The 57,671-nt window shown below is 45.6% G+C and carries 57 protein-coding genes and 1 riboswitch (2 of these 58 running past the window's edge); of the genes, 37 read left to right on the top strand and 20 right to left on the bottom strand.

Going from position 1 to position 57,671, the window contains the following annotated elements; translation table 11 throughout:
* On the top strand, positions 1-439 hold the 3' portion of the coding sequence (locus N2245_RS10535) for a Gfo/Idh/MocA family protein (RefSeq protein ID WP_494536689.1). It extends 806 nt beyond the left edge of the window; the window shows 439 of its 1,245 coding nt (coding positions 807-1,245); its start codon lies off the left edge, out of view; its stop codon occupies positions 437-439.
* 201 nt (positions 440-640) lie between these two features.
* On the top strand, positions 641-1,561 hold the full coding sequence (locus N2245_RS10530; protein ID WP_494536688.1) for a DNA glycosylase: 921 nt from the start codon (positions 641-643) through the stop codon (positions 1,559-1,561).
* A gap of 4 nt (positions 1,562-1,565) precedes the next feature.
* Here the strand turns inward: N2245_RS10530 and N2245_RS10525 are convergent, their stop codons facing one another.
* The gene (locus N2245_RS10525; protein WP_494536687.1) at positions 1,566-2,162 is read right to left on the bottom strand and encodes a 2'-5' RNA ligase family protein; all 597 of its coding nucleotides are present in this window, start codon (positions 2,160-2,162) and stop codon (positions 1,566-1,568) included.
* Positions 2,163-2,420: 258 nt separating this feature from the next.
* Between N2245_RS10525 and N2245_RS10520 the strand changes: the two genes are divergently transcribed.
* The 6 genes from N2245_RS10520 to scpB are packed head-to-tail and all read left to right on the top strand — an operon-like array spanning position 2,421 to position 6,976.
* The gene (locus tag N2245_RS10520; protein ID WP_494536686.1) at positions 2,421-3,401 is read left to right on the top strand and encodes an ABC transporter ATP-binding protein; all 981 of its coding nucleotides are present in this window, start codon (positions 2,421-2,423) and stop codon (positions 3,399-3,401) included.
* Between the two features lies 1 nt (position 3,402).
* Complete coding sequence (locus N2245_RS10515; protein WP_494536685.1) at positions 3,403-4,491, top strand: ABC transporter ATP-binding protein; 1,089 nt, start codon at positions 3,403-3,405, stop codon at positions 4,489-4,491.
* Between the two features lie 48 nt (positions 4,492-4,539).
* On the top strand, positions 4,540-5,181 hold the full coding sequence (locus N2245_RS10510; RefSeq protein WP_494536684.1) for a site-2 protease family protein: 642 nt from the start codon (positions 4,540-4,542) through the stop codon (positions 5,179-5,181).
* Between the two features lie 10 nt (positions 5,182-5,191).
* Complete coding sequence (locus N2245_RS10505) at positions 5,192-5,680, top strand: HD domain-containing protein (RefSeq protein ID WP_494536683.1); 489 nt, start codon at positions 5,192-5,194, stop codon at positions 5,678-5,680.
* On the top strand, positions 5,680-6,402 hold the full coding sequence (locus N2245_RS10500; RefSeq protein ID WP_494536682.1) for a segregation and condensation protein A: 723 nt from the start codon (positions 5,680-5,682) through the stop codon (positions 6,400-6,402). Before N2245_RS10505 ends, N2245_RS10500 begins: the two co-directional genes overlap by 1 nt.
* Complete coding sequence (scpB, locus tag N2245_RS10495) at positions 6,395-6,976, top strand: SMC-Scp complex subunit ScpB (protein WP_494536681.1); 582 nt, start codon at positions 6,395-6,397, stop codon at positions 6,974-6,976. The genes N2245_RS10500 and scpB overlap by 8 nt, the downstream gene beginning before the upstream one ends.
* Here the strand turns inward: scpB and menC are convergent.
* The 3 genes from menC to N2245_RS10480 are packed head-to-tail and all read right to left on the bottom strand — an operon-like array spanning position 6,951 to position 9,364.
* Complete coding sequence (menC, locus tag N2245_RS10490) at positions 6,951-8,069, bottom strand: o-succinylbenzoate synthase (protein WP_494536680.1); 1,119 nt, start codon at positions 8,067-8,069, stop codon at positions 6,951-6,953. The two genes, scpB and menC, sit on opposite strands and share 26 nt — an antisense overlap.
* Positions 8,070-8,075: 6 nt before the next feature.
* Positions 8,076-8,858, bottom strand: a complete 783-nt coding sequence (locus N2245_RS10485) for a hypothetical protein (protein WP_494536679.1) — start codon at positions 8,856-8,858, stop codon at positions 8,076-8,078.
* A 32-nt stretch (positions 8,859-8,890) separates the two neighbouring features.
* The gene (locus N2245_RS10480) at positions 8,891-9,364 is read right to left on the bottom strand and encodes a hypothetical protein (protein WP_494536678.1); all 474 of its coding nucleotides are present in this window, start codon (positions 9,362-9,364) and stop codon (positions 8,891-8,893) included.
* Between the two features lie 126 nt (positions 9,365-9,490).
* On the opposite strand from N2245_RS10480, the gene folB reads away from it, so the two are divergent.
* From folB to gnd, 8 genes are all read left to right on the top strand, one after another.
* The gene (gene folB / locus N2245_RS10475) at positions 9,491-9,868 is read left to right on the top strand and encodes a dihydroneopterin aldolase (RefSeq protein ID WP_494536677.1); all 378 of its coding nucleotides are present in this window, start codon (positions 9,491-9,493) and stop codon (positions 9,866-9,868) included.
* Positions 9,869-10,203: 335 nt separating this feature from the next.
* The gene (locus tag N2245_RS10470) at positions 10,204-11,949 is read left to right on the top strand and encodes an alpha-amylase family glycosyl hydrolase (protein ID WP_494536676.1); all 1,746 of its coding nucleotides are present in this window, start codon (positions 10,204-10,206) and stop codon (positions 11,947-11,949) included.
* Between the two features lie 93 nt (positions 11,950-12,042).
* Positions 12,043-13,041 carry a LacI family DNA-binding transcriptional regulator gene (locus N2245_RS10465; RefSeq protein WP_494536675.1) on the top strand — a complete coding sequence of 333 codons (999 nt, stop codon included), beginning with the start codon at positions 12,043-12,045 and terminating at the stop codon, positions 13,039-13,041.
* 98 nt (positions 13,042-13,139) lie between these two features.
* The gene (locus N2245_RS10460; protein WP_494536674.1) at positions 13,140-14,654 is read left to right on the top strand and encodes an extracellular solute-binding protein; all 1,515 of its coding nucleotides are present in this window, start codon (positions 13,140-13,142) and stop codon (positions 14,652-14,654) included.
* Between the two features lie 62 nt (positions 14,655-14,716).
* The gene (locus tag N2245_RS10455; RefSeq protein WP_494536673.1) at positions 14,717-15,646 is read left to right on the top strand and encodes a carbohydrate ABC transporter permease; all 930 of its coding nucleotides are present in this window, start codon (positions 14,717-14,719) and stop codon (positions 15,644-15,646) included.
* A 12-nt stretch (positions 15,647-15,658) separates the two neighbouring features.
* Complete coding sequence (locus N2245_RS10450) at positions 15,659-16,591, top strand: carbohydrate ABC transporter permease (protein ID WP_494536672.1); 933 nt, start codon at positions 15,659-15,661, stop codon at positions 16,589-16,591.
* A gap of 20 nt (positions 16,592-16,611) precedes the next feature.
* Positions 16,612-17,562 carry an MDR/zinc-dependent alcohol dehydrogenase-like family protein gene (locus tag N2245_RS10445; protein ID WP_494536671.1) on the top strand — a complete coding sequence of 317 codons (951 nt, stop codon included), beginning with the start codon at positions 16,612-16,614 and terminating at the stop codon, positions 17,560-17,562.
* Between the two features lie 151 nt (positions 17,563-17,713).
* Positions 17,714-19,186 (top strand): NADP-dependent phosphogluconate dehydrogenase, encoded by a 1,473-nt coding sequence (gene gnd / locus N2245_RS10440; RefSeq protein WP_494536670.1) that lies wholly within the window; start codon positions 17,714-17,716, stop codon positions 19,184-19,186.
* 37 nt (positions 19,187-19,223) lie between these two features.
* On the opposite strand, the gene lysA is transcribed toward gnd, so the two are convergent.
* Positions 19,224-20,477 (bottom strand): diaminopimelate decarboxylase, encoded by a 1,254-nt coding sequence (lysA, locus tag N2245_RS10435; protein ID WP_494536669.1) that lies wholly within the window; start codon positions 20,475-20,477, stop codon positions 19,224-19,226.
* Between the two features lie 72 nt (positions 20,478-20,549).
* Between lysA and pdxH the strand changes: the two genes are divergently transcribed.
* The 3 genes from pdxH to N2245_RS10420 all read left to right on the top strand — a co-directional run bounded on the left by pdxH (position 20,550) and on the right by N2245_RS10420 (position 24,606).
* The gene (gene pdxH, locus N2245_RS10430) at positions 20,550-21,152 is read left to right on the top strand and encodes a pyridoxamine 5'-phosphate oxidase (protein ID WP_494536668.1); all 603 of its coding nucleotides are present in this window, start codon (positions 20,550-20,552) and stop codon (positions 21,150-21,152) included.
* 140 nt (positions 21,153-21,292) lie between these two features.
* Positions 21,293-23,833, top strand: a complete 2,541-nt coding sequence (gene lon, locus N2245_RS10425; protein ID WP_494536667.1) for an endopeptidase La — start codon at positions 21,293-21,295, stop codon at positions 23,831-23,833.
* A gap of 59 nt (positions 23,834-23,892) precedes the next feature.
* Entirely contained in the window at positions 23,893-24,606 is a 714-nt protein-coding gene (locus tag N2245_RS10420; RefSeq protein WP_494536666.1) for a PIG-L deacetylase family protein, read from the top strand.
* Positions 24,607-24,624: 18 nt separating this feature from the next.
* Here N2245_RS10420 and N2245_RS10415 read toward each other — a convergent pair whose 3' ends face one another.
* On the bottom strand, positions 24,625-25,971 hold the full coding sequence (locus N2245_RS10415; RefSeq protein ID WP_494536665.1) for an AAA family ATPase: 1,347 nt from the start codon (positions 25,969-25,971) through the stop codon (positions 24,625-24,627).
* A 115-nt stretch (positions 25,972-26,086) separates the two neighbouring features.
* Here N2245_RS10415 and N2245_RS10410 point away from each other — a divergent pair, with 115 nt between their 5' ends.
* The 7 genes from N2245_RS10410 to asd all read left to right on the top strand — a co-directional run bounded on the left by N2245_RS10410 (position 26,087) and on the right by asd (position 34,382).
* On the top strand, positions 26,087-27,595 hold the full coding sequence (locus N2245_RS10410; protein WP_494536664.1) for an alpha,alpha-trehalose-phosphate synthase (UDP-forming): 1,509 nt from the start codon (positions 26,087-26,089) through the stop codon (positions 27,593-27,595).
* Positions 27,596-27,597: 2 nt separating this feature from the next.
* Positions 27,598-28,401: a trehalose-phosphatase gene (otsB, locus tag N2245_RS10405; protein ID WP_494536663.1), complete on the top strand. Its 804-nt coding sequence runs from the start codon at positions 27,598-27,600 to the stop codon at positions 28,399-28,401.
* A gap of 14 nt (positions 28,402-28,415) precedes the next feature.
* Complete coding sequence (locus N2245_RS10400; RefSeq protein WP_494536662.1) at positions 28,416-29,369, top strand: ornithine cyclodeaminase family protein; 954 nt, start codon at positions 28,416-28,418, stop codon at positions 29,367-29,369.
* 61 nt (positions 29,370-29,430) lie between these two features.
* A riboswitch (SAM riboswitch) is annotated at positions 29,431-29,533 on the top strand.
* Positions 29,534-29,658: 125 nt separating this feature from the next.
* The gene (metX, locus tag N2245_RS10395; protein WP_494536661.1) at positions 29,659-30,810 is read left to right on the top strand and encodes a homoserine O-acetyltransferase MetX; all 1,152 of its coding nucleotides are present in this window, start codon (positions 29,659-29,661) and stop codon (positions 30,808-30,810) included.
* A 34-nt stretch (positions 30,811-30,844) separates the two neighbouring features.
* Positions 30,845-32,251 carry an aspartate kinase gene (locus N2245_RS10390; protein WP_494536660.1) on the top strand — a complete coding sequence of 469 codons (1,407 nt, stop codon included), beginning with the start codon at positions 30,845-30,847 and terminating at the stop codon, positions 32,249-32,251.
* Between the two features lie 2 nt (positions 32,252-32,253).
* Positions 32,254-33,330, top strand: coding sequence for a homoserine dehydrogenase family protein (locus tag N2245_RS10385; protein ID WP_494536659.1), 1,077 nt, complete (start codon positions 32,254-32,256; stop codon positions 33,328-33,330).
* Positions 33,331-33,335: 5 nt separating this feature from the next.
* Entirely contained in the window at positions 33,336-34,382 is a 1,047-nt protein-coding gene (asd, locus tag N2245_RS10380; protein ID WP_494536658.1) for an aspartate-semialdehyde dehydrogenase, read from the top strand.
* Between the two features lies 1 nt (position 34,383).
* Here asd and N2245_RS10375 read toward each other — a convergent pair whose 3' ends face one another.
* Positions 34,384-35,343, bottom strand: a complete 960-nt coding sequence (locus N2245_RS10375; RefSeq protein ID WP_494536657.1) for an MBL fold metallo-hydrolase — start codon at positions 35,341-35,343, stop codon at positions 34,384-34,386.
* Positions 35,344-35,432: 89 nt separating this feature from the next.
* Between N2245_RS10375 and N2245_RS10370 the strand changes: the two genes are divergently transcribed.
* Positions 35,433-35,591, top strand: a complete 159-nt coding sequence (locus tag N2245_RS10370) for a hypothetical protein (RefSeq protein ID WP_494536656.1) — start codon at positions 35,433-35,435, stop codon at positions 35,589-35,591.
* Positions 35,592-35,658: 67 nt separating this feature from the next.
* Here N2245_RS10370 and N2245_RS10365 read toward each other — a convergent pair whose 3' ends face one another.
* A complete protein-coding gene (locus N2245_RS10365; RefSeq protein ID WP_494536655.1) occupies positions 35,659-36,543 on the bottom strand; it encodes an alpha/beta hydrolase in 885 nt (294 codons plus the stop codon).
* An 82-nt stretch (positions 36,544-36,625) separates the two neighbouring features.
* Between N2245_RS10365 and N2245_RS10360 the strand changes: the two genes are divergently transcribed.
* Positions 36,626-36,832, top strand: coding sequence for a hypothetical protein (locus N2245_RS10360; protein WP_494536654.1), 207 nt, complete (start codon positions 36,626-36,628; stop codon positions 36,830-36,832).
* Positions 36,833-36,865: 33 nt separating this feature from the next.
* Here N2245_RS10360 and N2245_RS10355 read toward each other — a convergent pair whose 3' ends face one another.
* The 7 genes from N2245_RS10355 to N2245_RS10325 form a co-directional block, all read right to left on the bottom strand.
* Positions 36,866-37,228 (bottom strand): hypothetical protein, encoded by a 363-nt coding sequence (locus tag N2245_RS10355; RefSeq protein ID WP_494536653.1) that lies wholly within the window; start codon positions 37,226-37,228, stop codon positions 36,866-36,868.
* A 58-nt stretch (positions 37,229-37,286) separates the two neighbouring features.
* Entirely contained in the window at positions 37,287-37,907 is a 621-nt protein-coding gene (locus N2245_RS10350; protein ID WP_494536652.1) for an SCO family protein, read from the bottom strand.
* Entirely contained in the window at positions 37,895-38,785 is an 891-nt protein-coding gene (locus N2245_RS10345) for a sialidase family protein (protein WP_494536651.1), read from the bottom strand. Before N2245_RS10345 ends, N2245_RS10350 begins: the two co-directional genes overlap by 13 nt.
* Positions 38,786-38,875: 90 nt before the next feature.
* Positions 38,876-39,526 (bottom strand): dienelactone hydrolase family protein, encoded by a 651-nt coding sequence (locus tag N2245_RS10340; protein ID WP_494536650.1) that lies wholly within the window; start codon positions 39,524-39,526, stop codon positions 38,876-38,878.
* 2 nt (positions 39,527-39,528) lie between these two features.
* On the bottom strand, positions 39,529-40,188 hold the full coding sequence (locus N2245_RS10335) for a phosphoribosyltransferase (RefSeq protein ID WP_494536649.1): 660 nt from the start codon (positions 40,186-40,188) through the stop codon (positions 39,529-39,531).
* A 52-nt stretch (positions 40,189-40,240) separates the two neighbouring features.
* Positions 40,241-40,873 carry a CPBP family intramembrane glutamic endopeptidase gene (locus N2245_RS10330; RefSeq protein ID WP_494536648.1) on the bottom strand — a complete coding sequence of 211 codons (633 nt, stop codon included), beginning with the start codon at positions 40,871-40,873 and terminating at the stop codon, positions 40,241-40,243.
* 19 nt (positions 40,874-40,892) lie between these two features.
* Positions 40,893-41,234 carry a (2Fe-2S) ferredoxin domain-containing protein gene (locus N2245_RS10325; RefSeq protein WP_494536647.1) on the bottom strand — a complete coding sequence of 114 codons (342 nt, stop codon included), beginning with the start codon at positions 41,232-41,234 and terminating at the stop codon, positions 40,893-40,895.
* 75 nt (positions 41,235-41,309) lie between these two features.
* Between N2245_RS10325 and N2245_RS10320 the strand changes: the two genes are divergently transcribed.
* Entirely contained in the window at positions 41,310-41,930 is a 621-nt protein-coding gene (locus tag N2245_RS10320; protein WP_494536646.1) for a YbhB/YbcL family Raf kinase inhibitor-like protein, read from the top strand.
* Between the two features lie 87 nt (positions 41,931-42,017).
* Entirely contained in the window at positions 42,018-43,229 is a 1,212-nt protein-coding gene (locus tag N2245_RS10315; RefSeq protein ID WP_494536645.1) for an NAD(P)/FAD-dependent oxidoreductase, read from the top strand.
* Between the two features lie 40 nt (positions 43,230-43,269).
* On the opposite strand, the gene N2245_RS10310 is transcribed toward N2245_RS10315, so the two are convergent.
* Complete coding sequence (locus N2245_RS10310; RefSeq protein ID WP_494536644.1) at positions 43,270-44,391, bottom strand: glycoside hydrolase family 130 protein; 1,122 nt, start codon at positions 44,389-44,391, stop codon at positions 43,270-43,272.
* A 346-nt stretch (positions 44,392-44,737) separates the two neighbouring features.
* Between N2245_RS10310 and fdh the strand changes: the two genes are divergently transcribed.
* The 4 genes from fdh to N2245_RS10290 are packed head-to-tail and all read left to right on the top strand — an operon-like array spanning position 44,738 to position 50,468.
* Complete coding sequence (gene fdh, locus N2245_RS10305; RefSeq protein ID WP_494536643.1) at positions 44,738-47,857, top strand: formate dehydrogenase; 3,120 nt, start codon at positions 44,738-44,740, stop codon at positions 47,855-47,857.
* A 4-nt stretch (positions 47,858-47,861) separates the two neighbouring features.
* Complete coding sequence (locus N2245_RS10300; protein WP_494536642.1) at positions 47,862-48,674, top strand: 4Fe-4S dicluster domain-containing protein; 813 nt, start codon at positions 47,862-47,864, stop codon at positions 48,672-48,674.
* Positions 48,675-48,687: 13 nt separating this feature from the next.
* Positions 48,688-49,671 (top strand): NrfD/PsrC family molybdoenzyme membrane anchor subunit, encoded by a 984-nt coding sequence (nrfD, locus tag N2245_RS10295; protein ID WP_494536641.1) that lies wholly within the window; start codon positions 48,688-48,690, stop codon positions 49,669-49,671.
* Positions 49,668-50,468, top strand: a complete 801-nt coding sequence (locus tag N2245_RS10290; RefSeq protein WP_494536640.1) for a TrmH family RNA methyltransferase — start codon at positions 49,668-49,670, stop codon at positions 50,466-50,468. The genes nrfD and N2245_RS10290 overlap by 4 nt, the downstream gene beginning before the upstream one ends.
* On the opposite strand, the gene N2245_RS10285 is transcribed toward N2245_RS10290, so the two are convergent.
* Positions 50,463-51,140 carry an HAD-IB family phosphatase gene (locus N2245_RS10285; RefSeq protein WP_494536639.1) on the bottom strand — a complete coding sequence of 226 codons (678 nt, stop codon included), beginning with the start codon at positions 51,138-51,140 and terminating at the stop codon, positions 50,463-50,465. The genes N2245_RS10290 and N2245_RS10285 overlap by 6 nt on opposite strands.
* Before the next feature lie 115 nt (positions 51,141-51,255).
* Here N2245_RS10285 and N2245_RS10280 point away from each other — a divergent pair, with 115 nt between their 5' ends.
* The gene (locus tag N2245_RS10280) at positions 51,256-53,061 is read left to right on the top strand and encodes a PQQ-like beta-propeller repeat protein (protein ID WP_494536638.1); all 1,806 of its coding nucleotides are present in this window, start codon (positions 51,256-51,258) and stop codon (positions 53,059-53,061) included.
* Positions 53,062-53,185: 124 nt separating this feature from the next.
* Positions 53,186-53,608, top strand: coding sequence for a helix-turn-helix domain-containing protein (locus tag N2245_RS10275; protein ID WP_012874818.1), 423 nt, complete (start codon positions 53,186-53,188; stop codon positions 53,606-53,608).
* Here the strand turns inward: N2245_RS10275 and N2245_RS10270 are convergent, their stop codons facing one another.
* The gene (locus N2245_RS10270; protein WP_494536637.1) at positions 53,609-54,202 is read right to left on the bottom strand and encodes a hypothetical protein; all 594 of its coding nucleotides are present in this window, start codon (positions 54,200-54,202) and stop codon (positions 53,609-53,611) included.
* A gap of 265 nt (positions 54,203-54,467) precedes the next feature.
* Here N2245_RS10270 and N2245_RS10265 point away from each other — a divergent pair, with 265 nt between their 5' ends.
* On the top strand, positions 54,468-55,670 hold the full coding sequence (locus tag N2245_RS10265; RefSeq protein ID WP_494536636.1) for a glycosyltransferase: 1,203 nt from the start codon (positions 54,468-54,470) through the stop codon (positions 55,668-55,670).
* Between the two features lie 27 nt (positions 55,671-55,697).
* Here the strand turns inward: N2245_RS10265 and N2245_RS10260 are convergent, their stop codons facing one another.
* Positions 55,698-56,102, bottom strand: a complete 405-nt coding sequence (locus N2245_RS10260) for an iron-sulfur cluster assembly scaffold protein (protein WP_494536635.1) — start codon at positions 56,100-56,102, stop codon at positions 55,698-55,700.
* 1 nt (position 56,103) lies between these two features.
* Positions 56,104-57,671 carry the 3' portion of an aldehyde dehydrogenase family protein gene (locus N2245_RS10255; protein WP_494536634.1) on the bottom strand. The gene runs 19 nt beyond the window's last position, so 1,568 of the gene's 1,587 nt are visible here — the last part of the coding sequence; its start codon lies beyond the right edge, outside the window; the stop codon is at positions 56,104-56,106.

Here is a 57,671-nt window from a genome sequence, read left to right as displayed (position 1 = left end):
AGATGAATCTGGTAATGACCTTATAGTTGAGGCCACTACTTCCTGGGCTTATGTCGGTCCAGGATTGCGACTAACTTTGGAATTGCTAGGACCAGAGTACTCTATGGAGATAAACAGCCTGAACACCTCATTGAAAGTATTCCTATCCAGGGAGGTACGAGGCGAGGCTGGGGAAGATCTAGTAGAGAAACAGAATGCTGAACAAGGACTCATGCCAGTAGTAGAAGACGAGGCTGCGGTCTATGGTTATACGTTGGAAGATCGGCATATGGTTGAATCTTTCAGGCGAGGTATAAGACCTCTGGAAACTTTTGAGGATGGTGTGGCTGTGCTTGAGATGCTTATGGGACTTTACTTGTCTGCTGAGACTAAGAGCACGGTGGAATTCCCGGACGCGCGTTTAGAGAATTTCGTTCCCGGCGTAGCCAGAGTAGGCTAGAGTTATCTGTAACGCCTGGGTATTCTAAGGTTGAACCTAAATGCAAATGGAATAAGGCTGGGATGCCTCTATGTCAGTATCCCGGCCTATTATTATCTCTTTTGTACATATGCCTCTAATATATAAGAAGGAACAGGAAAATAAGATTACATGGAATTTTTGCTGTTTTGGGATTAAATCCAAATTGCTAGAGGTGCTTTAGTGACTACTCTGAGCTGGAAAGATATACCACATAGCAGTTTCGAATTTGAACCTGAGTTGCTCAATCTTAGGTGGTGCTTTCTATCTGGTCAGGCATTCAGATGGAAGGAAGATCCTAATGGTTGGTGGATAGGTATAGTTAAAGATTCCGTTCTGCGAATTCGTATGGATGGTTCTACTGTTACCTGGGCAGCGTACCCTAAACTTCCCTGGAAAAATTTCTGGGAGACTTATCTCAGATTAGATTTCGACTTGGCTGCACTCTATCGAGACTATGAAGGATTCGACCAGTTCGTAGCCTACTCCTTTAGTAGATGGAGAGGGCTACGTGTTCTGTCACAAGACCCATTGGAAACTATTACTTGCTTCTTGTGCACGACAGCCAACTCCATACCTCGAATTACTAGGGCTATTAGTTGCATGAGTAATCTATATGGAAACTACATAGCTACTATAGATGGTATTGATTACCATGCACTACCCGCCCCCAAAGTATTGGTAGATGATGTCGTGCCAGTGCTTGATAAAAGATGTGGACTTGGGTTCAGAGCTAATAACCTGGTGAGAGCTATGCAGGACCTGAGATCTAAGCCTATGGATTGGCCCCAGTCCCTTATTGATATGTCATATCCTCAAGCAAGGGCTGAATTGATGACGATCAGGGGCATTGGTAGGAAGGTGGCTGATTGTGTAGCTTTGTTCGCTCTTCGAAAAGATGAGGCTGTACCGGTTGATACTCATGTCTGGCAGATAGCTCTGGAGCTTTACCTAAAGGAAATAAAGACCAAATCACTTACTACTAAGGTATATGAAACTATAGCTGAGCACTTTAGATCGCTCTTCGGGTATAGAGCTGGATGGGTGCAGCAATACCTTTTCTTCTCCCACCTAAATAGACATAGATATGACTCTACACTCTAGGAATCTATTCATCGAGGTGCTTGAATGAGCGCGTCGTGGTCCACAGTATGGAGCCGTCTTCTGCCTGCTGTGAGCGTACAAGTAATATCTCGTTAGATTCCCACTGCTCATTAGGATCGTAATCCTCAAACTCCTTCATCAGGCACTCAAGTTGCTCCTCAGACATCCCTTCAGCTATTGTGATATGTGGTATCCAATTGTCCATCTGGTGCTCGTCAGCGTATGGCAAAACCTCATTTACCCCATCAAGCGCCTCTACCACAGCCTTGTGTAGTTCAAGTAACTCTGGAGTTCTCTCTACGTGGACGTATAGCACGTTCTTCCCTGTTCCCTTGAACGTGCCAAGCCCTTTGGCGATCACCTTAACTGGTAGCTTTTCACGTGCTACCTGTTCCAGGGGATCAATCAGCGATCGCGCATCCTGGCAGGTGAAAGGTACCCTCAGGGTTATATGAGGAAATATCACCTTGTTAGCATTAGGGCAGTACCTCTGCCTTCTACCGGCTATCTCCTCTGCGAATTTCTCAGGAAGCCCAAGGACAACACCATACAATGGTGATGACTGGGGTGTCTCCTGTCGATACTCCTCAACAGATAGCATATATTCCTCGTTCGGGTCTCCAAAAGTGCCTTCAAGTATACTCATTCCTGATAATATAACATAACTTTTATCTGAAAGTTATTCCAATAAGAACTATACTTATGGGGTTGTTCTTCGTGTTTGTTGTACATTGCTTGTAAGTTGTACAATGGATCATGGTTACTAATAGTAAGCATTACTTGTAGTTGACTTATGGACTTTAGTGTGATATACACTTTTGCGTTATTGACTTGATCTTTACAGAAATGTGGAGGACTGATGCCCCTTTTAGAAGTAGAGGATCTACGTACATATTTTTATACACCTGATGGTGTAGTCAAAGCCGTTGACGGAGTTAGCCTGTATCTCAATGAAGGTGAAACTCTTGGGATAGTAGGTGAGAGCGGTAGCGGTAAAAGCGTTATGGCGCTTACAATTATGGGTCTTATTCCGCAACCTCCCGGAAAGATAGTTAGTGGCAAGGTTATTTTTGACGGCAGGGATCTTACTAAGCTTGATGAATCCGAACTGCGAAAGATCCGGGGTAAAGAGATAGGGATGATATTTCAAGATCCCATGACATCTCTAAACCCGGTACTTACTATAGGCAAACAGCTGACCGAGACTTTGGAAGAGCACCTTGATATGCCCACGGGCAAAGCTAGGGAGAGGGCTGTAGAGCTCCTAAGGCTTGTGGGCATTCCTAATCCTAAGGAAAGGCTTGGTCAGTACCCACACCAATTCTCTGGCGGCCAACGCCAAAGGATTATGATTGCTATGGCCTTGGCATGTAATCCTAAGCTTTTGATAGCGGATGAGCCTACTACTGCCTTGGATGTTACCATACAGGCTCAGATACTCGAGCTTATAAAGGACCTACAACAAGAATTTGGAATGGCAGTTATGATTATCACTCACGCGATGGGTGTTGTTGCCGGCATGGCAGATCGTGTCAATGTTATGTATGCTGGGCACGTCTATGAGAGCGCCTATACCGATGATCTTTTTGAGAATCCGCGTAATCCTTATACCTTAGGCTTGCTAAGATCAATTCCAAGGCTTGATGAGGAACGTAAGACCAGGCTAGATCCTATTAGAGGCACCCCTCCCGACTTGATCAATCTTGGCCCTGGCTGTCCGTTCCAGCCGAGATGTGATTTTGCAATAGATATCTGTTCTCAGAAGTTTCCTCCATATAGAGAGGTCGGGAGTGACCATTATACCTTGTGCTGGGTTGATGTAAAGCGTGAAGGAGCATAGCATGGCAAATGAGAGGGTAAATCAATCAAATAGGTCTACTGACCGCGATGCATCCAAGGATGTATTGCTTCAGGTGAGAAACCTTGTAATGCATTTCCCCATCACTAAAGGAGTTCTGTTCCAGAAAAAGATAGGAGCTGTACAGGCAGTTGATAATATCAGCTTTGATATTTACCGAGGTGAGACTTTAGGTTTAGTTGGAGAATCTGGCTGTGGTAAGAGCACCGCTGGCAGGGCCATATTGCAGCTCTATAAGCCAACTTCGGGCCAAGTCATATTCGAGGGGAAGGATCTTACTAAGCTCCCACCTGAGGAAATGCGGCGCATGCGGCGTCACCTACAGATTATATTCCAGGACCCGTATGCCTCTCTTAATCCTAGAATGACGGTCGAAAATATCATTGGAGAACCTCTCTTAGTGCATGGTGTTGTCAAAGATAAGAAGGAGCTGCGAGAGCAAGTACAAGAATTGCTGCAGCTAGTGGGACTCAATCCCTACTTCGCTAATCGTTATCCTCACGAGTTCTCTGGTGGCCAACGCCAGAGGATAGGTATTGCTAGGGCCCTTGCACTTCGGCCTAGTTTCATAGTTGCGGATGAGCCAGTATCCGCCCTGGATGTCTCTATTCAGGCACAGATCGTGAACCTTATGGAGGACTTGCAAGATAAGTTCAAATTAACATATCTTTTTATCGCTCACGACCTAAGCGTTGTACGCCATATATCTGACAGAGTTGCTGTCATGTATCTGGGTAAAATCGTCGAGATAGCGGACAGGGACAGCCTTTATAAAGACCCTCTTCATCCCTATACCAAGGCACTATTGTCAGCAGTGCCCATCCCAGATCCAAAAGTTGAGAAGAAAAGAGAACGCATAATTCTTACGGGAGACGTTCCGAGTCCTATCAATCCACCTTCAGGATGTAGATTCCATACGCGATGTCCATTTGTTATGGATATATGTCGTGAGAAAGAGCCACCTCTTACAGATCAAGGTGGGGGGCACTCTGTAGCTTGTTGGCTATACCCACTTAAGGAAGAACCTCAACAAAAACAGCCCAATGCTGTTACCTCCCAATCTAGCTCCTAAAATCCTATCGTGTACAATACTTATAGGTTTGTGTGATAAGAGTATAAAATGCCTTTCGAGATAGGCGATATCAGAATATTACTTATAAGGCTGGCGATAATGGTTGTCGCGATTTCTATCCATGAATTCGCGCACGCTATTACTGCCGACGCTTTGGGAGACTCTACTGCCCGCAGGTATGGCAGAGTTACCCTTAACCCTGTTTCGCACTTTGATCCTCTGGGCTTTCTAATGCTGATATTTCTAGTCGTCTTTGGTTTTGGATTTGCCTGGGGACGACCGGTTCCAGTGAACCCTTATGCCTTGAGGGGAGGCAGACGGGGAATGGCGTTGGTAGCTTTTGCTGGTCCACTCTCTAATCTAGTCCAGGCTGCGGTGGCAGTAGCCATATGGCGTGCTATGGGGACGCCGCATCCGGGAGATAGCATGCTACCTATGATCCTGTGGACTTTCGCCTATCTCAATGTTTTACTAGCAGCGTTCAATATGCTACCAGTACCCCCGCTGGATGGTTTCAATGTTCTCATGGGTCTAGTTAGCGATTTCTGGGTACAGCGACTCGAGCCATTGAGGCAGTACGGCCCAGTACTATTGCTGCTCCTGATCTTCTTAGGAGGGAGATTTATATTCGACTATACCGTTATCCCTATGTTCGAGCTATTTGCTTGGCTGGTTGGACTTAGGGCTTAGATCTACACTGATGTTGTACAGGGTAAGGCAGTTCATTCAAGCACTGTTAGCTGGTGCAAAGCAAATAGACTACTATTGGGTGTCAGAAGCACTGCCTCCAAATCTTTATAAGCTATATCTTGAGATGCCTCGCTATGAACAGGTACATAGCTACAGAGTTGCGCAGGATATAGCAAGATCATCCGATGATCCGTACCTTCTGCAGGCAGCGTTGCTACATGATGTAGGTAAAGTGTATGGCAAGCATCGTATGTCTATGTTAGGCAGATGCTTGGCTGTTATTTTGGATAAATTTTCTCCTCGTCTATTGAGGTACTTGGCAAGGGAGCAGTACCCTTTCTGGTCATTTTATCTTTATATTCACCACCCTGAGATAGGAGCTGATAAAATTTTGCGTGCGGGTGGAGATCAACAAGTAGCTTATATTATTAGGAATCATCATACACTAACTCATGATACGACAATAAGCCTTCTGCATAAGGTGGATTCATCTCGCTGATGCTGTCGCAAATAGATTATCACGTAAATTTGGTAACCTTCTCCGGGCCACTCGATCTGCTCTTACAGCTTGTCGAGCGAAATCGTTTGCCAGTGACTGAACTCTCCCTAGCTCAGGTTACAGATGATTATCTTGAGAGGGTATCACACCTAGAGGTGGCGCCGGAGGAAATGTCCAAGTTCTTGCTCATAGCATCCAGGTTGCTTCTAATAAAAAGTCGTGCATTGCTTGATATACCCACTAAGGCGGAAGAAGATGGGCAGGAAGATCTTTTGAGCCAGCTAGCGCTCTACCAGAGCATTAAACGAGCTTCTTTGGCACTAGAAGGTAATTTTGGCAGAATAACTTATCCGCAGATGGTCTCCCCAAGGATAGATTTGCCTTCGCCGCCCATATTACAACGTCTATCTTCCTCCTTGCTATTACATGCTGTTGACAGGCTTGTTCTAAGAATCACTTCGCGCCCCATATCAGGCCCAACCGTTGCCAGATTCAGGTGGCGTCTGAGAGATGCTCTTTCTAAGCTCGAGCAGCTCTTAAGGAGAAACCATACTATATCGTTCAGCCAAGTCGTTGCTACGGTTCCAAGAGATAGGCAGTTTGTAGTAGTTGCCTTCTTGGCCATACTTGATGCAGCAAGAAGAGGGCTTGTTATATTGTCTCAGGAGAAACCTTTTGGCACTATCCAGATCAGCAGGAATGGCGAGAACTCTGATGAATAGAGTACACCAACAGCAAGAAGAGGCTTATGGGCATGATGTTCAGCTCTTACTTGAGGCAATGCTATTTGCTGCCGGTCGTCCTGTTATGGTTTCTGAGCTTGCTAGCGTGCTAGATATATCACAAAGCGAAGTTACTTCCCATCTTCTCTCTCTAAGGAAGGTTCTGCGTAGTAGGGGTATAAGGCTGCAGAACAATGGAGAGGAGTGGAGGCTGGTTGCGGCTCCCGAAGCTTCTACTGTAATACAACGTCTGCTTGGTCTAGGTATGCCTCCTAAGCTTAGCTCTGCTGCAATGGAGACTTTGGCAATTATTGCCTATAAACAACCTATCACTAGGGGACAAATAGACCTTATTAGAGGTGTAGACTCTTCTGGGGTCATCAACAGCTTGCTTACTAGGGGGCTTATAGAGGAGGTTGGCCGGGCCGAAACGCCAGGTAGACCTATTTTGTATGGCACGACGGAGATGTTTCTTGAATTATTTGGATTGGAAAGCTTAGATCAGCTCCCCAAACTAGAGGATGCAAAGCATTCTATCGATAAGCTGGTCAATCGGGAAGACGTTGTACTTTGATCGTAGATTCTTTAATATAGTCTTTGTCTATTTCTACTCCTGTTCCAGGTCCCTCTGGAAGCAGTAATGTGCCGGTATCACTAATTTCGAAGTTAGGATATGCTACATCTCTTTCAAAGTAGTTAGTACTCGCTGACATATCTGAAGGTAGAGTTATACCAGGTAATGTGCAGAGTGCCAAGCTAGTAGCCCTGCCGATGTTTGTCTCAAACATCCCCCCCACCCAGAGCGGGAAACCCAAAGAGTAACATAATCTGTGTATTTCAAGGCTTTCCTTTAGCCCCCCTACTCTGCCGGGCTTGAGGTTAATTGCGTCGCAGATGTGGAGCTCTATCAAGGATCTTGCACTCTCAAAGTCAACTACGCTTTCATCCAAGCAGATAGGAGTTGCCAGAGATTCTGCGAGCTCTCTATGGTCCACAAGGTCTGTGGGGGCAAAGGGTTGCTCGATCATCTCTAGTCCGAATTCATCCAAATGCTTTAGGGTATCAATTTGATCTGCAGTGTAGGCACCATTAGCATCTACTGAGAGCGGTAATCTGGGAAATTCGTCTCTTACTCTGCGTACATAGTCTAAGTCTTTCCCAGGTTCTATCTTGATCTTGAACCACTTATATCCTTCCTGTAGCCTTTTATTTATTTCATCACAAAGCTCTCCAGCGGTCTTATATAAGCCTAGGCTTATTCCTGCTCGGACTTCCCTAGTATTTCCACCAATGTAGCTATAAAGAGGGATCGAGTTAGTTCTGCACCAAGCATCCCAGATCGCCGACTCTAGGGCATGTTTTGCCATCTGGTTGCCTCTTACTCTTGGAAAAAGCATTTCTTCTTTGGGATCTGAAATGACTTTTCCTATAAGGTCAGGAGCAAGTATATCGACTAATGTTGCCCAGGCGGAGCTGACAGTCTCGGGCCAGTAGTAAGGATGTTCCATGGCCACACACTCTCCCCAGCCTTCTATGTCTCCAGCACGTACCATTACTAGAATTCTGTTGCTGTTTGCACGTTGACCATAACTAGCCCGAAAGCTCCCCTTAACCTGGAGCCTTACTAATCTTATTTCTACGCTGTCGATTCTGATCTTCTCTGGCACTCTCTGCTAGCTACTGACGTTCTGAAGTTCTATCTCTCTACCTCTGACCTCTACCAACTTAAGCTGTGCATTTCTGCTGGAAGTAAGCTTAGAAACTATATCTTCTGGTGATGCCGGAGTACGTACCGTAAAATGAGCTACTCCACCAGCAACTTGCCGGTTCTGGACCTCTATTATATCTGGCAAATCTTCAACTGCCTTCCTAGCCTTCAGCATCGCAGATACAGTGCTTATGCCGTTGATTTTGATCTTCATCACATCTTCATCTTCGTCTTGCGGCTCTTGGGACGACTCTGCTGCCTGTCCCAAGTGCATAGTTACCTTGGAGACTCTTTCTTCTTGAGACTCCATATCAGGCTCAGTGCTAAGCCTGAGAACATGTTCATGCCCAGGTTCCCCTGCACTTACTACTGAAATATCCTCTAATGTGTTCATCAAATTTTGTACCCTGTCGAGCTGCCGACGCGCAGCGTAAGCTTCTTGAACTTGTGATTCAAGATCTTTTTTATAATCCTCAAGTAGAGATCCTATCTTTTCTCTTAGCTTTCTCAAGTTATCTTCTAGCAGTGCGTTCTTGGCACTAAGTTGTTGGAGCCTTTCTCTTAGTTCCTGTTTTTCTGCCTCGTGCCTTTTGTTGAGTTCTTCGATCTCTCTTAGGGCTGTGTTCTTGAGAGATTCGATATGTGATTTCAAGGAATTTACTGATCGAGAAAACTCTTCCTCAATGCCAGCTGAGGTATTATTCGCCATGGAGAAGTCCTCATTTTTACCATTCATGTAGTTGGACACCTTAAGCCTCCTAGTTATCAGATCAGCTCTAATCAAGTACCCTGAGGTTTGCCTAGAATTATCCTCTCCCATCTACGCAGATATTCTGCCAATTTGTTAATTCTTTGTGATGTTGATGGAATGTTACTCTTGTTCAGCATCGATCTCTGTACGAATTTAGAGATCTCTTCTGCTAGAGTCACCATATCTGTTTCTGTTTGTGGTTTGCCACAGGTATAGAATTGCGATATACCGTTCTCTTGTCGAATAGCTATCGGTTCGTTTGGTATGAGCACTATTGTTATGACTCTTGGTAGTTTCACGGCTGTTGAGAATACGTCAGCGCTTCCCCCCAGAATTTCATCATCTATAACGACTGCACTATATTGGTTCTTGGAGAGGAGCTCTGATGCTTCCGAGGAATCCATAGCTAGGTCACAGGATATATCCTTAGCGTGTAACCTGAAGGAAAGTATGATCGCTAGCTGTTCCGTGCTGCTAGCTATCATTATTCTAGGTTTCGTCATATAATAGCCTCCACTACTTTCCGTAAGCACCAATATACAGATGTTGGTGTTGGGTTACATATTATTTGGCCCGGCTTGTTTACTAAATCTTGATCTGATGACCTTAGCTGATTTACACTCAGACACATGTCGCAAGATAAGATCATACTTTCAGGACTGCGCTTCTATGGCTATCATGGTGTGCATCCGGAAGAACGCACACTGGGACAGATCTTTGTTTTAGATCTGGAGATGGGACTCGATCTCTCTCCTGCTGCTAGGACGGACGATCCTTCGCAAACCGTCAACTACAGTGAAGTCTATAAGGAATTAAGAGATGTAGTTCAGGGCAATAGCTACAAGCTGATCGAAACGCTGGCTCAAAAAGTAGCAGAGGTTGTGCTACGCAGAGATAAAGTTTTATGGGTTAGGGTAACCGTCAAGAAGCCGGCAGCTCCCATACACGGCGCTAACTTCGATTTCGTTGCAGTCCAAGTGTACAGGGAAAAGTCCCCGGCTAGCTGATCACTAGGAGAATGCCAATGCCATCAAGACGCCTTTTTATAAAAACGTTTGCGCTAGCAGGTTTAGGTTCTTTTGGGTCCTTGATACTAGGATGTTCGATAGGCAGTCATAGGCAAACACATCAATCTACACCTGTCTCTTCAACTCCCACCAAAGCGCCACGAGTTCCTAATCGATCACCAATCGCTAGTCCAACAACAGCATCGAAGCCTGTTATCGATGTATTGACGCCAGATTTTGAGGCATGGAGCTTCCAGGCAGATATATGGGTACAGTGTAAAGATTGTCCTAGTGGGTCAAATGTATTTATCTCTACGCCATTGGGAAAACGCATCTTGCAGTTGAAGGCGGATAAACCAACTCATTTGTCCATCCGACTGCAACCAGGTACTAACATCATCACTGCTGGATACGTCTCTGCTGATGGTAAGGCTGTCAGTACTGATAGATTAAGGATCGATTTGAAGATACCAGCCTTACCTTTGCCGCACATCTTGGCCAAAGTCAATGGTAAAGATCTAATACTTAGTGTTGATTCTTATCAGTCATCCGGGTCAGATCTGATTTATAGCTGGGATCTTACTCAAATCTCGAAGCATTTTATTATTACCAGCTCTGATGATAAATCTCAGATCAGGCTATCGCCCCAAGGAATTATAAGTGGGCAATTCGAGGCTGACCTACAAGTTAAGGCTGGTCAATACATTTCTGAGAGAGCAAGCTTCCAATTCACGTATGAAAAAGGAGAGCCTCAGGTGCAGGACATTATGCATGATCATCCTGATTGGGTAGATTCGGCTGTAGTATATGGGGTTGTGCCTTTTCTGTTTGGGGATCCTCCTTTCAAATCCGTAACTCAGCGTCTTCCTTATCTGCGCGATCTCGGAGTTAACGCTATTTGGCTTTCCCCCATAAACGCTACTTTGCCTGGGGATTTTGGTTACGCCGTCGTGGATTATTTCAAGCTACGAGAAGACTACGGGACTGAGGAGGATTTCCGAGAGCTCGTAAGGACTGCACATTCCTTGGGTATAAAAGTACTTATGGATTTTGTTCCTAACCATACATCATCTCAGCATCCGTATTTTCTAGATACTCAAAAGCATGGTAAGTTCTCTCACTATTACGATTTCTACATGTACGACGCTAGTGGAAACTATCAGTACTACTTCGACTGGGCCCATCTACCTAACTTGAACTATGATAACCCCGAGGTTCGAGCCTGGATGATGCGTGCTTTCACCTACTGGGTAAGGGAATACGATGTCGATGGCTTTAGGGTAGATGTGGCATGGGGCATTAGGGAACGCAGGCCTGATTTCTGGCCTCAGTTGAGGGAAGAACTCAAGAGCGTCAAGCCTGATCTCTTTCTTCTGGCAGAAGCTAGTGCCCGTGACCCTTACTACTTCACTCATGGCTTCGATGCAGCCTATGACTGGACTGAGGAGCTAGGACATTGGGCTTGGGAGCGAGTCTTTAATCTCGAGAGTATGGTAGTCTGGAGGCTTCGTGATGCACTCACTAACTTCGGCCAAGGTTACCATGAGGATGCCCTGATATTTCGCTTTATCAACAATAATGACACTGGAGAAAGATTTATCTCCAAGTATGGACTGCCTTATACCAAACTTGCGGCAACGTTGCTGCTAACTCTGCCTGGAGTACCTTGTATCTATACCGGTGATGAAGTTGGCGCAGAGTATGAACCTTATTCTGCGGAAAGCCCAATAAATTGGGAGGATAGACATGGCCTGAAAAGCTTCTATCAAAAGCTTATAGCCTTGAGGAGAAATGAGCCTGCCATTCACAGTAGAAAGTGGATGCTTCTAGATACAAACCCTCAATCCAAAGTATTGGCCTATAGCCGCTTTAGCGATTCTCAAGATAGATGGTTTCTTGTAGCTCTCAACTTCTCATCTGATGATCTTGATTGCAAGATAGGTCTGCCGAAGGACAATATGAATCTGAGGACAGGTTCGACCCCAAGGCTAATAGTTGGGCATCCTGGTAAGATAGAGGTAGAGAGTTCATATATCAACTTGTCTCTAGCTGCCTACGAGGCCAAGATCTTGGTCTTTTAGTTCTAGCTTGTAACCCCCAAAGATGGTATTGCATTTAGCGATGAAAAGGTTTATATTCAATACAAACGATTGCGCAAACGATTGCGAGGGCTTATGGCTACCATCAAAGACGTTGCTAACATGGCAGGTGTATCGGTGTCCACGGTTTCTCACGTCATTAATGGCACTCGCCCTGTTGATCCTGCTACTGAAGAGAAAGTAAGGGAAGCTATAAAGATCCTTAATTACCGTCCTAATCTGATTGCTAGAGGGCTGAGAAGACGTGTTACGCATACTATAGGGCTGCTTGTCCCAGATAACTCCAACCCATTCTTTGCTGAGATGGCCCGTGCAATAGAAGATGCTGGCTTTCGGTCCGGTTATAGCGTCATACTATGCAACTCTGACCTCTCAGATGCTAAGCAGTCTAATTATATAGATGTGCTGCTTGCCAAGCAGGTAGATGGTATACTCTTCATCTCCTCAGGTAATCGCCCTGAACCGGTGAGACGAGTACTATCGGCCGGGGTTCCATTGGTGGTCGTTGACAGGGATCTCGGAACTCTGCCTGTAGACCAGGTGATGGTGGACAATGAACAGGGAGGATACATCGCTGGGAAGTACTTAGTCGATCTGGGTCACAGGCATATAGCATGTATCGCAGGGCCATCAGATGTTACTCCAAGTGCTATGAGGATTGCTGGTTTTCGACGGGCATTGACGGAAGCGGGTATAGAGCTACCTGATGATAGAGTTGTGCGTGGCGATGGCCGTTTTGAGGGTGGGGAGAGGGCTATGAATGAACTCCTTGAAAAAGATATCGACATGACAGCGGTGTTTGCCTACAACGACCTTATGGCCATAGGAGCTATAGGGGCTATTCGCAGAAGGGGACTCAAGGTACCTGATGATATCTCCATCATAGGATTTGATGATATCCCTATAGCTCAAGCCATGGTGCCAGCTATTACAACTATAGCCCAGCCCATTGAAGATCTTGCTAGTACAGCTGTAGGACTACTCTTAGAGAGGATTAAAGACAAAGGCAAGCAGATAACTCGTGTGGTCTTGCCGACCTCTCTAGTAGTAAGGGAAAGCTGCAGGTCGGTCTAATTTGCGTGGGAGGAGGTGAAAGCTATCAGTTCTAAGTGTGGTTAGCTTGAGAAGTGATTAATTCTTGCACCAAGTGCAGGAGGTGGAGGACAGTGGCAATGAATGAGAGACTATCAAGAAGGAATTTTCTTAGGCTGAGTGCTGTAGCTGCTGGAGGTGTAGTATTAGCTGCTTGCGGAGGAGCTGCGACATCAAACACACCAACAACAGCGCCTACTTCTCCTAGCCCATCACCAACGTCATCTCCCACTCCAGCTGCTTCGGCAACTGGAAGCCCATCTCCTAGTCCAGCAGCGAGCCCAACGCCCTTGGCAAGCCCGACGACTAGTGCGATGGCTTCGCCCACTCCTCAGGGACCAGAACCTACGCCTATAGGGCAGAAGCTTGATCTTGCAAACCTCAGCCCTTCGATACCTGATCCCAGCCAGCCTGTAACCATAACTTTTGCCTCTTGGGTGAGTGCTGGTCTCAAACCTTACGCGGATGAGTTCCAGAAATTGCATCCCAATATCAAGATAAAGTTCCAGGATGTAGATGCTGAGAACATCGTCACTAAGATAACCACTCAGATAGCAGGCGGTAACGCCCCTGATGCTGCTTACCTGGATCTGAGTGCGGTTACCGATTTTGGTACGAGGAATGCTCTAGTGGAGCTTGATCCTTATATCCAGAGAAGCAGAGCGGTTGATCCGAAGGACTACGTAGGGGAATTTGCCAAGGCAGCACAGATAAAGGGACACTTCTATGGCCTGCCGTTTGACGGCGAATCCACTGGTATCTTTTACCGTACAGATCTCTTTGAACAGGCTGGTTTAGAACCGCCAAGGCCTGACTGGACTTGGGAGGATTTTGAGGAAGCTGCAAAGAAACTCACTATTCCATCGAAGAGACAATACGGGTTTGCGATCTTTGCTTCCGAGGCTAACTACTATTGGTTGCCGTGGCTCTGGTCGACTGGTGGGCGGTTGATGTCCCCTGATGGCAAGATCATGTTCAATGATGCCAACGGTAAGAAGGCAGCGGAATTTTATCTCGGCTTGAAGAAGTATTCACCACCAGACCTTTATGGTTCCAACTCTTGGGATGGCAGAGTAGCTTTTGCTCAGGGTAAAGTAGCTATGTACGAAGCTGGTGCTTGGTTTGCAGGCACCCTACTAAGTGAGTTTCCAAAGACAAAGGGCAAGTGGGGTGCTGCTGCCATGCCTCGTGACAAGTATTGTGCTACTGTTATAGCTGGCGATGCTCTAGTTATTTTTGCCCAGAGCAAGAACAAAGATGCCGCCTGGAAATGGATAGAGTTTCTTTCTGCTCCACAGAATGTTGCTAAGTGGAACACAGGCACACCCAAGAATCCTAGCACGCTTTTGCCAGTAAGGAAGTCGCTGCTAAATAATCCTAATCTGTATAAGAATGTCCCACTACTTAAGGATTTTGCTCAGATGATGAAGTGTGGAGTATCTGATCCGGCTTACGACTTCCCTTACTGGGGGCAGATCGACCAGGTATTGAATGAGAACTTCCAAAAAGTTATATATGGCGAGATGGATGCTGCTACGGCCTTGGATGATGCAGCCGCCAGAGCTGAGGAGATCATACAGAAGCATAAGAGCTAGCGTTTATGGCTGCAAGGTATTATCTCCCTTGCAGCCATAACTATTAACTTATGGAGTGAGCAATGCAAGCCACAACGAGACCGCTTATCAGGCGATCCGGACTTAGCAGGGTACTGTGTGAAGCAAGGCGCGAGTGGACAGCCTACCTCTTTCTATCACCAGGACTGATACTCTTTGCTGTGTTTACAGTCTTCAGCGTAGGGTTCTCATTCTATCTTAGCTTTCACCAGTGGAATATACTGGAGCCACAAAAGCCTTTTGTAGGCTTGCAAAACTATAAAGAACTGCTGCACGATCATTATTTCCTTGGAGCGATAGTAAATACTCTCTATTTTGCTGCCGTCTCCGTACCTGTCACTATGGCTATTGGATTACTAGTTGCTTTGATGCTAAACACCCAAATCAGATTCAGAGGATTATTTAGGACGCTGTATTACCTTCCAGGCGTTACATCACTAGTGGTTGCTGCGATTATCTGGAAGTGGGTTTTTTCGGGTGACTACGGCCTACTCAATTACTATCTCCTCAAGCTGAATATCATAGACAAACCCATACTTTGGTTATCGGATAGGAACCTGGCAATGCCGGCAGTTATTACTGTCAGTGTATGGCAAGGGGTAGGTTTTCACATGGTAGTGTACTTAGCAGCTCTGCAGTCCATTCCACAGGAGATCTATGATGCTGCCAAAGTGGATGGAGCAGGTGCCTTCCGAAGATTGGTATACATAACTGTACCACTTCTTCGCCCCACTATGTTTTTCCAGTTTGTAGTTGCCATGATTGGCTCGCTACAGGTGTTTGGACAAATACTGTTAATGACAGGCGGAGGCCCGATAAGAAGGACTACTACCGTGGCTTTCTACCTATACCAGAAAGCATTTCGAGATTTCGAAATGGGGTATGCTGCAGCGATAGCTTACTGTCTGTTTGCCATGATGATAGTGTTCACAATTATTTACTGGCGTCTAGCCTACCGTGAGATAGAGTACTGAGGGAGAGTTGACATGGCAGTAGTGAGTGGGCGTGAGATTGCAATAGAAGCAGCCATAAGGAGACGCCGGTCTGCTAGAAGGATTTTTCTTGAGTCCCTAGGTAAACTAGCACTATATGCGATACTATCTGCAGGAGCGGTCATATTCGCTGCTCCTTTTGCCTGGATGGTTGTGGCGTCTACACAAAGTCTAGATAATATGTTTCGGTATCCACCAAGCTGGATACCTATAAATCCTAGCCTAGACAACTACATCAGATTCCTCCAGGCTGAGAATCTAGGTAGATGGGTTTTCAACAGTGCTTATGTTTCCATAAGCGTTACAGCTCTGCAACTGTTCTTCAACTCTCTGTCTGCGTATACGTATGCTAAGAGGCGTTTCCCAGGAAGAGACGTACTATTTGCCATCGGGTTGGCTACGATGATGATCCCTGGTTGGGTCACACTTATCCCTTCCTATCTTATTCTCAAGCACATTCCTCTGTTCGGAGGAAACAACCTTCTTGGACAGGGGGGGCATGGCTGGCTAGATTCCTATTGGGGGCTGATTGCTCCGGGAGTAGTCAGCACATTTGGTATATTCCTGTTACGGCAGTATATGAAAACCATTCCAGATGAATTGTTAGAAGCGGCAAAGATCGATGGTGCTTCCCACTGGAGGATTTATTGGCAGATAATTCTACCTCTGTGTCGTCCGGCTCTCGCTGCCCATGCCATATTCACTTTCTCCTATACTTGGGATGATTTCTTCTGGCCTCTGATCATAATCAGTTCCGATCAGCTGCAAACTCTCCCTCTGGGACTGGCATTATTTGTGATCAAGAACCGGACGGTCTGGGACCTTGTTATGGCTGGTTCAGTATTGGCTACGCTTCCAGTCCTGATAATGTTCCTGTTATTCCAGAGGCAGTTCATACAAGGCATCACACTTACCGGCCTGAAATAAACGGAATGGAGAGCAAATTGATGAGATCTGCAGTTCTACTTGCCCCGAGAAAGTTTGATTTAATCGATTGCCCAATACCAGAACCTGGTCCCAGAGAAGTATTAGTTAGAGTAGCTATATGCGGCGTGTGTACCTCGGAGTTGGATGTCTGGGATGGTAAAGCTGGCGATGTTCAATTTCCACGATTTCCTGGTCACGAAGTGGCGGGGATAGTAGAGAAACTGGGGTCCGATGTGAAGGAATTTCAACCAGGCGACCGGGTGGCTGTCTGGGTTACAGAACGAGGTTTCTCGGATTATGTCCTAGCCGATGTAAATCATTGCTTTCGACTGCAGAATGTGCCTGTTGACCAAGCGCTTATCGAGCCCTTGGCCTGTGCTGTAAACGCTGTTGAGCTGACCAATGTCTCATTAGGAGACGATGTCCTAGTGGTTGGTGCGGGCTATATGGGCAGCTTAGTGCTGAAGTTACTTAAACTTCAAGGTGTTGCCAGGCTAATAGTAGCTGATATACGCCCCGAGGTGTTGAAGTTAGCATCTAATATAGGAGCTACACACCTTATAGATCTAGCTAAAGAGGATATAAAGGGCGCTGTTGCAGAATTGACGGATGGTAAGGGTGTGGATACAGTCTTTGAGGTAACAGGTCATCAAGCTCCACTGAATTTTATAGGTGATATAGTCAGAATGCATGGCAAGATCGCTATAGTTGGATATCATCAGGGGGAACCTCGGTGTATTCCCCTTGGTCAGTGGAACTACAAGGCTCTACAGATAGTGAATTGCCACTTTAGGGACCCCCAAATAATACTTAGAGGTATGTCTATAGGCATAAAGTTGATGGAAAATGGCCTTCTTACTATGGAAGATCTTATAACTCATAGATTTCCATTAGCGTCTATCAACGATGCTTTTGCAACCGCCGAGCGAAAGCCTAATGGATTCATTAAGTCAGTGGTGTCGATGTTGTGACAGCTGGGTAAGTTAGTTCGATCAGGTGCAACCCTCCTAGCTGATGTTTATTTCACCTGCATATATGTTTGCGCTATGATTTGATCGGTACCTATCTTGCTGTTTGTTGATAGCCGATGGGCTATAGCAAAATTTGTTAGGAGGGTCAAAAGTGACTACCAATTACGGGCTTATTGGACTGGCGGTGATGGGAGCCAACCTAGCACTTAACATCGCTGATCATGGCTTCCCTATAGCGGTCTATAACAGGACCTACGAGAGAACCAAGGAATTCCTCGAGGGTCCTGCTAAAGATAGACCTATCAGTGGAGCCTCCACCATTCAGGAGTTTGTGCAGCTGATAGAAAGGCCCAGGAGAATAATCATACTTGTAAAGGCAGGACCTCCTGTTGATGCTATGCTCTCTCAGCTCAAGCCTTACCTAGAAGAGGGAGATGTGGTGGTTGATGGTGGCAACTCCTTCTTCCAGGATACTATCAGGCGTGATGCGGAATTCCAAGGCACGGGTATATATTTTGTAGGTATGGGTATAAGTGGCGGTGAGGAAGGTGCTCGGCATGGTCCAAGCCTGATGCCTGGAGGGCCGAGGCAAGCCTACACCCTGCTTGAGCCAGCGCTTACGAAGATAGCAGCACAGGTAGAGGATGGTCCTTGTGTCACATACGTTGGGCCTCATGGGGCTGGTCACTACGTGAAGATGGTGCACAACGGCATCGAATATGGCGATATGCAGCTCATCGCAGAAGCCTATGATATTCTCAGACATGCACTGGGTCTTTCGGCTCAGGAGATAGCTGAGATATTTGCTAAGTGGAACGAAGGCAAGCTTAACTCCTTCTTGATAGAGATAACCTCCAAGGTGCTATCGTATAACGATCCTGATACCGGCAAACCCCTTGTGGATCTCATTTTGGATGAGGCAGAGCAAAAAGGTACTGGTCGTTGGACGACACAGAATGCCAGCGAGCTTGGCATACCTGTGCCAACTATAGATGCTGCTGTATGGTCAAGAAATATCTCTGCGATGCGGGAGGAGAGACTAAAGGCCTCCAAGGTCCTCAGAGGACCGGCTGTCAATTCGAAATCTTATGATAAGCAGAGGTTGATAGATGCTCTTGAGGGGGCTTTATATGCTTCCAAGGTCAGCTCCTATGCACAAGGATTTGCGCTGATGAGGAAGGCTTCCGAGGTATACGGCTTCGAGCTGAACCTTGCAGAGCTCGCACGTATATGGAAGGGTGGGTGCATTATACGCGCCCAACTCCTGAATACTATACAGCAAGCCTTCAAGAATGATCCAAACTTGAGCAACTTGCTCTTGGATCCTGACTTTGCCGAGGCTGTTAGCTCTATGAACGATGACTGGAGGTATGTCATATCTGTGGCCAGAGAACTCGGCATACCTTGCCCAGCTATGAGCTCTTCTCTTGACTACTACGATGCTTATAGATCTGAGCGCCTCCCGGCTAACCTTATACAGGGCCTGAGGGATTTCTTTGGTGCTCATACTTACAAGCGCATAGATAAGCCAGGAGTGTTCCATACTGAATGGGCAGAGGTGACAGCTTCAGCTAAGCAACCTGGCGACGAAGGTGGCGAAGACGAACCTGTAAACGGTAAGTAGAGGGCTTAGATAATATTTTACTTGAGGCTGAGGGCTTTTAGCCCTCAGCCTCCAACTCCAACCTGACTAGGTCTTCGTACGTTTGTCTTTTTCTTATCAGTCGGACCTTATTCCCATCTACCAGTAGCTCTGCAGGTCTGGGGTGGCCGTTATATTCGCTTGCCATAGCAAATCCATAAGCACCTGCCTGTAATATGGCAATAGCTTCTGTGGGAAAAACCTGTGGAAGGGATCTATCCTTGGCTAGATAGTCTGAGGACTCACATATAGGCCCGACCACGTCCACTATTTCGGTTTTATCCCTCCTTACTAGAGGCTCTATGTGGTGATAGGCATCATATAAAGCGGGTCTAATCAGAGCATTCATGCCTGCGTCTACTATTACAAACTTCTTACCTCCGGAGATCTTTGTATAAAGGACTGACGTTAGTAGTGCTCCACTAGGCCCTGATATGAATCTACCGGGCTCAATGATCAACTTGAGCTTGAGATCTCTCACTCTATGTTCTAGTGCTTTTGCTACTATCGCTGGGTCTTCCGGAGACTCATCTTTGTATTTGATCCCGAAGCCTCCGCCTATGTCAATGTACTCCAGTCTGATTCCAGTATTAATAAGTGCCTCAGCCATATCTAATATAGTGTTCGCAGCTTGAATCACCGGTTCCAGGTCTACCAACTGAGAGCCTATGTGCATCCCGATTCCAGCAATTTGAATGGCTGGTAGCGTGCACGCAAGCTGATAAATATGGAGAGCCTCTTCAATTGGCACTCCGAATTTGTTACTCTTCAGACCAGTAGTTATCTTCTCATGAGTGTGGGGGTCTATATTAGGGTTGACTCTGATGGAGATACTTGCCGTTCTATCCAGGGTTTGGGCTAATTCTGAAATCTTCCTAAGCTCTTGCTCACTTTCTACGCTGAATAAACCTACTCCCGATCTTATTGCCTCTACTATCTCACGCGGGGATTTGCCAACTCCAGCAAACACTATATCTTCTGGATGAAAACCAGCCTTGAGTGCTCTAAATAACTCTCCACCTGAGGTAACATCTGCCCCTGCTCCAAGCTCTGCTAATAACTTCCCTACCCATATATTGGGGTTCGATTTGAGGGAGTAGCATATCTTGGTTGGAAGGCCTGCAAAAGATTCTTTGAGCTTCTGGTAAGCGTTTCTTATATAATTTGCCGAGTATACATACAGTGGAGTTTGATATTTCTTGACTAAGTCTAATAGGGGTACATCCTCACAGTAGAGAATATCGCCTCTATAATGGAAAGCAGTATCAGGCACTATGCCGCTCCTCGATTTTTATCTTTGCAGTCAATTTTACTTTCGTTTTCAGAGGAGTCGCTAGAATAGAGTATGACCGATGCATATCGATACATGAACCCGGATCCCTACGAGCAGTTCCGAATTTGGTTCGACGCTGCTCGCAATAGTAGTAATCCTCAGCCGGATGCCATGGCCTTGTCTACAGTTTCTAAGGCAAATTTACCTTCAGTGAGAATGGTACTTTTGAAAGCTTTTGACAAGAGAGGGTTTGTCTTCTTCACGAATTATAATAGCCGTAAGGCCTGTGAGTTAGATGAGACGGGATATGCTGCTGCGGCCTTTTTTTGGGCGAATCCTTGTCAAAGGCAGGTAAGGATAGAGGGCCGGGTAGAGAAAATATCTGAAGAAGAATCTGATATGTATTTTCATAGCAGACCTCGAGGCAGCCAAATAGCTGCTTGGGCATCACCACAAAGTGCTGTAATACCGGATAGAGGTTATCTTGAATCTCTAGTTGAGCAAGTTGAGAGAAGATTTCAGGGTAAGCAGGTATTACGTCCTGAATTTTGGGGTGGATATAGGATAATTCCTCATGCTTTTGAATTTTGGGAAGGAAAGCCCAGTAGGCTCCATGATAGGTTTAGGTATCTTCTCAAAGATGGTACTTGGAGTCTAGATAGGCTTGCACCCTAATTGCACAACCCTAGGTTAGCTTGCTATAACCTATATGCCTAGAGGTACTTAAAGTCTATCTTCCAATAATCATTCGGATTATAATCTTGAGGTCTCGTGAGCTAATATTGCTGACTGACTTGACTTTGCAGGTGAGAGATATGAACGAGGAAGAACGAGATATTACTGAGACTGTAGAGCAGGAAGCTGAAAGACCAAGCGATGAACGATTGGATAGGCGATCGATAGAAACCACAGATCAGGAAGCACAGAGGGATCACGCTCCTAATATACCTTCTAGACTGCCTTTGCTCCCTCTAAAAGACGTAATAGTGTTTCCCTTTGCCGTTCAACCTCTGCTTATAGGGCAGCCAAGGTCCATTCGCCTCATTGATGACATCATGAAGTCCGACAGACTAGTGGCTCTATCAGCTCAGAAGAGCTCTGACATAGAGCAGGCTGGTCCTGAAGATATATACATGGAGGGTACTGTGGGACGCGTTGCGCAGATGTTAAGGCGTCCTGATGGTACTCTTATGGTCGCCATGCAGGGGTTGGAGAGGATGAGAATCCTGCAAGTCGTTCAGGAAGAGCCTTACCTGGTAGCCGATATAGAGGTTATAAAAGAGGACTATGTGCAAGATATAGAGATAGAGGCTCTGAGAAGAAATGCTATTCAGAACTTCCAGAAACTCTTAGGACTTAATCCTCAGCTGCCTGAAGAGCTTGGAACCTATGTTTCGAATATATCTGATGCCAGACAAGTAGTCTATCTGATAGCTAGCTCACTGCGTATAGACCTACAGTCTCGTCAGGAGATCCTGGAGCTGAATTCGGTTAGAGATAAGCTCCTGCGTATAAACGAGATCCTTAACCACGAGATACAGGTACTTGAAATTGGCCGACAGATCCAAAATCAGGCCGAGGAGCATATGGGCAAAGCCCAAAGGGAGTACCTGTTGCGAGAGCAGCTTAAGGCTATCCAGCGTGAGCTGGGCGAAGAAGACGAGCAGATAGCGGAAGTAAACCAGCTCAGAGAGAAGGCTAGTCAGGTAAAGCTCTCTGAAGAAGCTCGTAGCCAAGTTGAGAAGGAATTATCTAGGCTGGAGAGGGTGCCGATAGCCTCTCCCGAACACTCAATAATACGCACTTACGTTGAAATGATATTGAGCTTGCCTTGGGGGATAACTACCGAGGTGGAGATAGATGTTCCCAAGGCAAGGAGAATACTTGATGAAGATCACTATGATCTAGATAAGGTAAAGGAGCGTATTCTTGAGTATTTAGCTGTTAAGAGGCTTCGCCAGCAGCGTATGCAGGAGGTTCTTGAATCTCAGGCGGAGAACGAAACAGGTGAAGAGTTGAAAGGTGAGACTCAGGAAGATCTTTTCAGGGAACCTATACTGTGCTTTGTTGGTCCTCCAGGCGTCGGTAAAACCAGCCTTGGGCAGAGTATAGCTAAAGCTCTGGGCAGGAAGTTTGTTCGTATGAGCCTAGGGGGTATCAGGGACGAAGCTGAGATACGAGGTCACCGTAGGACCTATATAGGTGCTATGCCAGGTAGGATCATACAGAGTATTATGCGCGCCGAATCCTCAGATCCTGTATTCATGTTAGATGAGGTTGACAAGATATCAGTTGGTTTCCAGGGTGATCCAGCGGCTGCTTTGCTGGAGGTATTAGACCCTGCTCAGAATCACACCTTCAGGGACAACTATCTCGATGTACCGTTCGACCTTTCGAAGGTGATGTTTATAGCCACTGCCAACACTTTGGATACTATACCTGCTCCTTTGCGTGACAGGATGGAGATTATAGAGCTCTCTGGTTATACAGAAGACGAGAAAATCCACATCGCCCGGCAATATCTCATCCCCAGGCAACTTAAGGCTAATGGTCTTAAGCCTGAGGAGGTGGATTTCACCGATGAGGCTATAAAATCCATAATCCGAGGATACACGAGAGAGGCAGGTGTACGTAACCTTGAGAGGCATATAGCTTCCGTACTCAGAAAACTGGCAAGGAGGATAGCCGAGGGAGAGACTGGTCCCTTCCAGGTCACTCAGGATAACCTGGCTGAATTCCTAAGGAGGCCATATTTTGAATATGAGACAGCTGAGCGTATAGATAGACCTGGGATAGCCACAGGGCTTGTATGGACCCCAGTTGGTGGGGATATAGTCTATGTAGAAGCTTCTATAACGCCTTCGGAAGAGGATCGCCTGATACTTACAGGCCAGTTAGGTGATGTAATGCGGGAGTCGGCCCAGGCTGCGTTAACTTACATACGTGCTTCTATGCCTATGCTTGGCTTGGAATCCTCTGCACTGGATCATAAAACTGTCCACATACATGTGCCCGCAGGTGCCCAGCCTAAGGATGGTCCATCTGCTGGTGTGACTATGGCCACCGCATTAGCATCGGCAGCTATTGGAAAACCAGTAAGATCAGATGTGGCCATGACTGGTGAGATTACGCTTAGGGGTAAAGTCCTGCCTGTTGGTGGAATAAAGGAGAAGGTTCTGGCTGCACACAGAGCTGGAATTAGAACTGTTATCCTTCCTCAGAGGAACGAGAGGGATCTTGAGGATCTACCTGAGGAGCTCCGTAAGGAAATGGAATTTGTGTTCGTTGATAGTGTTGATCAAGTTCTACAGACGGCCTTGAACTTGTCATCGCCATCCTTAGCTGTAACTAGCTAGATAACGGTTTCTGTGCAAGAATAGATTCTTAGGTGAATACTTTTTGAGGGAGATCTGATATGACTCAGGAAGGTAATGGTAAGGTTGAACGTGGTTTAGTGGTAGTTGCACATCCAGATGATGCTGAATTCATGGCTGCTGGGACCATAGCCAAGTGGGTAGCCGAAGGCATAAAGATGTATTTGGTTGTGGTTACCGACGGAAGCAAAGGGTCTAATGATCCTAACATGAGTGCTGAAGAGCTTATAAAGATCCGTCGCCAAGAACAGCTTGAGGCTGCAGAAGTTTTGGGGATCTCAGAGGTTGAGTTTCTTGGATACCCTGATGCTTACGTGCAGCATACTATAGAGTTGAGAAGAGATATCACGCGTGCTATCAGGAAGTATAGACCAGATAGACTAATAACCATGACTCCCTACAGGTCATTTGGCATAAATAGCTATCTAAATCATCCGGATCACCTCGCAGTGGGCGATGCAACTCTGGCTGCTGTGTATCCTAGCGCCAGAGATAGACTTACCTTTCCTGAACTTGCTGCGGAAGGCCTAGAGCCTTATAAAGTGAGAGAGGTGTACATAACTGGCACAGAGACGCCTGATTGCTGGATCGATATCACTGATACTATAGATAAGAAGATAGAGAGCCTCAAGAAGCATCGTAGCCAGGTAAGCGATAGAGATCTAGAGAAGCACGTAAAGGAGAGAGCAGCTCAAACTGCAGAAGGACACGATATGCAGTACGCAGAGTCCTTCAAGGTCTTCTACCTATCGTAATGCTGCAGTCCTAGTTTGTTAGGATTTATCCTCATCGTCACCGGAAGAAGAAACTATAGGTACTTCTCCGGTGACGATGCTTTTTATACCTCCGGGCCTCTCCGCATAGACCTGTCTGGCTTTTACCTGAACAAACTCAAGTTCCGGATATCTTAGGGCTGTAAGGTGTCCTCCGAAAACGCAGCCTTGATCTATGTTTACCGTATTGTTTCTTATAACCGGCTCCTGTACAGGCGTGTGCCCATATACTACCAGAGCTCTCCCATGATAGTACCTAGCCCAATCTCTCCTCTCAGGTAAGCCTTCAGGAGTTAGCCTCCCCGTGACATCTCCATACAAAACAAAGTCCTGTACAGCACGAGACATCTTGCCTATCATTCGTTCCTTTATTCCGGCGTGGGCTACTACCAGATTGTATCTATCCAGCACCATATAGGGATTTGCGTCCTTTATGAAATTGTGGATTCTTCTCCTTAGATCTAGGGCTCTGCTTTCGTCTAGGGACTCCAGCTGACTGACTGTGGCCTCCAACCCATGCTTTATCTGCACTCTTCTGCCTTCTAGATATCTCATTAGCTTATTGTCATGGTTCCCGGGGGTAAACAGGGCCTTGCCTTGTTTGCATATTTCCATCCAAAGCTCGAAACACTCAACTACTTTTGGCCCTCTGTCTGCCAGGTCCCCGATAGAGATCAGAGTCCTCCCTTCGGGGTGCTTCCATTCGCCATCTATCTTTTGCCATCCAAGCTTGTCTAAGAGCTCTAGTAACTCATCGTAGCAGCCATGTACATCACCAACGATGTCGTATGGAGGGTCTACTCTTGGATATATGGGAGGAGTTATCAGATTTATTTTTACTATATCTGCCTCCTCCTCATTCAGGATGTATATCTTATCCCATCCCTCAGAGTGGACTTCCCGGAGAGCTACCTCAAGCATAGCTTGCTGCCTTAGCATAACATCCTGTGGCACTACCCTATTTCGGCTTGAGTTACGCGCTAGTCTGGTCTCCAAAGATGTGTTCAGTATGATTGCAGTGGCTGGATAGTAGTGTTTGCGTGCTAGCCTAAGTAATTCTTGTCTAACCGATTTGTTGAGCGCTGTTGAGTCAGCTACTACTAGTTTGTTAAGTTCCATTCGCTTCTGTATGATGAAGTAGAAAAGATCAAAAGCTTGCTTACTGTAGTACTGAACCTCTTCGTTATCACCTACTAGGGCTCTGCAGTAATCGCTTGATACGATCTCCGTGATGCGAAAATGCTTTCTCGCAAATGTGCTTTTACCGGAACCTGCAGCTCCTATCAGTACTATCAGATGAGGCTTATATAAATTGATCTCTAAATCCTGATTCGCGTTTATCGCCAAAATATTCCTCTATGGAGATATATCCTATAGTTAGCTGTTAAAATTGTACTTATAGAAAATCCTGCTCTTCAAATGATAAGGTTGATCCCCCATAGTAAGCTAGGAGATATGCCTAATGTATTCTTCGTTAGATAAGCCCGATAAGCAAAGGATAGATAGACTGCTTGAGAACACCCACTTAATACTAGCCTCTAATAGGGGACCATTTGAATTTGAGGTGGTAAATGGAGGTTACAGTAAGAAGCGTGGGGCTGGCGGAGTAGTCACAGCTGTAAGTGCAATAAGCAAGTACGCGCATCCTACTTGGGTTGCCTGTGCTATGACCAATGGTGATAGGCAGGTAGCAAAGGAACATGGCGATACTACGATAGTAATCGAGGAGGGTGACGTCAGCTACAGGCTACGCTTCGTTTTGCTTGATGGGCAGGTATACCATTGGTACTACAACGTTATAGCCAATCCTCTTCTCTGGTTTATCCATCACTACATGTGGGATACGCCAAGAGAGCCCATGATAGGGTCTGAGGAATGGCAAGCTTGGTACGAAGGTTATGTGGTTGCAAACAAAGCTTTTGCAGACGTTCTATCGCAGGAGATAGAGAGGTCCGATAAACCTCCTATAGTTCTGATTCAGGACTATCAGCTGTACCTTGTCCCAGGCATGCTAAGAGAGAAACATCCAGATATAGTTATTCAATTCTTCCTTCATATACCTTTCCCAGGATCAGATTATCTCAGAGTACTTCCAGTTGAGATGAGGCAAGCGATAGTTTCATCCCTGCTTGCCTGTGACATAGTTGGCTTTCAAACTAATCGTTCGGCTGTTAACTTTTTGAGGGCCTCTGGCACTTTTGTCCCCGGAGTCAGGGTTGATTATGATCTAGCCAGTATCAGGTACAGAAACAGGACTACGCTTGTTCGTAGATATCCTATTAGTATTGATACTGAGCACGTATCACGCCTTGCGCATAGCGAGCAAGCTGACAAGGAACTTGAGTTCCTTAAACCGTACTTTGGTGAAAAGAACATACTTAGAGTCGACAGGATAGAACCTAGCAAGAACCTACTAAGGGGCTTTGAAGCTTATAGCCTTATGCTAGACAAACACCCAGAGCTAAAGGAAAAGGTGAAATTCTTAGCAATGCTAGTGCCCTCCAGAAGCAGTATCCCCGAGTATAGTAGATACCAAGATGAGGTTATGGCGGCGATTGGCAGGATCAACATAAAACACGGCACAGACTATTGGAGACCTGTTGAAGCCTTTATCGGGGATAACTATGTACGTGCCTTAGCTGCCATGCGTTACTATGATGTCCTTTTAGTTAATCCTCTAATAGATGGAATGAACTTAGTTGCTAAAGAGGGCGTCCTGGTGAACGAGAGAGATGGTGCCTTGGTGCTTTCGGATGGCGCAGGTGCTTTTGAGCAGTTTGCGCCACTACCACTTTCTGTCACTGCTGCAGACATACTAGGCACGGCAGAAGCTCTCTATAAAGCCCTCACCATGCCGATTGAGGAAAGAAGAGAGCTCTTGACACGCCTTAGGGAATGTGTGATCAACGAAGACGTAATTGCCTGGCTTAATAGCCAGCTCATAGATATCAGTTGGTTGATTGGAGCATAGCTTTGATCAAGAGTGTTCGTGATCAGTGGAATAGAGCGTTGGATATCTTGGGAACTAAACCCTCAGGCTTGATAACAGATATAGATGGCACAATTAGCGAGCTTGTAGCACATCCTGATGAAGCTGTAGTAACCGAGGAAATTAAACAGGCGCTAAACTCACTTGCTAAGAAACTGAGTGTAGTAGCGGTAGTTACAGGCCGTTCTGCCCCTAAAGCTATATCTATGCTTGGCACATCTGAATTGTTAGTAGTTGGTAACCATGGTATGGAGTGGGCTGAAAACGGCAGGATAGAAATCGCACCAGAGGTCAAACCCTATATAGATAAGTTGAACGAGGCTTTGGATAAGCTCTCTTCTGAGATAAAGATCCCTGGAATGCTAATAGAGAATAAGGGTGTTACTGCTGCCATCCACTATAGACAAACTGAAAATCCAGATGATTCTAAGAGCGCTATACTTCCAAAGCTCTCAGATCTTGCAAAGCATTACGGACTAATTCTGACCGAAGGCAAGATGAACTTTGAACTTAGACCGCCAGTAAACCTTAACAAGGGTACTGCAGCGGTCAGGATAGCCGAGAGTCATAAACTCAGATCTTGTCTGTTCATGGGTGATGATGTAACGGATGTTGACGCTATTAGATCTCTTAGAGATCTGGCTAACACCGGTAGAATTGCTTTTATGAGTATAGCGGTGCTATCGGGTCAGACACCGCAGGTTGTGATTGATGAATCTGATATGTCACTTGATGGGGTGGAGGCAGTTGCAGAATTTTTAAGGTGGCTTGACTCATCTATCAGATAGGAGTTTCATGAACTATGACCATCCTGCTGCGTGAAGATGATGTGAACAGACTACTGGATATGAGAGATTCCATCCAGATTATGGAGGAGCTGTTTGGCTATCAAAACTTGGACACACCAAGTGTACAACCACGTAGGCGGGTCGCTACAGGTCATGGAACGCTCAACCTTATGTTTGCATCTGTGCCAGCTAGAAACGTGTCAGGGCTCAAGTCCTACATTGTTACTCCACACGGCGTGAGATTCACCGTATTGATCTATGACAACTCCTCAGCAGAGTTACTAGCAATGATTGAAGCAAATCGTCTAGGCCAGTTGAGAACGGGGGCAGCCACCGGCGTAGCTACAAAGTATATGGCCCGAGAAGATGCTGGTACTCTTGGTCTAATAGGGGCTGGATACCAAGCCGAGACCCAGTTAGAAGCTATTGCTGAAGTAAGAGATCTAAGACGTGTGTTGGTTTTCTCTAGGAACTATGAAAGGGCTAAGGACTTTTCGCAGCGTATGAGTAATCGGACTGGCTTAGATATACAACCTACAAATGATTTATCTGAAGTCTCTATGTGTGACATTGTAGTGACTGCTACTAGCTCGCAACAGCCCGTCCTATTCGGAAGTAATCTATCTGATGGTGCGCATGTTAATCTTGTGGGCTCAAATTGGATAAGTAAAGCTGAGGCTGATCTCGAAGTACTACTTAGAAGCACCTCTATAGTTGTAGATTCTCTTGAATCTGCAAGGATAGAAGGTGGAGATCTTGCTCATGCTATAGATAGGGGGGTGCTTTGGTGGGAGCGAGTCTTTGAGCTATCGGATGTGGTTACTCGTAGATTTGTTCCTAGGACTTCTGCTTCCGATATCACACTATTCAAGTCACACGGTATAGCAAGTGAGGACGTCATCATGGCTCACGAATGTTACCTCAGGGCTATTAGGAAGGGTATAGGAGAGGATATAGAGCTGAGCTGATATTCTTGACGAAGTTTATAGGCTGTGATAATATCTTTCCAACAACTGAATAATTTCGCCGGCCTTATCAAGAGAGGTGGAGGGAGACGGCCCTGTGAAGCCCGGCAACCAGCGCCTAGGAGCGCCAGGTGCCAATTCCGGCGAGGTCACTCGCAAGATAAGGGGTAGCGGCGAACCATTAAATGAAAAGTTACCCCTTGCGAAAGCGAGGGGATTATTTTTGCCCTCGTCTTTATCCTCGCCAAGTACCACACCTCACAAAGACAACTGAGTGGTAGGTGTTGCTGTATTGATTAGCAGGAAACAATTCTACACTTTAGCGGAACCTCTGAAACTTTGGAGAGGGGGGAGCCTATACCCTGTTACCATCGCATACGAGACTTGGGGAGAGCTCTCCCCGGCGCGTGATAATGTCATACTAGTGCTGCATGCACTTACCGGTGATTCTCATGCAGCAGGTAAATACAGTGAAGATGAAGATAAATGTGGATGGTGGGATCCTCTTATAGGACCAGGTAGGGCCTTCGATACTAATAGATATTTTGTTATATGCTCCAATGTAATAGGTGGGTGTCAGGGGTCTACTGGTCCATCTTCTATTAATCCCCAGACAGGTTGTCCCTATGCAATGGACTTCCCGATAATAACCATTCAAGATATGGTAGCTGCGCAGGTAGAGCTGCTCAAAGCCCTAGGTATTAACAAGCTGTTAGCGGTTACAGGTGGGTCCATTGGAGGTATGCAAGCAATAGAATGGGTGGTTAGATATCCTGACTGGGTGGAAAATGCGCTCATATTCGGTGCATTACCCAAGACAAGTCCTCAGTCGATAGGCTTCAACGCCGTTGGACGCCAGGCAATAATGATAGATCCGGAATGGAAGGGAGGTAGATATTATCCTTCCCCAGGGCCGGTAGCCGGGTTAAGTGTTGCCCGTATGGTAGGGATGATCACCTACCAAAGCTACGAAGGTATGTGGATCAGGTTTGGTAGGAGGCTTGCAACCCGACCTACAACCCATTCTCCACTAGGAGAGAAGTTTGATGTCGAGGGTTACTTAGAGTATCAGGGTTACAAGCTAACTCAGAGATTCGATGCTAATTCCTACCTCTACCTCACGCGGGCTATGGACTTGTATGATGCCTCCGAAGGTTTTGATTCTGAACTGGAAGCCTACGACAGGATACAGGCAAATATCTTATTAGTAGGTATAAGCACTGACTGGCTATATCCACCCCAAGAGGTGAAGGCGTTTGCTAACCAGCTAAGAGATATCGGTAAAAATGCTGTGTATGAGGAACTGGATTCTATACATGGTCACGATGCTTTCCTTAAGGAATGGGAACAAATGACCCGCATAATTACGCGTTATATGGAGAGTCTGGGTGACGATGCGCATTATGTAACTTCGCCACTGAGCGATGGTGAGCTGATAAAATGATCTGTTCGTAATTCTTGCTTCTGGGAGCTAGTACATGCTCATACTTAAATTTGGTGGGACGAGTGTAGGGTCTGCTCAACGTATATTAGCTGTTGCGGACATAATAAGAGCCAACCTGGATAGGAAGCCAGTAGTCGTGCTGTCTGCCATGAGTGGTGTGACTGATTCTCTGGTAGTTGCGACGAATGCTGCGGCTAAAAGAGATGATGCTACTGTGACGACAATAGTAAGAGATCTCAGAGAGAAGCATCATGCGGCAGCTCAACTTTGTGTGGACGGCTCACTTAGACCAGAGGTTGTTCACAAGATAGATGAGTATATAGATACCCTCGCACGGATACTCTCCGCCTTGTCTTTGTTACAAGAGGCAAGTCCAAGATCCAGAGATCTAGTTGCATCTTATGGAGAGAAACTATCGACAACCTTACTTCATGCTACCCTCACCTCCCAAGGTATACCAAGTGAGATTTTGTCTGCAGAAGCCGTAATCAAGACAGATGATAATTTTGGTGAGGCTATGCCCTTGATGGAGCAGACAGCCACAGCCTCGAGACAGTTAATTCCTCCCTTAATAAAGAAGGGAATAGTCCCAATAGTGCCTGGGTTTACGGGATCGACCGTTGAAGGCGTTACTACCACCTTAGGTAGAGGAGGCTCAGATTATACTGCAACTATCCTGGGAGCAGTTCTTGATGCAGACGAAGTCTGGATTTACACAGATACAGATGGAGTGCTTACAGCTGACCCCAAGGTCGTGCCAAATGCCAGACCTATAAGCCATCTCTCGTACGCGGAAGCTCGTGAGCTCTCCTTTTTTGGCGCTAAGGTTATACACCCAAGGACAGTTTTACCTGCTATCGATCATGGTTTCCCCATAAGAGTTCTCAATAGTTTTAACCCCTGCTTTGCTGGGACTATCATAACAGCTGAGGGAGAGAGGACCGGACAACCAGTAAAATCTATAGCTTACACTAGGAATGTCTGTATAGTCACAGTGGAAGGATCTGGAAGGCCTGGTGGCCCCAAGGTCGCCGGGAGGACTTTGAATGTACTCGAGCGTCTGTCTACAGATGCGTTCCTGACAAATGCTTCCTCCCCGGAGCAAAACTTGAGCTTTGTACTGCCCACCGAAAGAGCTAATGCGGTAGTACGTGAGCTGACCATAGAGTTTGCAGACGAGATCCGGCGGGGGGAGATCAGAAGGATAGACATGCAGGACCGTCTTGGAGTCTTCTCTTGTGTTGGGGAGGGGTTGGGTGAGACTTCTGGTATAGGTGCACGGGTCTTCACGGTTCTAGGCAAGCTAGGTGTCAGCGTACACGGATTTGCTCAAGCTCCATCTGGAACTAGCTTTTCGTTCGTTGTGGACTCCGAACAGCTTGATGAGGCTGTGAGGGGCATGCATGAAGAATTCATAGGGAACATGGAGCCTGTAGGTTAGCTATGAAAAGCGTTGGAATATTCCAGCTAGGACTAGGCAAAGTAGGTAAATCTCTTATTGATTTGATAATTGGGAATCAGCACAGATGGGAGAGACTTGGATGGGAGGTCCGATATGTTGCTCTAGCTGATTCTAGTGGAGCTCTCATCCCTTATTCTCCCTATTTTTCCTCCGAAGATTTAATGGAGATAACTTCGTATAAACTTAGCGGTAGTAAGCTGGCCTATTTTGGTAAATACCAGTTTTATGATTCGCTGGACGCAATTGAATCTATCCCCAACTATGGCCTCAATGTGATGATAGACTGCGCCTCTAGTGAGCATACCTTACCCATAGTTCTCAAAGCACTAGAGGCTGGGTGGCATGTCTTACTTTCGAACAAGCAGCCCCTAGCGGTTGGCCTCGGCGAATATTCTAGGCTTGCACGCTACTCGGACCACTTATTATATGAGGCAACTGTGGGAGCTGGTCTACCGATTATAAGTACCTTGCGTTCTCTCCTTGATTGTGGTGATAGTGTAGATTACATCCAGGGAGTTTTCAGTGGCACACTTGGGTTTATATCTTCGAAGATCTCATCGGGAAGCACTTTTTCAGAAGCCTTAAGAGAAGCGGTCACTCTCGGATACACCGAACCAGACCCTAGGGATGATCTGTCTGGCATGGATGTGGCCAGGAAAGCATTAATCCTAGCCAGGTCACTTGGTAGACAGATCGAGATGTCGGATATCAAGTTGAGTTCTTTTATTCCGGATCTGAGCTATGAGGAATCGGTGGAAGAATTCATGAATCGTATAGAAGATTATGATCAATACTTCCAGCAGCTGTCTGTACAGGCTGCGCAGAGCAAGCAAGTAGTCAAGTATGTAGCTCGTGTTCCTGTTGACGGAGATGTAACTGTTGGTTTGGAAAGCTTGCCGGCTTCTACCGTATTCGGGAGTGTCTCGGGTCCTGATAACGTATTCGTCTTCTCCACACGGAATTATAGGGACAATCCTATCGTGGTCATAGGTCCAGGTGCTGGACCTGTACGTACGGCAATGGGTATAGCCAGTGATCTCCTTAATCTAATGAGGTGAGGTAGATGTCTAAGATCGGGGTTGGTGTTCTAGGTGCAGCCGGCATGGTAGGGCAGCGATTCCTGCAATTGCTGCAGGATCATCCGATGTTTGAAGTTGTTCAGCTGTTTGGTTCTGATAGAACAGCGGGAAAGAAGTACGGTGAGGTTGTCAGATGGCAGATGGATACGGATTTGCCATCTAAGATATCTGAAATGGTAGTAGAACCCATAGACCTTAAAAATGTGAATTGTGATGTGCTGTTTTCGGCACTCCCCACGGAAGAGGCAAGAAAGGTTGAACCTCAGCTGGCACAGAAGGGTTACAAGGTGTTCACCAATGCTAGTGCCCTTAGAATGGACCCTTATGTTCCCCTTATAATACCCTTTGTTAACCACGACCATATTCACGCCATAGAGGAGCAACGTAAGCAGTATGGTTGGAAGGGGTTCGTAGTAGCTAATCCAAATTGCAGCTCTACCCCAGTAGTCATATCCCTGAAGATATTGCATGAGATGTTCGGGGTGAAGAAAATAATTGTGACTACATTACAGGCTGTTAGTGGTGCGGGATACCCCGGAGTACCTTCCTTGGATATATTAGGCAATGTTATTCCCTATATCTCTAGTGAGGAGGAGAAGGTAGAAACCGAACCTCTAAAGATGCTGGGGGCATGGGAAAAGCCTGATTTCAAGTACGCAGATATATCGATAAGTGCTCATACTAATAGGGTTCCTGTGAAGGATGGCCACCTCGTTACCATCTCTGTCGCATTTGATAGACCCGTGAATCAACAGGAGATATTAGATGCTTGGGAAAACTGGCGACCACCTGTCATGAGCTTGAATCTTCCGTCACTGCCCCTTAGGCCTCTTATTTACAGACATGAGGATGACAGACCTCAGCCTATAAAGGATGTGATGACCTTGTCAGGGATGGGAACTGTGGTGGGCCGGCTAAGATCATGTAAAGTGCTCGATTGGAAGTACATAGCTTTAGCGCATAACACAATCATAGGTGCGGCTGGGTGCTCGATTCTGAACGCCGAGCTTTACTATGCGACATATTGCTAGCTTAGTATGTGGCTTTGACTTCCTGAATGTATCCTTGCTTATAAAAGTATCGAAGGAAGCCCTGTACGTCCATTTCATAACCAGAGATAAGCCTTAGAGTATCGGCTATAAGTGGGTCCTTGTATGGTGACATGTTAATCTTGCTTAGTGCGTATGCCTCCAAGTCTCTAGCCAATTCTGGCACGTTTACTTCCTTCTTGTTGTCCAATTTGTCCAGCAGATAATCTCTCCAATCGAACAAAGATCGTTCGAGGTTGTCCAAATGTTTATCCACATCTTGAAACTCCCCAAAATGCGTTAGATATAGCTTAGAAGGTTTATAGCTCTTAAGGATATCGATGCTTTCTTGCCACTTCTCAAGGTCAAGATCCGGTGGGGGAGTAGGAGGTAGTGGTGCGCTCATCTCGCTCAATCTGACGCCAGCTACATCACCGGTGAAGAAGGCATCAGACTGCCTATCTATATATGTTACGTGATGAGAAGCATGTCCAGGTGTGTAGAGGACTTCGATTGTTCGATCTGCCATTACCAGTTGATCTTTGTCTTTTAGGCTAACGATCTTACTCTCCTCGACAGGTATTACCTCTCCCCATAGGTCTTCCATAGCATTTCCGTATACTCTCTTGGCACTCGCAAGCAATCTCTCAGGATTTGCCATATGAGGTGCGCCAATCTCGTGAACGTAAAGCTTGGCATTCGGGAGCTGCTTGAGAAGCAATCCGGCACTACCTGCATGATCCAGGTGTATGTGCGTGACTAAGACTCCGCTTATAAAGTCTCTTGCTATCCCTAACTCTCTGACGCCTTCAAGCAGGTTGTGAAGCGTTGTTGAAGGTCCGCACTCTATCAATATTGCCTCGTAGCTGCCAATTAGTAGATACGATGCTATAGCTCTGGGCGTATTTTGGAACATCAAATCTATTATCCATAGGTTCTCGTCCAACCTCTTGCAAAGACTCAATGTTTTTCCTCCATCATTCGTTGTCGCGTGTTATTATTGATTGGTAAAGTCTGTAGAATATATGCGGTATCTTTGTAAGGAGGACACCGTTGTCTTACTACGATCGTACATCTAGATATATCGTATTGGCAGTCGTGATCCTACTTTTCTTGGTAACTATATACATCACCTTTCTGATGCCTCACAATACTGGCCCTGCACCAAGTAGTGTACCCTCTCCTGGGCAAGTAGCTCCTTTCATAAGGTAGAGATATTTTTCTACTATTTCGGGGACGGTAGCAGTTAGATTAGGACCAGTAGGAAACCTGGTCCTTTCTATTCTTGAGAAGCATGAGTTTCAAGGAAGTCAACCACTCTGTTAACATACAACTCTCTGTCCTGGAAATATGCACCACAGTGTCCCACATTTGGTAATACCCATAACTCTTTTGGATCTCCAGCCGCTTCATAAAGTGCAATAGAATCTTCTGAACTGCAGAGATCGTCACATTCTCCATGTATGAGCATGATAGCTCTTGGAGATATCTTCCTCACCTCTCGAATAGGTTCGACTTCATCTATGTTATAGGGCAGAAATTTTTCTGCTAGGTTCACGATTGGAAATGCGGGTAAGCCTGTCTTGCTTCTGAAGTATCTTCTAATAACCTTTTTCTGTGAGGCGAAGGACGAATCAGCAATTACTGCCGATACTCTTTGATCTCTTGCTGCTGCCATTATTGCTATTGAGGCCCCCATCGAGTAACCAATAAGAGCTACAGGTAACTGGTGAGCTTTCCTGGATGCAAAATTAATAGCAGCCAAGGTATCTTGGGTCTCATAGTAGCCCAGGGTGTTTATATAAGGGTCAGAATCACCTCTACCTCGATAATCAAACATCAATATATTCATCCTATGACGCCAAAGGGCACCAGCTATTCCCAAACAGTCTGACTTGCGTCTTCTATGTCCAGCAAGCGTTATGACCGTCCTCTTAGCCTCAGGGTGTGTGATCCACCATCCTTTGAGCCGTATCCCATCCGATGATTGAATAACAACGTCTTCAAATGGAATCCCCAGCTCCCAGGGAGTCATTGTGCGAGGATCATAGTAGGATGGCGCTACCATTCTTCTTGCTAGCTGGCGGGCACCCAAAGTCATAAGGACTGTTGCTCCTATTGGCACACTTATGAGCATGTTTATCTTAGCTACTTTGCCGGCCATTCCTAGTAAGGATTATATCACTGACTCTGTGGCACTGCTCTTGCTTTCTAAGCTAGAGAGTAAGTTTATTAGGAGGACAAGCATGTCGCTCACAGATCCAAATATCGTTGATACCGAACCCAATCCTGTTGATGAGAGCCTTCCAGATACAGGACAACCTGACAATGCTGATGCAGGACTAACCGGATCTGGAGATGTGGATATTGATGCTACTCCAGAGCGCGAAGAGCCTCCTGAGGAAGAAATGTCGGATGATGACGTAAAGGTAGACAGAAATCTTGGGAGCTAGTTGCAGCTTCAAAAATAATATTTTGAGAGCTATTTATACAGTAGAAAGCCAAGACGGAGGCGTTGCCCAGTCGCTGGCTTCTACTGCATTTATATCCACATATAGGGTTATGGTCTGTTCATCTACTTGATACACAGCCTGATGGGGAATGTACAGCGTTGGCTTGTCCGCGCTTCCTTCCACCTCAACTACGGCATCAGGTATTCCCTCCCTCTCATCTATACTTAGCTCCGTAGTATCCTCAATTTCTCTCATCCCTACCTGGGCTATGCTATGCCGCTCTCCAGTAGTGTCTTGACCGAAATGCACAGCCCTGACCTTGCCAAGAGTAGTCCCATCAGAAGTCTTGACCTGCATGCCTTCCTTGACCATATGGAAAGTAGTAGGATCTGCCATTTCCTTCTCCTAGGTATTTTTATAGTTTATAAGTCAAAACTCAGAAGGGGTCAATCCTCTAACTTGCTAAACCTCTGATGTGCTGTAGCATAAGGTCACTCATATTTGGCCCTTGCCAACCAAGCGGAGTATATACATACCATCTCTTATTGCCTTGCTGGTCTATGATAAATATCCCGGGTGTATGTATGATTTGTCCACCGTATTTCTGGCTTTTCTCAGACAATACATTGTAGTTCTTCCAAACTGACCTTAGAGTAGATGGGCTACCATTCAAGAAGTGGAAGTTGGATATCTCCTCTAATCCCCACTGCCTTATAGCTTTGTTTATGTCCTTTTCACTGGATACCTCAGGATTAACGTTTATTGCCAGAAATACTACATGGTCTCTCAAGCTTCCTAAGTTTTGGTAGGCCCTTTTAATGTCCTGGGAGGTCAGAATACATATGTCAGCACAGTGGGGATCCATGAATGACAATACCACTATTTTCCCGCGAAGGTCAGATAGCTTTATTTTTCTACCATGTTGATCGACCAAGCTAAAGTCAGGGGCATTGCCAGAAAGTTCTGTCCCTGCGTATTGTTCTGAACCATTCCGAGCTAGTGGTTTAGTACACGAAACTGTAAGTATTGATAATAGCATAGCTAGATATATGATTTTCGAGGCTAATTTTGCCACGATAGCCCTCCATCACGGCTTACGTAGACGTTGCCTTGCTGATCTAGCACCGCAAGCATGTTTGATTCTGGGTCTCCTACTGCTACGGAGATAATGAGACCATCAGTGGTTAGTGGTATTTGTTGCCAGCCTGATGAGGTTAGTTTCCAGAGGCCAAGAGATGTACCAACGTAGAGTATGTTGCTATTTGGTTGTAAGTTGATATCCATAACTACGCCACCTGGACTGCTGATTGTTCTCCAGCTGTGCCCCCCATCTTTACTTTCCCATATTTCAGAAGCTACTCCAGCATAGATTTGCTTGCTGTCTTGAGGGGCTATAGCTATGCTCGTTATACCACCCTCACTCCCTTGAGGTGCTCCAGTCTTTTGCCAAGTACTCCCTTCGTCACTGCTTACGTAGATGCTTCCCTGCGAAGACGCGATGTATATGTACCTGCCATCTTGAGATGCAGCTATATCTTCAATCGATACGGATGCTGGGGGTTTAATTAGCTTCAGATTATGGGAGCTGTCGAGGAAGTAGATGTTTTTCTTTGTTGCGAAGTACATAGAATTATCAGGTAAGGGACAGATACTTATAATGTTTGCTATTTCAGACGTTAACGCACCCCAGTTCTTACCGCCATCTTGGCTTATCATTAAGCCACCCCCAAATCCAAAGTAGACATTTGTATCGGAAATAGCCACTACTCTAGGTTCATCAACGGCAAAGTGATGAGTGGGTACTGCCTGCTCCTTTGAGGACTGCTGTCTTGCTAGTATGAGGTTACCTAAGGCCAGTCCAACTAAGGCACCCAGTATGGCGGTGATACCTATATAGAGCATGAATTTGACGCGTTGAGAGGTAAAAATCTTGGATCTGGTGTTTACTTCCAACTCTTGATCTATATACTCCTGACCGACATAAATTATCCGTCAGGAAATTGTAGCATCTGGAGCCAAAAGGTATTGAATAATACGGAATTGCTATAGATATTTCAGGAACCAGTCTCTAGCTAGATCTGCAACCACCTCTAACTTACCGGGCTCTTCAAATAGGTGACTAGCGCCTTCTACTATCTCTAAGCTTTTAGCACAAGTCAATTTATCAAATGCTCTTCTATTCAGTTCTATAACTGGGTAATCTAGGCTTCCTACTATCAGCAGAGTCGCAGCCTTCACCTGCTCGAGGTAAGGTTCCGCTAGATCCGGTCTACCTCCTCTTGAGACGACGGCTCCGATATCGTCAGGGTTTCTGGCCGCCGTTATTAGGGCTGCTGCAGCGCCGGTGCTTGCTCCAAACAATCCTTTGTTGAGTCCTACTAGGTCGTCTCTAGTTTTTGTCCAATACAGGGCAGCTTCAACTCTACTGGAGAGTTTGGGGATATCGAATCTCAGTTGGCTACTTCTTAGATCTATAACCTCTTCCTCAGAGCTAAGTAGATCCATTAGTATAGTAGCTAAACCTGCGGCATTTAGACGCTCAGCCACAAACCTATTTCTGGGACTAAACCTGCTGCTACCGGTGCCGTGTGCGAATATAACCAATCCTCGCGGATCTGAAGGTATACATAGAAAACCCCTAAGCTGGGTGCTATCAGCTAATATAGTTATCTCCTGTTCACCTAAGGTGTTCACAGCTACATCTCTCCCTTGCTTTGAGCCTGTTCTTGGGTCGATTCTATTAGCCGTTTGACCTCCTCATCCGATATCTGCCTAAAGTCACTGTACCACAAGCCAACTGCCCCAAGCTCCGAAGGAGTTAGTAAACATACTAGCTCGTCTACTAGACTACGCATGATTGGAATGGCTTGTGAGGCGCATACAGGTATTGCCAGAATTATCTTCTTAGGATTCCTGCGTCTGACTGACTCTATTGCTGCTCTAGCCGTTACGCCTGTTGCTAGGCCATCATCTACTATAATCACAGTCTTACCTTCGAGAGGAATGTCTGGTCTCCCATCTCTATACTCCTGTGTCCTTCTTTGTAGCTCTTGAGCTTCCTCTTGAGATACTTTCTCTACATATTCGTTGCTAACTCCGAGGAGTCTTATCAATCGGTCGTCCAGGACCCTTATACCTCCTGGTGCTATTGCTCCTATACCTAATTCGGGTTGACCTGGAGCACCTAACTTGCGGGCTACTAGCACGTCCATTGGTACACCTAGGTAGGTTGCTATCTCGTAACCTACCGGTACTCCTCCTCTTGGTAGCGCTAGTATTACTACGTCCCCTTGTCCCTTATATAGAGATAGCTTCTCAGCCAGCTTTCTACCTGCTTCGGATCTGTTTCTGAACATGATCTTTTCCCCTGGTAGATTTTGTAGCAAGGTAGATTCCAAGGAATCAGCATTATTGTAGATATCTGTGAGCTTCTGCGTCCTTAGACTTTGTCTTTACTTTCTGTTCTTTCAGAATATGTTCCATCCAAGGACCAGCGCTCAACAAACCAGATGTAGCGAAGGCGTGTACTATCATAGGAGCTATTAAAGACTCCCCAGTTATCAAAAATAGGCAACCAAACAGGAAACCAGCAGCAGTGACACCCGCTACAGCTTTGCTTCCCCATTTGGCAGGTATGTGGTAAGCACCAAATACTAAAGTAGATATAAATAATGCGGTTGGATTGCCTATGTAGTTACCCAATAGCCCAATCATGATGCCCCTAAAAACCAGTTCTTCTGCAGGTGAGTTCAGCACGCAGTAGTATGTTGTTTCAAGTAGTACATCAGGGGTTGTAGGACTGGAATTCCATTTAAGGATCTTTACCCGGAACACCCAACTTACTACGCCCATTATGATGCCAATCAATATAGTTGGTACTAAGGGGTGTACACCGCTAAAGTACAAGCCAATGTCCCTTGCGGATAAAGGGGTGGCTAAAATCAATGCTGCTGGGATAGCTATCATTGGGACTATTCGAAACGGGAAATCCCACTTCATCCAGCTTATGGAATCTTTTACAGTAACTTTTCTGCTGGACATACTAGTACCTGGTATATTGCTAGCCGAATAGCTTATCGAGATAGTTGTTTATGTCTTGTCTGTAGGTCTCTCTTTTTCCGAGATCCTTTGTTATCCATTCCTTGATTGGATTACCATGTTTGAGATGTTCTCTAACTATACGTTGAAGCCTCTCTGGAGTGACACCACCATACCAAATCCTGTCGGGATAGATGATCAGTGTAGGGCCTAACTCACACAGTTTACTGCAAGCTGCTGGACGAAGAAGGACATCTCCTTCTAAGCCTTCGTCTCTTAGAACCTGTTCTAGCATTGTAATTAATTGGGATGTGTTGCGTTTGGAGCAATCAGCTCCAGCGCAGATGGCTATGCTATATTTCATGTCTTTTTTCCATTACATAACTTAGTTAGATTATACTACTAACAGCTTGTGCATTGCCCCTCGGGTGAGAGTTGTATGTACGACTTCACAATCATAAAATCTACAAAGCTACCAGTGTACATCAGGCGTATAACTGATATTTTAGTAATACTTGGTTTTCTACTGCTTCTAAGTTGCATGCCGGGGGCTGCTCGAGAGGATACCTTCCCTCAAAGTAATCTGGAGAAGATAGAAATCACTAGTCCAGATTTTGATCAGGAGAATTCGAAATTAGTGATACCCAGAAAATTCACCTGCGATGGAGAGGATGTATCTCCCAACTTGAGGTGGAAAGGTGTACCTCCCAAAGCTCAGAGCTTAGTGTTGATCATGGATGACCCTGATGCTCCTGGTCGTATATCTCCATGGTCGCATTGGGTCATGTTCAACATTCCTGCAACTCAAATTGGCTTGCCTCAAGCTTTACCTAGAAATATTAGGTTGCCTAATGGAGCTATACAAGGAGTAAATGACTTCAAAGAGCACGGGTACCGGGGCCCTTGTCCTCCTAATGGCACTCATAGATACTACTTTCATATATATGCCTTAGATATCAGGTTGAATCTTAGCTCTAATGCCACAAGAGATGTCGTACTGAAAGCAATGAAAGGACATGTGATTGCTTACGGAGAGCTGGTAGCGAATTATAGCAGGTAGCTCAAGTTGTTATATTATTACGAAATTCTTCATCGATAATACCTAGATCTGCTGCTATAGTAGCAATCTGCTTACACATGGAGGAATATGACTGATAAAAGGTATGTAATAGTAGGAAATGGCATAGCTGGGACGACCTGTGCTGAAACTCTGCGCAAGCTTGACCCTAATTGCAAGATTACTATAGTCGCCGCTGAACCATACCCACTATATAACAGAGTGGCTCTTCCCAGGTTTTTGAAGGGGATAGTTAGAGAAGAAAAGGTATTCATGCGTACCTTTGAGCAGCACAAGGAAAGGGGCATAGACCTGCTCACATGCACTGTTGCCCAACACTTGGACACTAATGAGCAGTTACTATACCTGGACAATGGGAAGGTACTTCCTTACGACGCTCTTCTCATAGCTACAGGTGGTAGGCCCAACAAACTGCCTTGTGAAGGTGGAGATCTCCCCTTCGTATTTAACTTCCAAACAATGGATGATACGAAGAATATCATCAGGGAGGCTACTGAAGGAAGATCGGGGGTTGTAGTAGGAGGTTCATTCATCTCCTATGAGCTTGCTGAAGGTTTTGCAATACGCGGGCTTAAGACTACTTGGATTATGAGAGGCCCTAGGTTTCTTCGTAGAACTTTAGATGAAGAGGGTGGAGCTATAGTGCATGAGCTTGCTAGGGAGCATGGAGTAGAAATTATCTACCAAGATGAGGTTGAAAAGATAGTCTCAGATAATGGCGTTAGAGGGTGTGTGATTACCAAGAAAGGGCGTGAAATCGATGTGGACATCGTTGGGGTTGGTGTAGGGCTTACTCTGAACACTGATTTTCTGCAGGGAAGTCCTATAAGAATAAATAGAGGGGTTGTAGTGGATGAGTACCTTAGGACCAACATAAATAATGTATACGCTGCCGGTGATATAGCTGAATTCTACGATGTTATCATCCAGAGCTACAACATCATGGGAACTTGGGATAACGCGCTCTCTCAGGGTAGGGTAGCTGCAATCAATATGGCCGGAGGTAATGAGGTCTATAAGGAAGTCCCTACCTATACCAGCCCGCTGTTCAATTCTAATATTGCAGTTATAGGTGCAACTCCTGAGATAAATCCAAATCTGGAGTATGTAGTAAGGGCGGACATAGATTCTAAAGAATATAAGAAGCTATTCTTTATCGAGGACAGACTAGTAGGAGCTATCACGATTGGGAGTCCAAGAGGAAGAAAGAGAATGATTAGTATGATTCTCGCCGGAGAGAAGATAGAGGGACCACGAGAGAGCTTACTCGATCTTAAGTAGATTAGGTAAACTTGGGGAGGTATAACCTCCCCAAGTTTACCTATACACATGCAGCTACTGCCTTATCTTTCTCTAATTCCAGTTTTTGGGGTACGTACAGCTTACCCACGCCAATACGCGCATCGGCCATGCCATAGTACACATCAATGCGATCTGGCTGTCCAAGATCTATCCTTTGATCGACGGCCGTTGGGAATACGACGTTGTTTACAATTCCCTGTCTCTCATCCTCCGTTGTAGGCTCGAGGATAGGCATCTTGGAGCGATATATAACTTTAGTAGGGTCGTCTCTATCTAGTACCAAGGCTCCTGCTGCATAGTAGACATTTGGTTGTAGGTCTACACCTTCTATGATTTCGCCACTAACTCCATGGAACAGGGTTAGCCAGCCATGTTTGGTCAGTATAGGGGGAGTCCCCCCACCTATCTTTAATGCTTCCCAGGATTCTTGTGGGACAGCGAGTAATCTGTGATTAGAGAAGTGAGTTAGGCCCCTAAGATCAGAACCTATCTTATCCACTGGGCAGTAGGAGATCCATATACTTGGCCTCGAGTCTTCTATACCTTCTGGGAGCACTTGATAAGGTGGTGCTCCCCAAGGTGCAACATCGTAAGTTGGCCTATGAATGAGAGCTATAGAATCATTCCCATCGGGGTCCTTAATAAGCTCTGGGAATATTAGTGCATCCTTATTGGTGTAGAAGTCAAACTCTACACCTCTAGCCGGTGAAAACTTGGCGAGGCCAAGCCTCTTCCACTCGAATAGGTCCTCAGATACAGCTAGGGCTATTCTTGGTCCCAAGGGTCCATATGCAGTGTAAGTCATAATGTACTTATCTAGGTAGGTTACGAAGGTAATCCTAGGATCTTCACATCCCGCCGTTCTAGGGTTCTTCTCATAAGAGGCGGTAGGCTCAAGTACATAACCCAAACGTTCGACAGCCTTGGGATCTCCCTGATCGTCAAATATAACCTTAGCTATGCCGATCCTAGAGTAATTCTTCTCTGCTACTATTCTTGGGAAGATATATAGCTCTCCATTCCGACTCCTAGCTGCTGCGGGATTAAGAACCCCCCAAGCTTCATCAGGGTTATTAGGGTCGGGCTCCATTATTACTCCGAGGCGTTCTATGCAGAAGAGAGGCTTTTCTGTCACGGTCACTTAACCGCCTCCTAGAATTTGAATAATGCTCCAACAGGAAATAACATAATCGTTTGTATTTTGTTTCCTATTTGACACAATAATCCCCTACGTTTGCAAATGGTTGATAACTGATCTCTTAATATATTTACGTTTTTTAAATTCTTAAGTTTTCTCACAGTTACCATTTTTGATCTCAGCCACATTTCCCCTCATATGGCAAGATTTATGCTTGCTGCTTAACTGGGGAAGTGCTGGCTGCTGAGCAACAATTATATCGGAAAGCCTTTCTAAATTTTAGGATATTTATATAATCAGCGCTAGTTATGCTGAGTGTTCTGTACTGGAGGATAAGAGGAGATCCGATATGAACTTTCTACAGAAAATATCTGAGAGGGTAGGTATTTCTCCTAATGCTGTAAGTAACCAAAGCAGGCGCTTATACCCAAGAATTAGAGACGCGCAAGTTACAGTGAGTGTTTGTCCCTATTGTGCCGTGGGTTGTTCACAGCTCGTTTACCATAAAGATGGCAAAGTAATTGATATAGAGGGCAACTATGCAAGTCCTATTAATGGTGGGACCCTATGCCCTAAAGGAGCAGCCACTTCTGGTCTCATCAATAGCCCTATGAGGATTAGGAAGGTCAAATATAGAGCTCCTTTTTCTGATAAGTGGGAGGAGAAGTCCCTCGAATGGGCACTGGACAGGATAGCTCAGCTAGTGAAGGAGACGAGGGACCGTACTTTTGAAGAGTATGATTCCTCTGGCAGAAGAGTAATGCGTACCCTGGGTATAGGACATCTTGGAGGGGCTACGCTTGATAATGAAGAAAATTATCTCATCAAAAAGCTATTCACCGCTGGGTTGGGTATTGTAGCGGTAGAGAATCAAGCTCGTATATGACACTCTAGTACAGTGCCCGGTCTGGGTGCTCGATTAGGCAGGGGAGGCGCAACTACCTTTCAGCAGAGCTTGGCAGACTCTGACTGTATAGTCATTATGGGTTCCAACATGGCTGAGAATCACCCAGTAGGCTTTAGATTTGTCATGATGGCCAAAGAAAGGGGTGCAAAGCTCATACATATAGACCCCAGATTTACTCGAACCTCCGCTCTGTGTGATATTCATGTACCTCTTCGGGCCGGAAGCGATATAGCGTTTCTTGGAGGACTCATCAACTACGTGCTGAACCACGATAGGTGGAATTCAGACGATTTCTTTCAGACCTATGTACGTCACTATACTAATGCTGCAGCAATAATAGATGAGAATTTCAAGGATACAGAGGATCTGGGGGGGCTATTCTCTGGTTATGATCCTGATTCGAGGTCTTATGATGCATCTTCCTGGAAGTACAGTGGAGAAGGTTTACACTCTTCCCCGGTAGATCATGAGAGCCACACAGGCGAGGCACATGTAACTGGCTCAAAGGATACTGCTTCAGATAACTCTGAGTTCGACTTGACTATGCAGCATCCTCGAAGTGTGATGCAGATTCTGCGCAAGCATTTCGCACGTTATACACCTGATATAGTTGCTGAGATATGTGGAATACCTCAGGATCTGTTTATCAAGGTGGCTGAGACCATACTAGAGAACAGCGGTAGGGACAAGACCACTGCTTTCTGTTATGCGGTGGCTTGGACTCAGCATACTACTGGTTCTCAGATGATAGGCTGCTGCGCTATATTACAGCTACTGCTAGGCAATATAGGTAGGCCAGGTGGGGGCATACTAGCTCTAAGAGGTCATGCAACCATTCAGGGATCTACCGATATACCTACTCTCTATAATCTTTTGCCCGGTTACCTTCCAATGCCCTCATCCGAGACCGATGAGGACCAGACACTATCTGGATATATATCGCACTACCAAACTCAAACAGGTTGGTGGTATAACCTTCCGAAGTATATCATCAGTCTATTGAAAGCCTATTACGGTGGTAATGCCAACGCACAAAATGATTATGCCTACGATCTACTGCCACAGATAGGGGAGGATTACTCCTTTGAAGCGATGATTCCTCTCATGCGTGATGGTGTAATGAGAGGTCTATTCTGTTTTGGTCAGAATCCTGCTGTTGGGGGGCAGAACTCTCGCCTTGCGCGCCGAGCTCTGGCTTCTCTAGATTGGCTAGTTGTCAGAGATGTTCACGAGATAGAGACTGCATCTTTCTGGTACGCCTCACCTGAGGTTAAAAGAGGAGAGCTTAGGCCAGAAGAGATCCCAACCGAAGTATTTTTATTACCCGCCGCTTTACCACCTGAGAAGGATGGGTCATTCACCAATACCCAACGTTTGGTGCAGTGGCACGATAAGGCTGTAGATCCTCCAGATGATGCACGATCAGAGACTTGGTTCCTTTATCACCTAGGCAGAAGACTAAAAGATCTCTATGCAAGCGATGACTCCCCAAAGGGAAGACAAATCTCGGCCCTCACCTGGAATTATAGTACTGAGGGGGATTTGCAGGAACCGAAGGTTGAAGATATCTTGTACGAGATCAATGGCTATCGAGTCGAAGATAGAAAACTTCTTGGGAGCTTCGAAGATATAAAGGATGATGGTTCTACTGCATGCGGTTGCTGGATATATTGTGGAATAACCCCTGAGCATGGTGTAAACCGGGCTAGAAATCGTGATGCTGATGATAAGGCTTCACTTGGTTGGGGTTTCTCATGGCCTGCCAATAGACGTATTCTTTATAATCGTGCATCGGCCGATCCACAGGGCAAGCCCTGGAGTGATCGAAAGAAGTGGGTATGGTGGGATGAGGCGCAGAAGAAATGGACCGGTTACGATATTCCGGACTTCCCAATCAATAAAGACCCATCTTATACTCCCCTTGAGGGTGCTAAGGGTGTTGATGCTCATTCAGGGGATTCTCCATTCATAATGATGTCTGATGGCAAGGGATGGTTATTTACGCCCAAGGGGATGAAAGATGGTCCTTTGCCCACTCACTATGAGCCAAAAGAATCACCATATCCTAACTTGTTATATCCTAATCATCCGGTCAATCCTTGCGCTGTTCTCTTTGAAAGACCAGATAATCCTTATCATGCTATAGAAGATCCTGCATTCCCGCATATATTAACGACCTATAGACTAACCGAACACCATACAGCTGGAGGCATGACTAGGTGGATACCTTGGTTAGCAGAGCTGCAACCTGAAGGATTTGTGGAAATTAGCCCAGAGTTGGCACGAGAGATAGGTGTAATTACGGGGGACTGGGTTGTGTTATCGACCGCCAGGGGAGAGGTAGAATCTAGAGTCCTGGTTACGGCTAGGTTGCAACCTATAGTTAGAGACGGCAAAAGAATACATCAAATAGGCATGCCATGGCACTTCGGATATGGCGGCCTTGCAAGAGGAGCATCTGCTAACGATCTTAGCGCGCTTATTGAAGATCCTAACTCACGTATTCATGAAGCAAAGAGCTTCACCTGTAATATTCGCAAGGGCAGGTTAGACAGGAGATAGTACGATGTCTGTTGGTAGCTTACAGTCACCTGTTGGGTTTCTTACAGATACCACTCTATGTATAGGTTGTAAAGCTTGTGAAGTTGCCTGTAAGCAATGGAACCAGCTACCAATGGATGGTCTCACTTGGACTGGGAATAGTTATGATAATACTGGGGATTTAGGGGCCTATACCTGGAGACACGTTGAGTTTATAGAGCGATTTCAGGAAGATATCCCCAGGGCTTCCGACATGCCTCCTTTTCAAAGCCACTGGCTTATGATGAGTGATGTATGTAAGCACTGTGCTGTAGCTGGCTGCCTTGAGGCATGCCCCACAGGTGCTATTATCCGCACAGAGTTTGGTACCGTTTACATTCAGCCTGACATATGCAATGGATGCGGGTATTGTGTCCCTGCTTGCCCGTTTGGAGTCCCTGATATCGGCGCATACGATGGTATATCTCACAAATGCACCCTATGTTATGACAGACTCAAGGATGGTCTTGAGCCAGCATGTGCTAAGGCGTGTCCTACTGATTCTATTCAGTTTGGCTCTTACATTGAGCTGAAGGAAAGGGCCAAGAGACGGGTAGAGCATCTCCATTCACTGGGCGTGACTAGTGCCTACATATATGGCGATGAAAACTTCGGTGGTACGAACGGTATACAAGGCTTATATGCCATGTTCATTCTTACCGATGAACCTGAAGTGTATAACTTGCCAAGGAGCCCAGAACTTCCTCAGAAAAAAGTTCTGAGAGGTTACTTGTCTGGGCTACTGTTTTCAATCTTGATGATGGTGCTGACTACCTTGTCCTTGAAGAGACGAAATTGATGGAGCTTATACTATGACGGAGATACAGCTTAAAAGGAAGGCTAATGATAAAAATAGAAGTCGAGACGTAACTTATTATGACAGACCTGTAATACACAAGCCCCATTGGGGATGGCTTATTATCACATACTTCTTTCTCGGAGGCCTCTCTGGCGCTTGCTACCTGATTGGCTTGATTGCAGACCTTGTGAGGTTTGATGTAACTGGACGTCTTGGCAGGGTTTGTAGGTATATATCTTTATCTTCGCTTATACCTTGTCCCGTGCTTCTCATATTTGATCTGAAGAGACCTGAGAGGTTTCACCATATGTTGAGAGTGCTTAAGCTACGTTCCCCGATGTCGGTTGGTACGTGGGTACTATCTACGTATGGTCTACTATCCGGGGCTGTGACTACGGCCGATATATTACATAATATATTCCCTCAAGGTAAGATCAATAGATTCCTTCGTACGTTAGATCCTATATTATCTCTTGCCAAGGTAATGGCAGGTTTACCTGCGATGTTTATGACCTTCTATACCGCCGTGCTCCTTGCGGCCACTGCTGTACCAGTATGGACAAAGAGAGCTGCGATCTTGCCTTTGGTATTTGTATCTTCTTCTTTTTCCTCAGGTTTGGCAGTTGCTTCCCTAGTTACTTCCATTACAAAAATGTTTGCTGCCAATAAGGCGTTAGTGTCGCTTCAGTTGTGGATGGTCCCTATTGACTTGATAGTCAAGCTATTCTTTGAGCGAACTCTTGTGCGTGCTCTTAGGTTCTACTTAACGGATGGCAGGCTAAAGCTTGTAAACTTGCTAGGGATTAGAATAATAGGCGAGATCTTCCCTCTCTCTTTGCTACTCATAACACGTCTTAGGAAGGCAGATAATCCTTGGATAGTTAGGATATCTTCCATGATGATATTGTTAGGCGCGCTGGCGTCCAGATACGTCGTGGTCAAGGCGGGGGAGAAATCTGCTGTTGATCCTAAGGCCGTCTTCGAGATTACTAGATGATGCAGATAAAGAGCAGGGATAACGCAAAGATAAAATTCCTCAGAAAGCTTAGATCCAGGAAGTTTAGGGAGCAATCTGAGCTGTGCTATGTAGAAGGCATAAGGCAAGTTTACTCCGCATTCGAGGAAGGTTTCCATTTTGAGTTTCTTATAGTATCTAGTGATCTTCTTAGAAGTGAACACGCCTGGAAATTAGTGAATGATCTTATCAGTGAGGGGGTCCAAGTAATAGATGTTGAACAGAATATTTTTAAGTCTATTAGCCTTAGGGACAATCCACAGGGTATAGCTGGCGTCGTCCGGCAGAGGTGGTATTCGCTAGAATCTATAGATCCTAAGGAGGGTCTTTGTTTATTAGCCCTGAAGGCCGTGCAGGATCCTGGTAATATTGGATCCATACTACGCACTGCTGATGCTGTAGGTGTGAGATACGTAATACTTTTGGGGGACTCTGTTGACCCTTACGATCCTAATTCTGTGAGGGCTGGCGCAGGGGCTACGTTCACTGTAAGGCTGATTAAGACCTCTTTTGAGCACCTGCTTGATTGGAAAAATGCTCACCAAATACCAATCGTAGGGGCTGTTGGAGGCACACCATTGGATTACAGTCGAGTAAATTACCCGTATCCTTGCATACTTCTCATGGGTAGTGAAAGACAAGGATTGGACTTGAGAGAGCAAAGCTTATGTGACATGCTCGTAAGCATACCAATGGTGGGTAAGGTTGACTCTCTAAATCTAGCTGTGGCTACTTCGGTCATCTTGTACGAGATATTTGATCAGAGGTCTAGGTTATAAGCTAACTTTGTCTATCTCGTCTTCTTTCAATCTTTGTCTACCCAGTATCTTCTGAAAGTCTGTGCAGATATCATAAAAGCTTTCAAACGGATGTACCTTTAGACCTTTTGAGAGTGCATAGCTTAGTAAAGGCTCTAATGCCCAAACTCTATCTGCCACCTCTGCAGCTCTTCTATCGGATGTACCATTTCCTATGAACCATATCTCATCATACTGCTTGCGGTGATAGTTGATCACAGCTTCCTTAAACTCTACCTCCCCATCGCGGTCAAATGGGCTAGGAAGAGAGAGTAACCATTGTCCATCCACATAGTCGTCCACCAGCGAATAGACGGGGATGTCCAAATTCTTTCCTAATACGCTGTATATGTAGCTTCGCAGTCCGCCACTGACTATTGCCAGATGGAGGTTATATCCCCGACAGCACTCGATAAATTCTTCCCAACCTGGGCGAATCTTTGCAGTTCTTTTGACAAACTCGTTAATCTCATGCGGTGGGTTAGGTACGTGTGAGAACTGCTCGCTCATGTTCTCCAATATAGAAACCTTTCCCTGGTCGAATTTCTCTTCTATTCTTTCCCAGTCAGCCGTAGAGAACTCCTTTAGTATCTCTATGCCCATATCTTGCAGGGTTATGGTGCCATCGAAATCGCAGAGAACCGCAATTTTCATATTTCCTCCTGGTATAGGTTTTGGATCAAGCCAGTATACCAGCTATTACCGGCGCCACTTGAGTAAAGCGAACACTTGAGTTATCCTTATGCAACAACTGCTGAAGCAACATGAGGTGAGGCTTATTTTCCCATCTTTGAATATAAAGATTACAATGCTATCTCTGCTTATGATGCCTTCCTTGTTGGCTTGCTCGATAAGCACGACTAGTAATTACTCGTCTTATAATCCTACTCCTGTCCCAACTTTGCCTATTCCTAAGATAGATCTGCGGGTAACTCCTACTGCTGTAGCTACTCTGTATCCCAATCCATCACCTGCCAGACAACCTATATCAACTGATATTCCACGCCGAACAAATAAATATGTTCCTCCTGTTCAGCAGGCAACCGATATAGGGCTGGGAAATGTCTTTACTCAAAGTTTTGGCAGGTATATCCAACCTGGAGGAGTTGTTCCAAGCACTATTTCGTGGGATTTCCAGTTGCAGGATAGATTATTGCCTCAAGTTACCTTCCAGGATAGTGTCCTTGTTGCTGCTACCTACAATGGTGATGTCTATGGAATCGATGCGAATTCTGGTATGGAGCTTTGGACTACAAATATTGATGCTAGCATACTCTTACCTCCTGAAACCAGTGATGGGATAGTCTTTCTTGTTACCACAAAGGGGCTTTATGCTCTTGATCACTTAGATGGCCGTGTTCTTTGGCAGAAGGCGATAGTCTTAAGCAATGTAAATTATGCTGTTGCCTATAACCAGAGAGCTTATGTAATACTCCATAGAAATGTGCTCTGCTTTGATCTTACTGGTGGTAATCTTCTCTGGCAAAAGGAATTTCAGAGCGATGCATTTGGAGCTCCTGTAATAAGTAGAGATAACTACTTGGTAATGCCCTTATCTAACGGCTTAATAATGTTCGACTCAAAGGGTAAACAGATTTGGAAGACTCAGAAGGTGAGACCACTGTCTAATGCAACAATAGTAATGGGAAATAAAGAGGTCTTTGTTCCCGCTGATGGCAACTACATAACTTCGGTTTCTCTGAATAACGGTGAGATCAGCCAACAGAGACATTTTGAGCTTACTCCGAGAGATTTGATGCTTTATAGGTCATATTTGTTAGCAATTACTGTTGGGAACGGAGAAACGCATATACTGAGGTACGATTTGGAAAACAACAGTCTTCAAAGAGATCTAAAACTAAGGGGGGTAGACTACGTATCTGCTTCTCTATCGGGCGATAGGCTTTATTTGGTTGGGAAGAATGATTTGTACTCTATTGATCTCCCAGACTTGTCTGTGGACTGGAAGTATAACCTCAGAGGGCAAGCCATAGGCATCCCAATAGTAGTACGGAACTCACTCTACATGATAGTTGACGATAAGATAGTTGCTTTCAATAAGCGCAAGATTAGTGATAACTTACCTGAGGTTTCTTCTTCCTACATGAAAGTTGATGACATCGGAGATGTGCGAGAGCGTAGATTGAATTTTGCGGATATTGAAGCCGCAGGAGCACAATTTATTGATAAGTTCGGGCACAAAGGGATTCTCTTTGAAATGAAGACTCCTGATACCTCAAATAAATCTTCATCCTTAAGCTCAGTCTTTGCCTTTGATTACACGGATGATGGGCAGATAGATGTCTACGTTTTTGTTAGTCGTAAAGAGGCAATTATGGAGATGAAGACGTATGTAGAAAACGGCGATCAGTTTAAGATAGTCAATAATGCCCTACCTTTTGAAAATGCTCACGGAGATGTGAAGGTATTTGTCCCCCTACAACCTTTCTTGTCTCCTCAGGAGTTAGAGATCCCTATAAACTGGTACGCTTATACCTATGTGGGTGACTTGCCCGCTCAAGACTTTGTAAATGATAATGGCGAATTGTTTCGATTGATGCCAAAAGGTAACTAGATGGTTGAGAATTCATTGTAATTTTTGCAATTATTATTATCGTTAATGTATTTCTAGCTACTGATGTGTATACTACACAGTATGTAGGGACGATGATCACTTATTACTAAGGTGGTGCATTGTAATGGCTCAGCATCATGAAGATTATGGCAGAGAATACGAAAGCCCTTCTCTTAGCAAAGCTATAAACGACATCATGAGAACTCGTGGAATGACGGCTACCCAAGTAGCCGCGAACATGAAATCCGGGCGTAATAGGGCTACTCTTTATAGGATACTAAGCGGCGCAACTCAGGACCCTAAGATTAGTACTTTTATAGATATTTGCCAAGCGCTGGAAGTTAGTCCAATTGAAGTACTCCAGTTAGCTGGTATGGCTGATCATAAGCCTAGAGATACTGATCTTTTGGATATAAGGATGCGCCAAATATTTAGACGCATACAAAACCTACCATATAATCTTAGGAAACTGGCGGTATCTCAAATCGGTGCGCTAACAGATGCGATCTACGATCATTTGCAGCGGCAGGAGAATAAAGGTAGTTGATTAGTTGTAGTACCCCATCTTTTGCAGGTGCCATCTTGTTAGCCACATTCCGGTCTCGAAAAAGCCGTAAACTCGCCTGGCTTTCTCTGGTTCCCAAGAGCTGGCAGGAGTGTTAACCGCTGCTGACCAAATTGCGCTTGCCAGCTCATTCACCCTCTCCCTAAACTCTAATGGTGTTCTAGGGATCTTTATATCAACATAAGACTTATTGCCTGGAAAACTTATTATACTCTTAGGCAATTTAGGTATATAAGCAAAGACAACCTGAGCGTGCTGGAAGGCCATGATTTTTTGGAGGTCTGGTGGAAGTATCTGCTTGGATGGTGTATCTGGGTCTTTGCTTATAGCTATGATGTCAGAGGGATCCAAGATATAAGGCAACTCACTCTTTGGTACGTACTCGGTACGCATAGCCCACTTGTATCCGGTCTGAATATCGTCTATGTGTGACAGGGTAACAGTTGCAAGATAGTTGACTTCGTCTCTGCCCAATGTTTCATCCTGTACTATGAAGTGCATGAATGCCCTGTGCGTTTTTGCGAAGACTTGATGAATCTTAACGATCTCCGATATGGCACGCTCTCCCTTCAACATCTTCCCAACCTCCAAACGAATGGACAGAGGAATGCTCTATCTATAATCTATATACATAAATTTGTCAGAGATTACGAAAGAAAAAAGCTTTTATCAACTTCATGTATATATTTGTTACCATTGAGTAAGAATGTGTATCGACGACCTATTCCCTCAAACGACTGAATATAAGAAGTCTCTCCAGGAGCGTTGGCCTGCGCGAGTGGCTATGCTTAGCATCCATACTAGCCCTCTTGCTGTTCCTGGCAGCCGAGATGTAGGAGGAATGAACGTTTATGTGCTTCGCTTATCAAGAGAGCTAGCATCTAGGGGCATCAAGGTAGATGTTTTTACTAGATGGAATAACCCAGACGATCCTTTGATTCAAGAAATAACTGATGGCTTTAGAGTAATAAACGTCAGAAGTGGGCCTCCTAGGGGCATCAGCCGTGAATCCCTTTACAAGATCAGAGATGATATAGCTCAATCAATAATTACCTTTGCTGAAAATGAAGGGGTAGAGTACGACGTCTTGCACACCCATTACTGGATATCTGGTGTTGTGGGGCTAGGCCTTGTGACAAAATGGAGTATTTCTTGGCTTCATATGTCACACACGTTGGGACTGATAAAGAACAAGTACCGGGGGCCTAATCAGCCAGAGGAATCTCTCCTAAGGCTAAGAGCAGAAGATATGGTGTTGAAGTCCGTAGATGGTGTGATAGCTGCTAACAACATAGAAAGGGCAGAGATTGTCAATCATTACCAGGTACCAGTTGAAAAAGTTTACGTAGCTCCATGTGGAGTTGATCTAGCTTTGTTCTCGCCGGGAAATAAAACTGAGGCCAGGCAAAGGCTTGGCATTGATGTGAACGTCCCGCTTGTATTGTATGTTGGGAGAATAGAACCACTGAAGGGTCTGGACGTGCTTATAAGGGCCTTTGCTGTTTTGAAGGCTGATATTGGTAACGCCCAGCTTATGATAGTTGGCGGGACCAAAGATAAAAGCGATAGAGAAACTGCTGCAGAGATTCGTAGGCTTAGGGCTTTAGCCTCGTCTTTGGGTGTACTTGGTGATGTGATTTTCTGTGGTCCAAAGCCCCAGGAAGAGCTGCCTTATTATTATAGATCTGCAGATACTTGTGTGGTCTCGTCTTACTATGAGAGCTTTGGAATGGCAGCTCTGGAGGCCATAGCGTGTGGCATCCCTGTAGTAGCCTCGCGAGTTGGCGGTTTGCAATCTACAGTGAGAGATGGTCACAATGGCTTTTTAGTACCAGCCGGGGATCATGTGAAGCTTGCCGCAGCTATACACAGGATACTTTCCGCTCCGGAGCTCAGAAGTACAATGGCTATGCATGCTCATAAGAGGGCTCAGAGGTTCTCTTGGGTAAGGGTCGGTGATCATAACTTAGCTATCTACCATGATGTATGCGCGCGCAAGAATGCTTCTAATTATGGATTAGATGCAGCGGAGCTGCAGATCTGACTGTACATGTGCCAGATCTGCAGCTTCCTACCCAGCGCTATTTCTAGAGGTGGCGTCCTTTATAGCTATATGAAGGGCCTCGGTAGCATAGTTCGCGCAATAAAGTTTATCCTTTGGTAGTCCACCAAGGGCTTCTAGTAGCATATGTGAAGTTATAGCTTCAGCTTCCTTAAGGGTCTTTCCCTTTGCTAGCTCGGTTACCATAGAAGCCGAAGCTATAGTAGCGCTGCATCCGAACGCTCTGAACCTGATATCTTCTATAAACCCATTTGAACATCTGAGGGTTATCTGAATCATTATCTGTCCTTTCTCCTGATCCCCGGCTGTACCAGCCCCTGTAGCATCTGGGATGATACCTACGTTTCTAGGATGCAGATAATGATCTATTGCTATATCGGTGTATTCGTGCTTGTTCTGGATATTCTCCTGCATGCTAATCTTCTACTACAGTCCTGCTTTGCTCCCTCATGAATTGTTGCACGTAATATGGTCCAAGTGCTCCCTTGCCTGTGGATCCGCTGGCTTTCCATCCAACAAAGCTTTGGCTACCGGGCCAAGCCCCAGTGGTTGCTCCTCCGCTCCTGTTAGCGTAAACCACGCCAGCCTCTATATGATCAAAGAAGTAATCTATCTCAGCTTGGTCTTCGCTGAAGATACCTGCACAGAGGCCGTATTCGGTATCATTGGCTAGGTTCACAGCTTCCTCAATGGTATCAACCTTAACTAGTGCTACTAGAGGCACGAACAACTCTTCCTTGATTATCCTGTGGTTCTGAGGTAGGTCAGCTACGATACAAGGCTCCACGAAGTGGCCCCTCTCCATGCCACTGTTCTGTATTCTGTGGCCACCAAACAACACTTTGCCGTCTATAGATGCCTCTTCTACTGCTGATAAGTACTTATCCACTGCTCGCTCGTCGATCAAAGGTCCCATGAAGACATCTCTTTGTCTGGGATCTCCCACTAAGACCTTAGCAGTACGCTCCAGTAGCTTATCTACAAGTTGATCATATACATCCGAGAATACGTATACCCGTGAGCATGCCGAGCATTTCTGTCCTGTGTAGCCGAAGGCTGACCTGACTATACCCTCAACAGCCTTAGATAGATTTGCCTTTGACGTAACGATCGTAGGGTTCTTGCCTCCCATCTCAGCTACACAGGGTCTGGCGTATGGGTAGCTGAATTTCCTCATAAGATGTAGTCCAACATCTTTAGATCCAGTGAATGCTAACCCGGATATCTTGGGATTGTCCGATAGCTGTTCTCCTATCGTACTGCCAGAGCCGACAACGAAATTCAGTACTCCAGATGGTAGACCAGCCTCTTCGAACATTCTATACACCTCTAGGCCACTAAGAGCTGTGGCAGAGGCGGGCTTGAATACGGCAGTGTTACCCGATACCAGTACGCCGGCTAGCATACCAGTAGATAGAGCCATCGGGAAATTAAATGGGCTTATAACCGCCCATACCCCGTATGGTCTTAGAATAGACTTGTTATTTTCATTAGGGATTATCCTTCTCATCTCTCTCACGAACCCGTGGTTCTCTTCCATCTGGTCACAATACCACGAGATGAGATCAGCGGCCTCCTCTACTTCTCCTAGAGCTTCCATTCTGGTCTTGCCAGCTTCTACTGATAGCACAGCAGCTAGCTCGAATTTGTTGTCCCGGAAGTTAGAGGCAGCTCGCCTGAGAATGTTTACTCTCTCCTGATAATTCATGCTCCCCCAGATCTTGAAAGCTTCCGCGGCCGCATCCACGGCTTGTGACACTTGGTCACTCGTGGCCTCGTTGAATATAGCTACCAGTATATCTGTATCTATAGGAGATCGAACTTCTAGCGTCTTACCTCGGCCGTCGATTCTTTGACCGTTAATTGCTATTGGATAGTGCTTTCCAAGCTTCTGTGGAATATGCTTTTGAGCTTCTTCATAATGAGCATGAAGGATCTCTAGTTGATCCTGCGGAATCGCTGCATATGTTACCTTGGGTACTT

It is taken from the genome of Thermobaculum sp. T2p (genome assembly GCF_059335935.1).
The sequence above is the reverse complement of the archived record's forward strand: the minus strand, read 5'-3'. Positions and strand labels throughout refer to the sequence as shown.

Excerpts from the sequence above, each read along its gene's own strand:
- lon (WP_494536667.1), top strand. The coding sequence starts at position 21,293 with ATGAACGAGGAAGAACGAGATATTACTGAGACTGTAGAGCAGGAAGCT.
- N2245_RS10400 (WP_494536662.1), top strand. The coding sequence starts at position 28,416 with ATGACCATCCTGCTGCGTGAAGATGATGTGAACAGACTACTGGATATG.
- N2245_RS10300 (WP_494536642.1), top strand. The coding sequence starts at position 47,862 with ATGTCTGTTGGTAGCTTACAGTCACCTGTTGGGTTTCTTACAGATACC.
- N2245_RS10360 (WP_494536654.1), top strand. The coding sequence starts at position 36,626 with ATGTCGCTCACAGATCCAAATATCGTTGATACCGAACCCAATCCTGTT.
- nrfD (WP_494536641.1), top strand. The coding sequence starts at position 48,688 with ATGACGGAGATACAGCTTAAAAGGAAGGCTAATGATAAAAATAGAAGT.
- N2245_RS10270 (WP_494536637.1), bottom strand. The coding sequence starts at position 54,202 with ATGTTGAAGGGAGAGCGTGCCATATCGGAGATCGTTAAGATTCATCAA.
- folB (WP_494536677.1), top strand. The coding sequence starts at position 9,491 with ATGTCGCAAGATAAGATCATACTTTCAGGACTGCGCTTCTATGGCTAT.
- N2245_RS10460 (WP_494536674.1), top strand. The coding sequence starts at position 13,140 with ATGAATGAGAGACTATCAAGAAGGAATTTTCTTAGGCTGAGTGCTGTA.
- N2245_RS10260 (WP_494536635.1), bottom strand. The coding sequence starts at position 56,102 with ATGCAGGAGAATATCCAGAACAAGCACGAATACACCGATATAGCAATA.
- N2245_RS10505 (WP_494536683.1), top strand. The coding sequence starts at position 5,192 with ATGTTGTACAGGGTAAGGCAGTTCATTCAAGCACTGTTAGCTGGTGCA.
- N2245_RS10455 (WP_494536673.1), top strand. The coding sequence starts at position 14,717 with ATGCAAGCCACAACGAGACCGCTTATCAGGCGATCCGGACTTAGCAGG.
- N2245_RS10410 (WP_494536664.1), top strand. The coding sequence starts at position 26,087 with ATGTATTCTTCGTTAGATAAGCCCGATAAGCAAAGGATAGATAGACTG.
- N2245_RS10420 (WP_494536666.1), top strand. The coding sequence starts at position 23,893 with ATGACTCAGGAAGGTAATGGTAAGGTTGAACGTGGTTTAGTGGTAGTT.
- N2245_RS10390 (WP_494536660.1), top strand. The coding sequence starts at position 30,845 with ATGCTCATACTTAAATTTGGTGGGACGAGTGTAGGGTCTGCTCAACGT.
- N2245_RS10290 (WP_494536640.1), top strand. The coding sequence starts at position 49,668 with ATGATGCAGATAAAGAGCAGGGATAACGCAAAGATAAAATTCCTCAGA.
- N2245_RS10355 (WP_494536653.1), bottom strand. The coding sequence starts at position 37,228 with ATGGCAGATCCTACTACTTTCCATATGGTCAAGGAAGGCATGCAGGTC.
- N2245_RS10510 (WP_494536684.1), top strand. The coding sequence starts at position 4,540 with ATGCCTTTCGAGATAGGCGATATCAGAATATTACTTATAAGGCTGGCG.
- N2245_RS10365 (WP_494536655.1), bottom strand. The coding sequence starts at position 36,543 with ATGGCCGGCAAAGTAGCTAAGATAAACATGCTCATAAGTGTGCCAATA.
- asd (WP_494536658.1), top strand. The coding sequence starts at position 33,336 with ATGTCTAAGATCGGGGTTGGTGTTCTAGGTGCAGCCGGCATGGTAGGG.
- N2245_RS10445 (WP_494536671.1), top strand. The coding sequence starts at position 16,612 with ATGAGATCTGCAGTTCTACTTGCCCCGAGAAAGTTTGATTTAATCGAT.
- N2245_RS10335 (WP_494536649.1), bottom strand. The coding sequence starts at position 40,188 with ATGTTCAGAAACAGATCCGAAGCAGGTAGAAAGCTGGCTGAGAAGCTA.
- N2245_RS10385 (WP_494536659.1), top strand. The coding sequence starts at position 32,254 with ATGAAAAGCGTTGGAATATTCCAGCTAGGACTAGGCAAAGTAGGTAAA.
- N2245_RS10450 (WP_494536672.1), top strand. The coding sequence starts at position 15,659 with ATGGCAGTAGTGAGTGGGCGTGAGATTGCAATAGAAGCAGCCATAAGG.
- N2245_RS10315 (WP_494536645.1), top strand. The coding sequence starts at position 42,018 with ATGACTGATAAAAGGTATGTAATAGTAGGAAATGGCATAGCTGGGACG.
- N2245_RS10275 (WP_012874818.1), top strand. The coding sequence starts at position 53,186 with ATGGCTCAGCATCATGAAGATTATGGCAGAGAATACGAAAGCCCTTCT.
- N2245_RS10480 (WP_494536678.1), bottom strand. The coding sequence starts at position 9,364 with ATGACGAAACCTAGAATAATGATAGCTAGCAGCACGGAACAGCTAGCG.
- N2245_RS10465 (WP_494536675.1), top strand. The coding sequence starts at position 12,043 with ATGGCTACCATCAAAGACGTTGCTAACATGGCAGGTGTATCGGTGTCC.
- scpB (WP_494536681.1), top strand. The coding sequence starts at position 6,395 with ATGAATAGAGTACACCAACAGCAAGAAGAGGCTTATGGGCATGATGTT.
- N2245_RS10285 (WP_494536639.1), bottom strand. The coding sequence starts at position 51,140 with ATGAAAATTGCGGTTCTCTGCGATTTCGATGGCACCATAACCCTGCAA.
- pdxH (WP_494536668.1), top strand. The coding sequence starts at position 20,550 with ATGACCGATGCATATCGATACATGAACCCGGATCCCTACGAGCAGTTC.
- N2245_RS10325 (WP_494536647.1), bottom strand. The coding sequence starts at position 41,234 with ATGAAATATAGCATAGCCATCTGCGCTGGAGCTGATTGCTCCAAACGC.
- N2245_RS10330 (WP_494536648.1), bottom strand. The coding sequence starts at position 40,873 with ATGTCCAGCAGAAAAGTTACTGTAAAAGATTCCATAAGCTGGATGAAG.
- N2245_RS10525 (WP_494536687.1), bottom strand. The coding sequence starts at position 2,162 with ATGCTATCTGTTGAGGAGTATCGACAGGAGACACCCCAGTCATCACCA.
- N2245_RS10515 (WP_494536685.1), top strand. The coding sequence starts at position 3,403 with ATGGCAAATGAGAGGGTAAATCAATCAAATAGGTCTACTGACCGCGAT.
- N2245_RS10320 (WP_494536646.1), top strand. The coding sequence starts at position 41,310 with ATGTACGACTTCACAATCATAAAATCTACAAAGCTACCAGTGTACATC.
- N2245_RS10520 (WP_494536686.1), top strand. The coding sequence starts at position 2,421 with ATGCCCCTTTTAGAAGTAGAGGATCTACGTACATATTTTTATACACCT.
- N2245_RS10265 (WP_494536636.1), top strand. The coding sequence starts at position 54,468 with ATGAACGTTTATGTGCTTCGCTTATCAAGAGAGCTAGCATCTAGGGGC.
- N2245_RS10500 (WP_494536682.1), top strand. The coding sequence starts at position 5,680 with ATGCTGTCGCAAATAGATTATCACGTAAATTTGGTAACCTTCTCCGGG.